Origin of the sequence: Pseudomonas sp. IPO3749, assembly GCF_013386605.1 — a bacterium.
Taxonomy (GTDB): domain Bacteria; phylum Pseudomonadota; class Gammaproteobacteria; order Pseudomonadales; family Pseudomonadaceae; genus Aquipseudomonas; species Aquipseudomonas azotoformans_A.
Genome location: NZ_JACARN010000021.1, coordinates 1 through 57,671 on the forward strand (window position 1 = coordinate 1; position 57,671 = coordinate 57,671).

Below are 57,671 nucleotides of genomic sequence, written 5' to 3' on the forward strand. Positions count from 1 at the left end.
AGCGCTGCGCAGCGCTATCGCCGGGCATATCGCGTTCTCACGCGGGGTCAACTGCCGTGACAGCGACATCGTAGTCACCAACGGCGCCCAGCAGGCACTGGACCTGATCGCCCGCGTCGTGCTGGAACCGGGCAGCATTGTCGCCATGGAAGACCCCGGCTACAGCCCCGCGCGCCAGATGTTCATGGCCATGGGCGCCCGTGTCGCCAGCGTGCCGGTGGATGAACAGGGTATTCAGGTCGAGCGGATTCCCGACGGCACACGACTGATCTACGTGACGCCCTCGCACCAGTTCCCGCTCGGCATGCCCATGAGCCTGCCACGCCGTGAAGCCTTGCTGGCGCGAGCGTTCGAGCTGGGCGCAATCATCATCGAGGACGACTACGACAGCGAATTCCGCTACGAAGGGCGGCCCACCGACTCCCTGCAAAGCATGGACACCCGTGGCGTGGTGACCTACGTCGGCACCTTTTCGAAAACCTTGCTGCCGGAGCTGCGCCTGGGCTACGCGGTGCTGCCGCCGGCGATTTATGGCGCAGTGCTCAAGGCCAAGCAACTGACCGACCAGCACAGTTCCACACTGCCGCAATGGGCCCTGGCCAAGTTCATCAGTGAAGGCTACCTGCTCAAGCATATCCGCCGCTGCCACACGGTCTACGCCGGGCGCCGTGAACGCATCCTGCAACGCCTGGCAGGTGACTTGTCGCCGTGGTTCGAAGCGGTGCCTACCGTGGCCGGGTTCCACATGGCGGCGCTGTGCAAGGTGCCGGTGAACATCCCGTTGCTGATGGAACTGGCACGCCAGGTGGAAGTGGGTTTGTACCCCTTGGATGTATTTTTCCACGATGCGCCAGTACGCCCTGGCCTGATCATCGGCTTTGGCGCCATCGAAACCCTGGATATCGACCCGGCGCTGGACAAGGTGCGCGATATTCTCCAGCAGATTGGCTAGCAGATTTTCCGGCGGATTGGTCATTGGTCCTGGCGTCGTCAGGCTCTAGCCTGTGCACTGACCCCGCCCTCGGAGACCATCGCCATGCCAGCCTGTGCCTTCAACACTGTCCTTGTCCGCGCGGCCGCCGGGCGCTCAGCGGAACTGGGCGAGCGCCTGCAGCAGATAGCCGACGCGGTACGCACCGCCCCCGGTTGCCTGGATTACGGGGTGCAGCGCGACCCGATGGACCCCGACCTGTGGACCGTCACGGGACGCTGGTCCTGTGCCGAGCAGCTCAGCGCACACTTCGCATTACCGGCCCTGCAAGGCTTTATCGAATTGACCCGTGAACACCTGGCCCGTCGCCTGGACTTCGACCACTGAAGCATTGGTCTCCTGCTCTTCGCCAGGATTGGTCATTGGTCACCCAGGCCTTGCGGCGTAGGGTGAAGAGGTCTCGAACTACTCGGAAATTTCGCCATGAAACCACTGCTCGCCGCCGCCCTGATGTTCGCCTCGCTCAGCGCCTTTGCCCATGAACCGGTTTATAACCAAGAGTCGATCAAGGTCTTGCAAGAACACGCCTTGACCAATGTACCCGGCAAGAAAACCATCATGCTCACCGTCGATTACGCCCCTGGACAAGCCACTGTGCCCCATAGCCACACCGGTACTGCCGTGGCCTATGTGCTGGAAGGCGCGATCACCTCGCGGGTGAATGATGAGAAAGCGAAGACCTACCAGGTCGGCGAATCGTTCTACGAACCTGCGGGTTCCCGGCACTTTGAGTCGAGCAATGCCAGCCAGACCAAGCCGGCCAAGTTGCTGGTGGTGATGGTGCTGGATGATAAGGCTGAAGTGCTGACGCCTCTCAAGCAGTAAGCCCTAAGGTCGCTGGAACCGCCGGCGCAGGTCTTCGATCTGTGGCCGGCACGCACAGCCTTCCAAATGATCATTGACCATCCCCATCGCCTGCATCAACGCATACATCGTGGTCGGGCCCACATAGGTCCAACCGCGTTTCTTCAGGGCTTTGGACAAACGCACCGAAGCCGGTGACGTGGGGTTGCCTGTCCAATACGCCATATCCACCACTGTCGGGCGCTCATCTTCACTGGGCTCAAACGCCCACAGCCAGCGCGCCAGCGAACCCGTCTCATCCACCAGTTCACAGGCCCGGCGCGCGTTGTTGATGGTGGACACGATCTTGGCCCGATTGCGCACGATGCCCGGGTCCTGCATCAAGCGCTCGATATCTGCCTCGCCGTACTGCGCCACCCTTCTGAAATCAAACCCGTCGAACGCCGCCCGAAACTGCTCACGCTTGCGCAGGATGGTGATCCACGCCAGGCCCGCCTGGAAGCCTTCCAGGCAGACCTTCTCGTACAGCTGGATATCATCCGCCACCGGCACGCCCCACTCCTGGTCGTGGTAACGCAGATATTGCGGCGCTGCTGTGCGCCAGGTGCAGTGGGTCTGCCCGGTTTCGTCAGGGGTCAGTCCTGGTGTGTCCATCCATCACCTCATGTGCCGAGCGGCGGATGATAAGCGAAAAAATTTCCCTCGCGCCAACCGCTCAAGCATCACCCTTACCGACCAACTGGTCAGACCGGGACCTGTCAACCGTCAAATAATTGCTTGTGATTTCAAAAATACCGGGCGTAGACTGGCCCCGCACTGGACTTACCGGTATGACCACAACAATTAAGCCCTGGAACCACCAGGGCACCGAATAGAGATCCCTCCCATGCTCAGATGGTGCTCGCGTTCGATTTTCCTGCAAGTCGTGATTGGCCTGATGCTCGGCATCATTTGCGGCCTGGCCCTTCCCGAATTCTCCTCGCAACTCAAACCCCTGGGTGACGGCTTTATCAAGCTGATCAAGATGCTGATCGGCCTGATCGTGTTCTGCGTGGTGGTCAGCGGCATTTCCGGTGCAGGCGACCTGAAGAAAGTCGGGCGTATCGGTCTCAAGTCGGTGATCTACTTTGAAGTGCTCACCACCGTCGCCCTGGTGATCGGCCTGGTGATGGCCTTCAGCACCGGTATCGGCCAAGGCGCCAATATCCACCTGGAGCAATTGTCGTCCGCCGGTCTCAATGAACTGGCCGACAAGGGCCAGCACATCCGCGGTACCAGCCAGTTCCTCATGGACTTGATCCCCAACTCGGTGATCGGCGCCTTTGCCGACAACAACGTGCTGCAAGTGCTGCTGTTCTCGGTGCTGTTCGGCAGTGCGTTGAACCTGGTGGGCGAAGCCGCCTCGGGTATCTCGCGACTGATCAACGAATTGAGTCATGTGATCTTCCGCATCATGGGCATGATCGTGCGCCTGGCGCCGATCGGCGTGTTTGGCGCGATCGCCTTCACCACCAGCACCTACGGGCTGGATTCCCTGCAACACCTGGGCAGCCTGGTGGGCTTGTTCTACCTGACCTGCTTTGCCTTCGTCGGGCTGATCCTCGGCCTGGTGATGCGCCTGTCGGGCCTGCGCATGCTGCCGCTGCTCAAGTACCTGCGTGAAGAACTGCTGATCGTGATGGGCACCGCCTCCTCCGACGCCGTGCTGCCACAGATCATGCGTAAACTCGAACACCTGGGCATCGGCAGCTCCACCGTGGGCCTGGTGATTCCGACGGGGTATTCATTCAACCTCGACGGCTTCTCCATCTACTTGACCCTGGCCATCGTGTTTATCGCCAACGCCACCGGCACACCGCTGTCGATGACGGACCTGCTGACCATCCTGCTGGTGTCGCTGATCACCTCCAAGGGCGCCCACGGCATTCCCGGTTCGGCGCTGGTGATCCTGGCGGCGACCCTCACCGCGATTCCGGCGATCCCGGTGGTGGGCCTGGTGCTGGTGCTGGCGGTGGATTGGTTCATGGGCATCGGTCGCGCATTGACTAACCTGATCGGCAACTGCGTCGCCACCGTGGCCATCGCCCGCTGGGAAAAAGACATCGACCTCCAGCGCGCCAACAAGGTGCTGGACGGCCAGCAAGGGTATGCCTTCCAGGCCAAGAAGCCGGTATTGCCGGCGCATCAGGAGTTCTGACCGATTTCATGAGCGACGCCGTTCAAATGTGGGAGCGGGCTTGCTCGCGAAAGCGCTGGGTCAGTCACAGAAGTATTGACTGAATGACCGCATTCGCGAGCAAGCCCGCTCCCACAGTTAAGAGTCGCCATGCTCGCTAATGTATTCGCAACATAAAGGAGAGGTAGACGTGATCAGCACCTCAACCGTCGTCAATTCAGTGGTAGAAAAACTCCGCGCCGCCTTGGCGCGTGGCCAGTGGCGCCGGGGTGAAATGCTCCCCGGCCAGCGCGAACTGGCCGAACAGATGGGCATCAGCCGCCCCAGCCTGCGTGAAGCAGTGATCGTGCTGGAAACCCTCGGGCTGGTGCGCTCCATGCCCGGCAAAGGCGTGGTGGTGCTGGAAACCAGCGTCAGCGAGCCGCAATCCAGCGACGCCGTGGCCGACGCCAGCCTGGAAGACATCCTGCAACTGCGCTACACCCTCGAACCCTTCATTGTCGGCCTGGTGGCCCAGTCCATCAGCAGCAAGGAAGTCGGCCAACTGCGCCTGACCCTGATGGACATGCGCGAAGCCCTCGACGCCGGCGACGCCGAAGCCGGAATGAACGCCTACATCGGCTTTCACGAAGAATTGTTCGCCCTCACCTCCAACCCGATCTTCCAGAACGTGGTGCAACAGACCAGCAACGCCCTCAAGCAAAGCGCCCAGGTCCTGCGCAACTCGCCGGAACACCTGGCCGAACGCCTGCAGGAAAACGACGCCGTGGTGCGCGCCATCCGCAACAAGAACAGCGCCCTGGCCAGTGCCGAGATGCGCCGGCACATCCTTCAGGAAGGCCTGCGCATGGGCATTCGCTTGAACATCCCGGACGACCATCTGGGCAGCTGATTTTTTTGGAGACAGGCCATGACCGCCCACGCCTTGCACTACGAACCGATCCTCCCGACCCTGCGCCTGGTCGCTGGTAAAAAGCCTTCGGTGGACGATATCTACCCGCGCCTGTTCGACGCCATCCTGGAACAGCGGATCGCCCCGGCCAGTCGCTTTACCGAAGAAGGCCTGGGCGAGATCTTTGGGGTGAGCCGCAGCGTGATTCGCCGCGTATTGGCAAAGCTGTCCCATCAGCAAGTGATCATCCTGCGTCCCAACCAGCGTGCCCAGGTGGCTGCGCCGGATGCGCTGCAAACCCGCCAAATCCTGGAAGCCCGCCGCCTGACGGAAATGACTGTGGTGCAACTGGCCTGCACGCAGGCCACATCGACGCAGATCCGGCATTTGCGCGAACTGATCGCGCGGGAGCGTGAGCATATTGAACGGGACCAACGCGGGCCAGCCATCCGCCTCTCCGGCGAATTCCACCTGCAACTGGCAGCGATGGCACGTAACGCGCCGTTGGCGCAATTTCTCAACAGCCTGGTGCCGTTAACGTCGTTGATCATTGCCCAGTACGAAGCGAATGCCTGTACCTATTGCGCGTGGCAAGAGCATGAAGCGATAGTGGATGCCGTCGAACAACGCGATGTGAAGCGCGCGATAAACCTGATGACCCAACACCTGGATCACCTGGAGGCCAAATTGCTGAGCCACGATGATCAGATGGCCCACCCTGGCTGACTACAATTACAACGCTGATCTACGAAATCACCGACAGCACGGACGGTCATAGAACCGCAGAATTGCATTCATTCCTAAAGCCTTGAACGCGGATGAATAGCACTATGCACCCCCTCACTTTCGCACTGGTCACTGGCCTGGTCGCCACCCAGTTCAGTGTCAATGTACGGGCCGGCGACGCGTTAACTGCCGGGACTTACATCATCACCCCGGCAGCCCCCGTGTGGTTGCTTGAACAGCCCTACGCAGATAGCCCCATGCTCACCGCCCGCACCTTCGGTGGCAGCGCTTACGGCGACTACCACGTCAAGGCCAGCCTTGAGATCAGCTGTTCGCCGCAGAGCCCGACCGCCAGCCTTGCATTGCAAATCACACCAACAGCGCTGGGCTTTGACATCGCACCTTTCGAAGGTCCAGACGCCAGCGCCAATGGGCCGTTGCGCATCACTACGGCGACACGCACGACCATCGAACACTCGGTAAATGGCGTCTGGACTTACGGCGGAGCGTTCCAGATCGGTACGATATTTGCGCTCAGTGCTGCTGTTCCCCATGATGAATTAGCCTACTGGGCCAGCGATGCCTCACGCGGCCAGACGCTAAAACTCTCAATAGCGCCCGCCAAAGAGGGTGACAAGCCGCTGACCGCGACATTCTTATTGCCTGCTAGCAACAACGGTTTGAAAACAGTTATCCAGCCCTGCCTGGGCAACGCCAGTTTTTAAGCCATAAAAAAAGCCCCGTATCTCAGGATACGGGGCTTTTTGTCTTACAGCGGAATCAAGCCGGTTGCAGCACCGACTGACCGCTCAATGCCAGGTCCAGCAACTCACGGTTGGCCACCGCGTACATGGCGTAGTCCGTCCCCACAGCGGCACGGATTTCCACCATCATCGCCACCCAACGCTGCGCCATGTCCTTGTGCTGCTCAAGCCACAGGGCCACGCGGGCTTCCATGTCTTGTGGCGCGTCGGCCATTTGCAGCACGGAGATGGTGATTGCGCGTTGCTGCCAGTCCACGTCATCGCGGAAGGCTTCACGAGCCTGGGCCTGCCAGTTGTTAGCCACCGGCAGATCGCTGATCTGCTGCAGGTACCACGGCAAGTCCAAGGCGCTGCCGACGGCAAAGTAGGCCTTGGCCACTTCGGCGGCGTCATGCCCGGTCACGTCAGCGGCTTCGATGATCGGCAGCAAGGTGTACAGGTGAGTAGTGCCTGCAACCATGCGTGCCAACAGCTCAGGCACACCGGCTTCGGTATATTTACCGTAGCGGTTCTGCCAGCCTTCGCGGGTCGGGCCTTCCAGCAGTTCGTCGAGCTTGAGGCCCAGCGCCGCCAGGTGCGGACCAAAGTGCGCGGTGTCACGGCCAGCGTCCTGCTCGTTGCGACGGCTGCGCAGGAACCAGCGTGTAGCACGGCGGCCCAGACGCATCAGCTCATCCATCAGCTCCAGTTGCACGTCAGCGGAAACCTGGTGGTCCAGGGCTTCAATCTGACGGAACCAGTGCGGGAGGTGGAAGATGTCACGCACGATCACATAAGCGCCAGCAACGTTCGCCGGGCTCATGCCGGTCGACTCTTTGAGTCGTTGAACGAAGGTGATGCCCATGTGGTTGACCAGGTCGTTGGCGATCTGGGTGCTGACGATCTCACGCTTCAGGCGGTGGCGACGCATGGCCTCAGAGAACTTGGCGACCAGGCTCGGTGGGAACGCGGTCTCCATGTCACGGGTCAGGTAGTCGTCGTCCGGCACCAGGGACTTGAGCAGCGCTTCCTTGAGGTCGATCTTGCTGTAGGAGATCAGCACCGACAGTTCCGGACGGGTCAGGCCCTTGCCATTCGCGGCGCGCTCGGTGAGCTGCTCCTCGGTCGGCAGGTACTCGATGGCGCGGTCCAGTTTGCCACGGCCTTCCAGGTCGCTCATCAGGCGCTTGTACTCGGCGGCACGCTCGTAGGCACGGCGCGCAGCCAGGGACAGGGCCTGGGTCTGCTTGTAGTTGTTGCCCAACACCAGGTTGCCGACTTCGTCGGTCATGCTCGCCAGCAACTGGTTGCGTTGCTTGTCGGTCATGTCACCGGCCTGCACCACTTCGTTGAGCAGGATCTTGATGTTCACTTCGTGGTCGGAGCAGTCCACGCCACCGGCGTTGTCGATGAAGTCGGTGTTGGAACCGCCGCCATTGAGGCCGAATTCCACGCGACCCAGTTGGGTCATGCCGAGGTTACCGCCCTCGCCCACTACCTTGCAGCGCAGCTCGTTGCCGTTGACGCGCAGCGCGTCGTTGGCCTTGTCGCCCACGTCGGCATGGCTTTCGGTGCTGGCCTTGACGTACGTACCAATGCCGCCGTTCCACAACAGGTCCACCGGCGCCTTGAGCAAGGCATTCAGCAGCTCGGTCGGGGTCAGCTTGTCGGCCGCGATGTCGAAGCGCTCTTTCATCTGTGGCGAGATGGCAATGCTCTTCGCGCTGCGCGAAAAGATACCGCCGCCTTCAGACATGATGCTGGTGTCGTAGTCGGTCCATGCCGAACGCGGCAGCTCGAACATGCGCTGACGCTCGACGAAGCTGGTCGCCGGGTTCGGGTTTGGATCGATGAAGATATGCAGGTGGTTGAACGCTGCGACCAGTTGCAGCTTGTCGGACATCAACAAGCCGTTACCGAACACGTCACCGGCCATATCGCCGACGCCGACCACGGTGATGCTGTCTTCCTGCACGTTGATGCCGCGCTCACGGAAGTGACGCTGCACACCGACCCACGCGCCCTTGGCGGTGATGCCCATTTTCTTGTGGTCGTAACCGGCGGAACCGCCGGACGCGAACGCGTCGCCCAGCCAGAAGCCGTAGTCGATGGCGATGCCGTTGGCGATGTCGGAGAAGGTCGCAGTGCCCTTGTCCGCTGCGACGACCAGGTACGGGTCATCGTCGTCATGACGCACGACGTTGGCCGGAGGCACCAAGGCGCCGTCCTTCAGGTTGTCGGTGATGTCCAACAGGCCGGAAATGAAGATGCGGTAGCAGGCGATGCCCTCGGCCGCGATCTCGTCACGGCTGCCGCCCAGTGGCAGGCGACGCGGCAGGAAGCCGCCCTTCGCACCCACCGGCACGATGACCGAGTTCTTCACTTGCTGGGCTTTTACCAGGCCGAGCACTTCAGTGCGGAAGTCTTCTTCACGGTCGGACCAGCGCAGGCCGCCGCGCGCGACGTTGCCGAAGCGCAAGTGCACGCCTTCGACGCGTGGCGAGTACACGAAGATTTCAAACTTCGGCACCGGCTTAGGCAGTTCAGGGATCGCGTGCGGGTTGAACTTGAAGCTGAAGTACGACTTGTTCTGGCCGTTGGCGTCAGTCTGGTAGAAGTTGGTGCGCAGGGTCGCCTTGATCAGGTCCAGGTAGCGACGCAGGATGCGGTCTTCGTTGAGCACCTGGACGTCGTCCAGGGCCGAAAGAATCGCTTGTTCCAGGCGTTGCTGCTTGTCTTCCAGGTCGTCGCTGGTGAGCTTGCGCGCCAGGTAGAAACGGGTCTTGAACAACCGGGTCAACTCGCGGGCGATGTCGGTGTGGTTGTTCAGGGTGCTGGCGATGTAACCCAGGTCGAAGCCCAGGCGGATCTGCTTCAGGTAACGGGCGTAGGCACGCAGCAGTGCCACGTCGCGCCAAGGCAGGCCGGCGGTGAGTACCAAGCGGTTGAACGCATCGTTCTCGGCGTCGCCATGCACGATGTGCACAAACGCGTCCTGCAGGGTGTCGTTGAGCTGCTGGATGTCGAGGTTCACGCCTTCGGCGGCGATGAACGCGAAATCGTGGATCCAGAACTCACGGCCATTGGCGTGACGCAGGCGGTACGGGAACTCGCCCAGCACACGCAGGCCGAGGTTTTCCAGGATCGGCAGCACGTCGGACAGCGCCAGCGGGGTGTCGGCGTGGTAGAGCTTGCAATGCAGCTCGCGCTGGCCAGACACCTGGCCCAGCGGCTGGTAGAAACTCATCACCAGCGGGTTGGCTTCGGTCAGGCTGAGCAAGTGCTGCATGTCGACCACGGCCGAATGCGCGGCGAAACGCTCGCGGTAACCGGCTGGGAAGCCTTTAGGGAAGTCGGCCAGCACGTTGGTGCCGTGGGCTTCGCCGAAGCTTTCCACGACCAGGCTGGCGTAGTCGTCCTGCCAGCTGCGGCAGGCCTGCACCACTTCTTTTTCCAGTTGCAGCGGGTCGATGTCCAGGCGGTTCTTCGGGTCAACCCGCAGGATCAGCTGTACACGGGCCAGCACGGACTCGGAGAAGAACGTCCAGAATTCGCAATCCGAGGCCTTCAAGCGATCCATCAGCACTTGCTGGATCTTCTGGCGCACTTCGGTGGAATAGATGTCGCGCGGCACGTAGGCCAGGCAGTAACAGAAACGACCGTACGGGTCTTTACGCAGGAACACGCGGATCTTGTTGCGTTCCTGGATCTGCACAATCGACATCACGGTGCTGAACAGCTCGTCGACCGGGGTCTGGAACAGGTCATCACGTGGCAATACTTCAACCACCTGCGCCAGCTCCTTGCCCAGGTGAGCCTTGGGCTGGAAGCCGGAACGGCGTTCGATTTCCGCAACCTTGCGACGGATATACGGAATCACCCGCACGCTTTCGCCATACACCGACGAGGTGTACAGGCCCATGAAGCGGTGTTCCTTGATCACTTTGCCGTCGGCGCTGATCTCACGGATCGACACATAGTCCGGATACGCCGGACGGTGCACGCGGCTCGGGTGCGCGGCCTTGGCGAACGACAGCACAGTCGGTTCACGCAGGTAGGCTACGGCATAGTCTTCGATGCGCAGGTCGTCGGCGGTGAGGCCGGCGCGCAGCAGTTTGGTCAGGCCGAGGAACGAATCGGCGTCATATTCGATATGACCGCCGTCCGCCTCGTCACGTACCACGAATTCTTCATAGCCGAGGAAGGTGAAGTGGTTGCCCACCAGCCATTCCAGGAAGTTCTTGATCTCGGCTTTCTCTTCGCCGTCGATGCTGAACTGGCTGGCGTCGATACCGGCAAGCAGGTCCTGGACCTTGGCTTTCATCGGTTCGAAATCGGCCACGGCCACGCGCACTTCGCCCAGTACCTGCTCCAGCTCTTTGCTCAGCACGTTCAGTTCGGCGGCGTTGGCGCAACGGTCGATTTCCAGGTACATCAGCGATTCTTGCAGGATGCCTTCGTCCTGGGTGCCTTTTGGCAGGATCTCCAGCAGCTCGCCCTTGGCGCCACGGCGTACGCTGAGTACGGTGGTCTGCAAGGTGTGAATGCTGTAGCCACGGCGGTTCAGCTCGGTACGCACCGAGTCCACCAGGAACGGCAGGTCATGGTGCAGCACTTCGACCGCAGTGTGGGTCGACTGCCAGCCATGACGTTCGTAATCGGGGTTGTAGACCCGCACTTGCGGTTGGGTGTGGTCAAAGCGCTCAAGCAGGCGCCACGCAGAAAGAGTGCAACCGGCCAGGTCGGAAAGGCGACGCTGGGTCAGTTCGTCCAGGGAAATGATGCCGAAGAATTGTTCAGCGAACAGCGCCACTTGTGGCAGTGCCTGTTCACTGATGTGCTGCGCCAGTGCCGCTTGCAGTTGATGCTGGAAGTCGGCCTTGCTGGCTGCGGTGAAGAACGCCATCTGTGGTACTCCGCTTGGGCTTGTTATTGATGGAAGCGTCGCGTGTTATCCCCTTGCGGGGAGACCGTCAGCGCTGTTCGCTGGTACTGATATAAGCACACTAGCGAATCAGGGTGACAGGTGGGTGAAGCTGGACAAGACAATGAGGTCACATACAACTTCCATAAGATGCGCACCTTGCCGGGTGACGGTACGACGGGCAGGTCAGGCGCCTGGCTCATGCACATCCGTTGCGCAGCTTAACGAGTGTGGGAAGCCCACTGCTTGCGACGCTGCGACATATTCGGTCATCGGTAAGCAGGCGTGGGGTTGCGACTTGGGCAACCCGCAATATCCGGCAAAAAAACCGGCTATTTCAATGTCCGCGAGTACCAGAAATGACTGATTTTGCCCCTCAGGTCATGCCCTGGGTCTGACACAGGATGCAGCACAAAATTCGCCGCAATGGCACAATTGCCCGTATTACGCCCTACCCCAGACAGGATTCCCCATGCTGCAGTTGAAAACCGACGCCCTGATGGTCACCCCGTGCGATGACGAAGAAGACAACATGGCGATGCTCTGCTGCCACGGCAAGAACGGCGAGATGTTCATGCTGACCCGTTACCCGGATGAAGACGAAGTGGAACTGACCTGGGATTACGAGCCGTCGACCCTCGACGGGCTGAAAGTCACCCTGGGCGCCACGACGCTGCTGGTTGAGCTGGCCGCAGGCGATGCCGATGCACTGGGCGGCAAGGACCAGTTGGAGATCACCCACGCCACCAGCGCGTCGGACCTGGCCGAAGTCGAGGAAACCTTGCAAAACATCCTCAAAGGCACTGGCACCTACGTCCGCGCGTGACGCCTCGCACACAAAAATCCTACAAGTTTTGCCAAAAATACCCGTTACGCCGTTAGTCGCCAGCCCCTTCGATGCATTAAAGTAAGCCTCCCAAGCCCGGCGTTTTTTCTCGACCACCGGGCTCATCTCTCCAGGAACCGTCATCGATGGAACATCGTGAAGCGCTGCTTGCGCTGCGAACCTTTCTTTCTACGCAGATTCTCGGCCAGGAAAAACTCATCGATCGCCTGTTGATCGCCTTGCTCGCCGACGGCCATATGCTGGTGGAAGGCGCGCCGGGCCTGGCCAAGACCAAGGCCATCAAAGAGTTGGCCGAAGGTATCGAAGCGCAGTTCCATCGTATCCAGTTCACCCCCGACCTGTTGCCTGCCGACATCACCGGCACCGAGATCTATCGCCCGGAAACCGGCAGCTTCGTGTTCCAGCAAGGGCCGATCTTCCACAACCTGGTGCTGGCGGACGAAATCAACCGCGCCCCGGCCAAGGTGCAGTCAGCTTTGTTGGAGGCCATGGCCGAGCGCCAGGTCAGCGTTGGGCGCAGCACGTATGACCTGTCCCCGCTGTTCCTGGTGATGGCCACGCAAAACCCCATCGAGCAGGAAGGCACCTACCCGCTGCCCGAGGCCCAGCTCGACCGTTTCTTGATGCATGTGAAAATCGGTTTTCCGGACGCCGCCGTCGAGCGGCGCATCCTGCAACAGGCCCGTGGCGAAGCGCTCAACGGCGAAACCAAGCCGGAGCGCCGCGTCAGCCAGCAGGCGATCTTCGCCGCACGCAAGGAAATCCTCGGCCTGTACATGGCCGACGCCGTGGAGGAATACCTGGTGCAACTGGTGATGGCCACGCGCACCCCGGCCAAGTTCGACCCGGAAATGGCCGAGTGGATCGCCTACGGCGCCAGCCCACGCGGCTCCATCGCCCTGGACCGCTGTGCCCGCGCCCACGCCTGGCTGGCCGGTCGAGACTTCGTCAGCCCGGAAGATATCCAGGCGGTGCTGTTCGACGTGCTGCGCCATCGCATCATCCTGTCGTTCGAGGCCGAAGCCGCTGGCATTGACCAGGACCGTGTGGTGCAGCGCATTCTCGACGTCGTTGCCGTCGCTTGAAACCCATGAACGCCGGTGATGGGATCCGCGTCACGCTCAGCGAATTGATCGAGATGCGCCATCGCGTGCGTGAAGTGCAGCTGTTTTCCACGCCAAGCCAGCGCAGCCCTTTGATCGGCCTGCACCACTCCAAGCTGCGCGGGCGTGGTGTGGATTTCGACCAGGTGCGCGTGTATCAGGCCGGCGACGACGTGCGCACCATCGACTGGCGCGTCACCGCACGCACCCAGGAACCGCACACCAAGCTGTTCCATGAAGAGCGCGAACGGCCGATCTTCATCATGGTGGAGCAAAGCTGCCGGCTGTTTTTCGGCTCGGGGCAGATGTTCAAGTCGGTACTGGCCGCCCAAGCCGCCAGCCTGATCGGCTGGGCCGCGCTGGGGCATAACGACCGTGTGGGCGGGCTGGTGTTCGGCGACAACGAGCACTACGAAATCAAGCCGCGCCGCAGCAAGCAAAGCCTGCTGCAATTGCTCAACCGCCTGGTGCGCGTCAACCAGAGCCTGAGCACCGAAAGCCGCCCCGAAGCCGACGCCCTTGGCATGGCCCTGCGCCGTGGCCGCGAAGTGTTGCGCCCTGGCAGCCTGGTGATTGTGATCTGCGATGAGCGCGCACTGACCGAAGGCGCCGAGCAACAGCTGAGCTTGCTGTCGCGGCATTGCGATTTGCTGCTGTTGCCGATCTCCGACCCACTGGACCATGCCCTGCCCGCCGCCGGGCTGCTGCGTTTCGCCGAACGCGGTGCCCAGCTGGAACTGGACACGCTGAATTTCGACCTGCGCCAGGCCTACAAGGCCCAGGCCGAAGCGCGCCTTGCGCGCTGGGAGCTGCTCGCGCAGAAACTGCGCGTACTGCTGATGCCCTTGAGCACCCAGAGCGAAATGGTCGAGCAACTGCGCGAATACCTCAACCCGCAACGCCCGGTTAAAAAACAATGAGCAGCCTTGACCAACTGCAACCGCTGATCGCCCCACCCGCCATCGGCTTCTGGCCGCCCGCGCCGGGTTGGTGGCTGTTGCTGCTGGTGATTCCGCTGCTCGGCTGGGGCCTGTGGTCACTGCGCCGCTTTCTGCCGACCCGCCGCCCCATCGCCCGTGCCGAACAACCGCTGGACCCGCTGCGCATCGCCGCCCTGGCAGAGCTTGCGCTCATGCCCAAGCCTTACGATGGCGCGCCCGCCGGGGCCTGGTTGCAACAGCTCAACGGCCTGCTCAAGCGCCTGTGCCGCAACGACTACCCCTACAGCCAGAGCCACACCCTCAACGGCCGCAAATGGCTGGCATTCCTCGACAACCGCTGCCCCGCCGCCGGCCTTACGCGCTGGATGGTATTGGTAGAGGGCGCCTACAAACCCGAATGCAAGCTCGACGACAAGGCCATCGCCGGCCTGACCCAAGCCGTCGACACCTGGATTCGCAAACATGTTTGAGTTCGCCTGGCCGTGGATCTTCGCCCTGTTGCCGTTGCCGTGGTTGATGCGCCTTGTGCTGCCGGCCGCCGACAGCGGCGAGCCCGCGTTGAAAGTCAGCTACCTCAGCGACCTTGAAGGCCTGGCCCGTCGCCGCGCCCGCGTCAACCTGCCCGGCTGGCGCCAGCAAGCGCCGTTCGTGGTGCTGTGGTTGCTGCTGCTCACCGCCGCCGCGCGCCCGGAATGGCTCGGCGAACCGTTACCGATTGCCGCCAGTGGCCGCGACCTGCTGGTGGCGGTGGACGTGTCTGGCTCCATGGATTTCCCCGATATGCATTGGCAGGACGACGACGTAAGTCGCTTGAGCCTGGTCAAGCACCTGCTTGGCGATTTCCTTGAGGAGCGTGAAGGCGACCGCGTCGGCCTGATCCTGTTCGGCAGCCAGGCCTACCTGCAAGCGCCACTGACCTTTGACCGCCGCACCGTGCGCGCCTGGCTGGACGAAGCGCGCATCGGCATTGCCGGCAAGAACACCGCGATTGGCGACGCCATCGGCCTGGCCCTCAAACGCCTGCGCCAGCGCCCGGCGCAGAGCCGCGTGCTGATCCTGGTCACTGACGGCGCCAATAACGCCGGGCAGATCGACCCGCTGACCGCCGCGCGTCTGGCGGCTGAAGAAGGCGTAAAAATCTATCCAATCGGCATCGGTGCCGACCCGGAACAAACCGGTTCCTTGGGCATTCTGGGCGTCAACCCTAGCCTGGACTTGGACGAACCGGCGCTCAAGGCCATCGCCGAGGCTACCAACGGCCAGTACTTTCGCGCCCGCGATGGTGAAGAGTTGCAAGCGATCAAAGCGACCCTAGACAAACTCGAGCCCGTCGAACAACAACCCACCCAAGCGCGCCCGGCCCTGGCGCTGTACAGCGCGCCACTGGCCCTGGCCTTGGTGCTGAGCATGTTGCTGGTGATTCAGGAGCGCTGGCCGAACAACGCGTTGCAACGGCTGTTCAACAAATTGTCGAGCAAGGGGATATTCCTGCAACAACACCCTGAGTGGCGTCAGCGCCTCAAACGCCTGCGTTTGCGGAGGCGTCGATGATCGACCTGTGGCCGCACTGGTTCCGTCCGTGGTGGTTGTTGCTGCTACCGTTGCTCGGCTGGTTGCTGTGGCACCTGTGGCACCGGCAAAAGCGCGCCGGGCGCTGGCAGATGATCCTGCCGCCGGCCTTCCACGCGGTGTTGCTCAGCGGTGGCAACGGCCGCGAGAGCAAATCACCGTGGGTGGTACTGGGCATTGCCTGGCTGTTAGCCGTATTGGCGTTGCTCGGCCCGAGCTGGCAGCGTGTGGAGCAGTCCAGCCAGAAGCCTTCCGACCCGTTGGTGGTGGTGCTGGAACTGACCCCGGAAATGCTCGCCACCGACAGCCCGCCCAACCGCCTGGAACAGGCACGACGCAAGCTGTACGACTTATTGCAAGCGCGTACCGATGCGCAAACCGCCATCGTCGTGTACGCCGGTAGCGCCCACACGTTGGTGCCGCTGTCGGACGACCTGGCCACCAGCCGCAACTTGCTCGAAGCGTTGCGCCCCTCGATCATGCCCGAGCCCGGCCATCGCGCCGACCTGGCCGTCGAGAAAGCCCTAGGCCTGCTCAAGCAAGGTGGCCTCGGCCAGGGTCGCTTGCTGCTGATTGGTTCCTCGCTGTCCAAACAGGAACGCCAGGGCATTCGCCTGCTGCTGCAAAACGCACAAGCGCCCACCCTGTCGATCCTTGGCATCGGCAGCCGCGAAGGCACGCCAGTCACCCAGGAAAGCGGTGAATTCCTCAAGGACGAACAAGGCGCGATCCTGGTACCGCGTCTCGACAGCCCGACACTCAAGGCCTTCGCCAGTGAAATGGGCGGCCGCTACCGTGCCGCGCGCCTGGACGACAAGGACCTGCGCCAACTCGGCGTGCTAGACCCGCCGCAAACCTTGCGCAATGACGGCCAACGGCTGCACCTCGATACCTGGGCCGACCAGGGTTACTGGCTGCTCCTGCCCTTATTGCTACTCGCTGCCTGCGCCGGGCGGCGTGGCTGGTTGTTCTGCCTACCGCTGCTGCTGTTGAGTGCGCCGCAGCCCAGCTATGCGTTCGGCTTGCAAGACTTGTGGCTGCGTCCCGACCAGCAAGGCCAGTTCCTGCTGAAGAAAAAGCGCCCCGCCGAAGCCGCCGAACACTTCCAGGACCCGCAGTGGAAAGGCGTGGCGCTTTACGAGGCCGGCAACTATGCAGAGGCCATCAAGCTGTTTGCCGAAGGCAATGACGCCTACTCCCACTACAATCGGGGTAACGCCCTGGCCAAGTCCGGCGAACTGGAAGCCGCCATCGACGCCTACGAACAGGCCCTCGAAGCCCAGCCCGACCTGCAACCGGCCCTGAAAAACAAGGCGTTGGTGGAGGCATTGATGCAGGAACAGGCCGAACCGGAACCCACCGAACCCGCAAAAAACGAGGATGACGAAACCACCCAACCCGGCCAAACTGCGCAACCGGGCGCCAGTGGGCAAAACGCCACAGGTGGCGAGCCGTCGTCCCAAGGGCAAGGCGAAGCCGGGACTGACGACACCCAACCCGGCAACACGCCGCACACCCCGGGTAACGAAGTGCCGGGCAGCGAACTGGGCGACGAACAAACCACCACCCCGCCGCTGCGCCCCAATGACGCCAGCCTCGACGGTGAGCACCGACAGGCCCTGGAGCAATGGCTGCAGGAGATCCCGGACAACCCCGGCGAACTGCTGCGCCGCAAATTCTGGTACGAACAGCAACAACATCAGGACAAGACTCGATGAGCCGCCGCACCACCCTACTGCTCCTGCTCGCCCTTTCGGCAGGCCACGCCCAGGCGGCGAACCTGTCCGCCAGCGTCGACCGCAGCCGCGTCAATTCCGGGGAAACGGTGGAACTGACGGTGGAATCCAGTGATGTCACGCAGTTCGGCAAGCCAGACCTGACGCCGCTGGATGCACAGTTCGAAGTCAGCGGCACGCGCCAGATCAACCAACTCACCACCCTGGGCGGCGATAACCACGCCACTACGCGCTGGATCATCACCCTGCTGCCCAAGGAAAACGGCACGGTGGTCATCCCGCCGCTGCAAGTGGGCGACTACAAGACCCAGCCGATCAGCCTGCAAGTGGTCGAAACCGCCAGCCAAAACACCGCCGCCGAGCTGGCGCCGGTGTTTGTCGAGGCCAACCTCGACCAGACCAGCGTCTACGTGCAGGCCCAGGCGCTGTTGACCGTGCGCGTCTACCACTCGGTGTCGCTGTATGACGACAGCAGCCTCACGCCCTTGCAGATTGCCGATGCACGCGTGGAGCAGTTGGGCGAGTCGCGCACCTACGAGAAGGTCATCAACAGCATCCGCCATGGCGTGATCGAAACCCGCTACGCGATCTATCCGCAACACAGCGGCACCTTGGCGATCCCGGCGCAGACCTTCAGCGCGACGCTGGTGGAGTCGCGCCCGCCGCAGGAAAACACCCTACAAGGCACCAAGCCCGGCAAACTGATCCACGTCAGTTCTGCAGAGTTGCCGCTGGTGGTCAAACCCAAACCCGCGCTGTACCCCGCCGATACCCCGTGGCTGCCAGCGCGCAGCCTCACCCTCAGTGAAAACTGGAACCCGGAGCCGGAACATGTGCAGGTCGGCGACTCCCTGACCCGCAGCCTCACGGTCAAGGCCGAGGGCCTGTCCAGTGCGCAACTGCCGGCCCTGCCCAGCACCGAGATCAATGGCCTGCGCCGCTACCCGGACCAACCGGTACTCGGCAACCAGACCAACGACCGTGGCCTGATCGGCAGCCGCGAAGACCGCGAAGCCCTGGTGCCCACCCGCGCCGGCAGCCTGGAACTGCCCGCCGTGGACGTGGTGTGGTGGAACACCCACGAAGACCACCTGGAGCGCACCAGCCTGCCCGCGCGCACCCTGCAGGTTGCGATCAACCCGAGCCTGGCAGTGGACACGCCCGCCACGCCCACAGTCATCACCGCGCCAGATGATGAGCGCCTGTGGCTGTGGCAACTGAGCACCTTGATCCTCGCCTGCACCACCCTGCTGGGGTTTGGCTTGTGGTGGCGTGCCCGCCGGCAACCGGCCGTGTTGCGCGCCGCACAAACCGGCCCGAGCCCGCGCACGCTGCTGGATGACCTCAAGCGCGCCACCCAGGCCAACGACCCGCAAGCCACCCGCCAGGCCCTCGACGCCTGGGCCCGCCAACAGCCGGAAACGCTCGCCGATATGGCCGCGCGGTTTGTGCCGTTGTCGGATGCATTGGATGGCTTGAACGGCGCGCTGTACAGCGAGAGCGGGCATTTCTGGCTGGGTGAAGACCTGTGGCGTGCGGTGAAGGCGATCCCGATGGCTGAGCGCGAGGTGGATCCGGCGGCGGACACCACCAGTTTGCCGCCGCTCTATCCCAAATAACCCGCCTGCTGTGGTGAGCAGGTTTTTTGTGGTTAATGGGCTTGTTGTGGTGAGCGGGACGCCCAGCCGATCAACTGTCATGCATTGTTAAAGGCCAGCAATCCATATCGCTTTAATTTGCAGGAAGTTTCCTAGACAATCCCACGGCCTTGCGCCTGCTCACTCCACTGGCTAGCCTTCGCTCCGTCGCTGCACATCAGCGATCAGGGGTGAGATCCTGTGAACAGGGAGCCAAGCGCCACAACCGCGAGCAACATGCTTTATGGCGGCTGTGTGCGGGCGGACTTCGGTCCGACCGGTTGCTCCTGCCCGGTAATCTCACCCCGCACATAGCTGCCACCTTTTGTCGAGTGAGATCGCCAAAAGAATGGCTCCCAACTTTGTCAGGAGATCCATTCATGAACAAAATCGTCCCCGACCCACCACCCGCCTTCACCGTTCACCACGACCTCAGCTTCGAAGACGCCCTCGCCCAGATCTGCGACCTGCTGCGCTGCGCCGCCGCGACCGCTGCTGGCACCACCCAAGCGCTAAGCAGTAATCAGCGCCACATGGCCGGCGCCACCGAGCACTTGATCAACAGTGCCAGAACCCTGGCTGACCGAGCGCTGGACTGCCTGCACACCGCCTGACCCTTGTGGGAGGGAGCTTGTCCCCTCCCACAGGTTTACAGGGTAAACTCCCCTCCTTTTCATCTCTTCAACGGAGTTCGCCTTGCGTCTGTTTCACACCTCCGACTGGCACCTGGGCCAAAACCTCCACGGCCAGGAACGCGACTTCGAACACGCCTGCTTTCTTGAGTGGCTGCTGGGCCAACTGAACACCCATCTGCCGGATGTACTGCTCATCGCCGGCGATATCTTCGACACGGTCAACCCGCCGCTCAAGGCCCAGGAGCGGCTGTATGACTTCATCATCAGCGCCCACGAACAGAATCCGAAACTCACCATCGTAATGATCGCCGGTAATCATGACTCCGGCTCGCGTATCGAATTACCCGCGCCACTGATGCGCCGCCTGCGCACCCATGCGCTAGGCCGGGTGCTGTGGCTCGATGACGGGCAACTCGACGCCGAGCGCCTGCTGATCCCGCTGCCGGATGCCAAAGGCAAGATCGCTGCCTGGTGCCTGGCGCTGCCGTTCCTGCGCCCGGCGGAAGTGACCGGTGCGCACTTGGGTGACGACTACCTGCGCGGCATCGGTCAGGTGCACGAATGGCTGATCGCCGCCGCCAACGCCAAGCGCAAAAAAGGCCAGGCGCTGATTGCCATCAGTCACGCGCACATGGCCGGCGGCTCGGTGTCGGAAGACTCCGAGCGCAGCCTGATCATCGGCAATGCCGAGGCGCTGCCAGCCAGCCTGTTTGATCGAAGTGTCGCTTACGTCGCCCTCGGCCATTTGCACAAGCCGCAGAAGGTCAATGGCGAGGAGCGCATTCGCTATAGCGGTTCGCCAATTCCGCTGTCGTTTTCCGAAATCGGCTACAAGCACCAGATCCTCGACGTGACGTTCCAGGGCCAATGCCTGGTGAACGTCGAACCGATCCTGATTCCGCGCTCGGTCGACCTGCAACGGCTGGAAGCCGCGCCGCTGGCCGATATCCTCAAGGCCCTGGCCGAGTTGCCCGACGTCGATCTGCTGGCCGAAACCCAGCGCCATCCTTGGCTGGAAGTGCGCGTGCGCCTCGACGAGCCGCAACCCGACCTGCGCCAGCAGATCGAAAGCGCCCTGCAAGGCAAGGCCGTGCGCCTGGTGCGCATCGCCGCTGAATACGCAGGTAACGGCAGCCGTGAAGACGAAGGCGACGACCGCCTGATCGAACTCGACCAGCTCACGCCCCAGGAACTGTTCAGCCGCGCCTGGCAGGACAGTTATGGCAGTGAAGTGGATGAACAGACCTTGAAGGACTTCGCCGTGCTGCTCCAGGAAGTGCAACAGGAGGAGGAACAGCCATGAAGATCCTCGCCATCCGCCTGAAAAACCTGGCTTCACTGGCCGGCCCGTTTGAAATCGACTTTACTGCCGAGCCCCTGGCCAGTGCCGGGTTGTTCGCGATTACCGGGCCGACCGGCGCGGGTAAAAGTACCCTGCTTGATGCCTTGTGCCTGGCGTTGTTTGGCGCGGTGCCACGCCTGGGCGACACCGGCCAGGCGAAGATGCCGGATGCCGACAGCGACATTTCCATCGGAGACCCGCGCACTCTGCTGCGGCGTGGCACCGGTGGCGGTTATGCCGAAGTGGATTTTGTCGGCGTCAGTGGCCGTCGTTATCGCGCGCGCTGGGAAGCCAATCGCGCCCGCGACAAGGCCAGCGGCAAGTTGCAGAACAGCCGCCAGAGCCTGATCGACCTGGACAGCGACCAACTGCTGGCCAGCCAGAAAACCGAGTACAAAACCCAGCTGGAACTGGCCCTGGGCCTGAACTTCGAACAGTTCACCCGTGCCGTCTTGCTCGCGCAGAGTGAGTTCAGCGCCTTCCTCAAGGCCAACGACAACGAGCGCAGCGAACTGCTGGAAAAGCTCACCGACACCGCCCTGTACACCCAACTCGGGCGGCGCGCGTTCGACAAGGCCAAAGAGGCCAGGGATGCGCACAAGCAGCTGCAGGACCAGGCCACCGGCGTGGTGCCCCTGGCGCCCGAGGCACGTGTGGAGCTGGATCAGCAGTTCGATGCCGCGCAAACCCAGCTCAAGACCCAGCAAGCCCAACTCAAGCAACTTGAGCTTCAGCACACCTGGCTCAAGGAGCTGCGCGAATGGCAGGAACGCCAACTCGCTGCCACCGAACAACTGCAGCGCGCACAGGCCGACTGGGATAACCAAGGCCAGCAACGTGAAGACCTGAGCCGCCTGGACCAATTGGCGCCTCAGCGTCACCAGTTTGCGCGCCAGGCCGAACTCGGCAGCGTGCTTGCCCCGTTGGCCGTGCAAATTCAGTCGCATATCCAACAACAAGCCGAGTTGCACACCCGCCAGGAGCAGGCCCAGCAGCAACAAGCCAGCGCGCAAACTGCGTTGGCTGAGGCCCTGAAAAACCAAACGGATGCCGTGCCGTTGCTGCGACAGGCGTTTGAAGAGCAAAGCACCCTCGCCCACTTGACCAAGGAGCTGGCCAAGCGCACCGAGGACCAACAGCAGCACGAAAGCGCCTGCGCCGAAGGTCAGGCCCACCTCACTGCGCTGCTGGAAAAACAGAATCACGTCACTGAGCGCCTGCAACGCCTGGGCACCGAGCTTGAGCGCAGCGCCGCCCTCGCGCCGCTGAGCGATGCCTGGACCGCCTACCGCGACCGCTTGCAACAGCTGACGCAGATCGGCAATCGCCTGAATAAAGGCCAGGCCGAACTGCCCCAATTGGAGCAACGTGCGACCCGCGCCGCCGAGCAGTTCACTCAGCAACGCGAAGCCCTGGACCTGCTGTATCAGGAGGCCGGTGCCGAGCCTCACGCCGTGGCCGAGCAGATCCAGTTGCTGGCGAGCCTGCTGCAAGACAATCGCAAACAGCAGCGCGCCTTTGAAGACCTGACGCGCCTGTGGGACAACCAGCAACAGCTGGACCAACACGCCGCCAACCTGACGCAAAAGCTCACCGACGCCCAACAGCAACGCGAACAACTGAACCAGACCGGCCTGCAAACCAAGGCCGAGCTGACCGTTGCCGAACAGACGCTGAACGTGACCAAGCAACTGTTGGAACGCCAGCGCCTGGCCCGCAGCGCCAGCGTCGAGGAGTTGCGCGAGCAATTGCAGGACGACCAACCCTGCCCGGTATGCGGCAGCCACGAACACCCGTATCACCAGCCCGAAGCGTTGCTGCAAAGCCTCGGTCGACATGACGAAAACGAAGAAGCCACCGCGCAGAAAGCCGTGGACAGCCTCAAGGAAAAACTCACCGAGTTGCGTGGCGAAGTGGGCGGTTTGATCGCCCAACAAAAGGAATACCTGCAACAGCAGGAACACCTGGCCACGCAACAGCAAGCCCTCCAGCCAAGCCTGGATGCGCACCCACTGGCCGCGTCAATGCTCAACCAGGAACCCGCCAAGCGCAGCGCCTGGCTTGAACAGCAACTGGGCCAACTGAGCCAAAGCATCGCCCAGGACGAGCAACGACAAGGCGCCCTGCTCAACCTGCAACAAAACGCCGGTCGCTTGCAGCAGCAACTGCAAGCGGCCCAGGAAGCCAGCCAGCAGGCCCGTCAATTGATGGTCGATCAGCAACGCGAGCTAACCAGCGACCGTGAACGCCTCGACCAGGAACTGAGCGCCTTCGCCAGCCTGCTGCCCGCAGAAACCCTGGAGGGTTTGCGCGCCGAGCCGGCCGCTACCTTCATGCAGCTGGACCAGCAAGTCAGCCAGCGCCTGGAACAGCTGGGTCACCAACGCGATGAACTGGCCGAGCAACACGAACGCCAACAGGCAATCGAGAAGGAACAGACCCACCAGCAGCATCGCCAGCAACAACTCGACGCCCTGCGCCAGCAGGTCAGCGAGCTGGCGACCCAACAGCAAGCAGCCCAGGAAAAACTCAACGCGTTACTGGGCAAGCACACCAGCGCCGAACACTGGCAGCAGCAACTGGAACAGGCCGTGACCCAGTCACGCGAAAGCGAAACCGACGCCAACAAACAGTTGCAGGAAATCCACAACGCACTGATCCAGCTGGCGGCGGACCTCAAGGCACAACAGGAACGCGAACACGCGTTGCAGGCCGAACAACAGGCCCTCGTCACGCGTATCAGCGAGTGGCGCGCCTTGCATCCGGAACTCGATGACGCTGGCCTCAACCGCTTGCTGGCCTACGATGACGCCCAGGTCAGCCAATTGCGCCAGCAGGTGCAGCTCAGCGAAAAAGCCGTCGAACAGGCCAAGGTACTGCTGCAAGAACGCGAACAACGCCTTGCCGACCATCAGGCCCTGCACAACGGCAACCTCGCAGCCGAAGAGCTGGACAGCACCTTGGCCACGCTCAATCAGCAACTGGCCGAGAGTGAAAAACACTGCGCCGAATTGCGCGCACGCCAATCCGAAGACCAGCGTCGCCAGGACGCCAACCAGGCCTTTGCCGAGCAGATCGCCAAGGCCTATGACGAATGGCAACGCTGGGCACGCCTGAACGCGCTGATCGGCTCGGCCACCGGCGACACCTTCCGCAAGATCGCCCAGGCCTACAACCTCGACTTGTTGGTGCATCACGCCAACGTGCAACTGCGTCAATTGGTGCGGCGTTATCGCCTCAAGCGTGGCGGCAGCATGCTTGGCCTGTTGGTGATGGACACGGAAATGGGCGACGAGCTGCGCTCGGTGCATTCGTTGTCCGGCGGCGAAACCTTCCTGGTTTCACTGGCGCTGGCCTTGGGGCTGGCGTCGATGGCTTCCAGTACATTGAAGATCGAATCGTTGTTTATCGATGAAGGCTTCGGCAGCCTCGACCCGGAATCGCTGCAATTGGCGATGGACGCGCTGGATGGCTTGCAGGCTCAGGGCCGTAAAGTGGCGGTGATTTCCCACGTGCAGGAAATGCACGAGCGCATTCCGGTGCAGATCCAGGTCAAGCGTCAGGGCAATGGTTTGAGCACGTTGGAGGTCAAGTGAGCGAAGCGCTGCTGTATTCGTTCCGGCGCTGCCCCTATGCGATGCGGGCACGGCTGGCGCTGCGTTACTCGGGCGTACCGGTGCGCATCGTCGAGGTGAGCCTCAAGGCCAAGCCCGCCGAGATGCTGGCGCTGTCGCCCAAGGGCACCGTGCCGGTATTGAACGTTGATGGCAGGGTGATTGAAGAAAGCCTGGAGATCATGCAGTGGGCCTTGGCGCAGAACGACCCGGATAACTGGTTGCTGCACGGCGACCCAGCGGTATTCGCGTTGATCGCCGAGAACGACCAAGGCTTCAAGTATCACTTGGATCGATACAAATACGCCGAACGCTACCCGGAACAGCCGATGGAGCATTATCGCGCCGAAGGCGAGGTGTTCTTGCAAAAGCTGGAAGCGTTGTTGGCAGAGCGCGACTACCTGTTGGCTAACCACCTGACCCTGGCGGATGCTGCACTGGCGCCGTTTGTGCGCCAGTATGCCCATGTGGATCGAGTGTGGTTTTCCGGTACATCGTATAAACGGTTGCAAGCTTGGCTTGAGCGCTTTCTAGATTCAGGGTTGTTCATCGCGGTGATGTCAAAACCCTGAATACCACGCCAGCGGGCTCACTGCTGAGTCTTGTGATCCAGAGCAGCATAGAAGTTGGCGCTTTGTTGCAGGTATTTCTGGGTGTAGGCGCTGGTGCTGGATTTTTTGCCGGAGACTTCCACACTGGCCGCGGCTGGCAGGGCAACAGTGGCGGAAACAGCGGAAGCGGCGATGATGGAGAAGAGATTCAGATTCATGTCGGTAACCCTTGTGTTCGTTTGGTTGAGTGGCCGGGGAAGGCCTTGGAACCAAACTTACGCCCGAGGGCTAAGCCTTAGAAATGCTTTGAAACAGTAGCCGCTATTAACAGAATTAATAGAAAGGCTCAGGCCCCGCATGACGGGGCCTGTGGCTTATTGACGCACCAGGAACTTGAGGTCGCTGGGCGCATCGATCGGCAATTTCTGCACGGTTTTACCCAGCAGGCCGGTTTTGGGGTCGCGTTCGACCACTACGATTTCGTTGCTTTTCTGGTTGGCGATCAGCAAGAACTTGCCGCTCGGGTCCAAACTGAACTCACGCGGATGGTCACCTTCCACGGAACGGCGTTGCAGTTCCTTGAGGTGCGCGGTGGCCGGGTCGATGCTGAACACCAGCAGTTGATTGGCCGTGCCACGGTTGCTCAGGTACAGGAACTTGCCATCACTGGAGACATGCAGCGCCGCACCGGCCTTGTCCGATACCGGTTGCCCGGCGGCGAAATCCACCAGTTGGGTCTGGGTCAGTTGGCCGTCCTTGTAGTCGAACACCGCCACCTGCGCGCTCATCTCGGTGGTCAGCCAGGCATGCTTGCCATCGGCGCTGAACAACAAATGACGCGGGCCACTGCCGGGTGGCAATTGCACCGACGCCGGTTTCGCCGGGGTCAATGGCAGCTCAGGGTTGGCCTTGGGATCGTAGCGGTAGGCAAATACCTTGTCCGCCCCCAGGTCCTGCACAAACACGTATTTGCCATCGGGCGATGACACCACCGAATGCACGTGGTTGGACGCCTGGCGCTCAGGGTTGACGCGACTGGCCGGGTGCCCACTCAGTTGCAGCGGCGCCGACAGCTTGCCTGTGGCATCCACCGGCAGCACCGCCAGGCTTCCGCCCGGATCTTCCAGCACCGAATAGTTGGCGACGAACAGGTAGCGTCCATCGGCAGCCACGCTGGAATGGGTCGGCTCATTGCCCAGGCTCTGCACCTGGTTGATCAACGTCAGCTGATGATTCTGCGGATCGATGCTGTAGCTGCTCACCCGCCCGACCGGGTCTTTCTGGCCTGGACCGTTCTCGTTGACCACAAACAGGTGCTTCTGGTCCTTGGAGACCGTCAGCCACGACGGGTTGGCCGCCTTGGCCGCCAGCACCGGCTGGCCCTGGAACTTGCCAGTGCGGCTGTCGAATTGCAGGCGATAGATGCCTTCGCTGCTGCCGGCGGTGTAGCTACCCACCAGCAGTTCATAGGTGTCTGCCGGCGCGGCTTGCACCGACATGGCACCGACACTGCCCGCCATCAGCAGGGGCCAGAATTTACGCATCATCATCCGCTTCATCCTCATCGTTATTGTTGTCGCCCTTGATCGCACTCAGGCAGACCAGACGGTGTTCGCCGTCTTCGTTGCGCAAGAGCCAGCTTTGCAAGCTGTCATCAAAGGTGGCGGCGTTCAGTTGTTCTGGACTGAACTTCCAACGCTTGAGTTCCCGGCCGTCCATGCTTTCGATCAGCAAGTGCTGGTCAAACGTGAAGTCGAAGGCGTGCAGCCCATTGATGATCAGCATGTCGCTGTCGGTCAGGGCGGTGCTCAGGTTGGGTTGCGAATCGGTCATGATGTGAAGTCACTGCGGGGGAAAAGACACATGATAGGTCAATTCCCCCGCGGTGCCTTGCGGCAATGGTCTAATCGATCAATGCGCGAAGAGTGAGTTGCCCTTCTGCCCCGCCAGTTTCTCCGGCTTGATCAGGAACCGCGCCAGCGCCGGCAGCAGCCACAGCGCGCCGAACATGTTCCACAGCAGCATGAAGGTGAGCATCAAGCCCATGTCGGCCTGGAACTTGATGGCCGAGAAGATCCAGGTGCACACGCCAATCGCCAGGCACAGGCCGGTGAACAACACGGCTTTACCGGTGGACTTGAGCGTCTGGTAATACGCCTCTTGCAGCGGCAGACCGGCGCGCAGGAAGCTTTCCAGGCGGCTGTAGATGTAGATGCCGTAGTCCACGCCAATCCCCACGCCCAGCGCCACCACCGGCAACGTCGCGACCTTGACGCCGATGCCCATGAACGCCATCAGCGCGTTGCCCAGCACCGAGGTCAGCACCAGCGGCAGCACGATGCACAGGGTCGCCGCCCAGGAGCGGAAGGTGATCATGCACATGGTCGCCACGCACAGGTACACCAGGATCAGGATGGTCAGTTCCGATTCCTTGATCACCTCGTTGGTGGCCGCTTCGATGCCAGCGTTACCGGCGGCGAGGATGAATTCCAGGCCGTCCTTGTTGTTTTCCTTGGCGAAGTCCTGCACCGCATGCACCGCGCGGTCGAGGGTTTCGGCCTTGTGGTCGTTGAGGAACACCAGCACCGGCGCCAGGGAGCAGTTGTTGTTGTACAGGCCATCGGCACGGGCGATGGAGTTGTTCAGCACATCCGGGTTACGCGACAGGGTTTCCCATTTCAGGTTGCCCTCGTTCATGCCCTTGATCATCTGCTTGGACACGGTCACCAGCGAGATCGCCGACTGCACGCCCTCGGTGTTCTGCATCTTCCACATCAACTGGTCGATGGGCGCCATGGCTTCATAGCGCGAGCAGCCTTCGGCCTTGGTCTTGACCATCACCACCAGCACGTCGGAGCTGGTGGAGTAGTTGCTGATGATGAAGTTGTTGTCTTTGTTGTAGCGCGAGTCCGGGCGCAGTTCCGGCGCGCCCTGGTCGAGGTCGCCGATCTTGAGGTTCTGGCTGTACCAGAGGCCGCCGCCAAAGGCGATCAGGGCCAGGAAGATCGAGACCGGCGCGACTTTGGGGCTGGCGAATTTCGACAGCAGGCGCCAGAACGGGTGTTCGCGGTTCGCGTCTTTCTTGCTCTTGGCGATGGCGCGTTTGCTGATGCCGACGTAGGAAATCGCCACTGGCAGCAGGATCAGGTTGGTGAACACGATCACCGCCACGCCGATAGAGGCGCCGATGGCCAGTTCGCGGATCACGCCAATGTCGATGATCAGCAACGTGATGAAGCCCACTGCGTCAGCGAGGATCGCGATCATCCCCGGTAGAAACAGTTGGCGGAAGGTACGGCGTGCGGCCGTCAGCGCGTTGTCCGCTTCGCTGGATTGCAGGGCGATACCGTTGATTTTCTGCACGCCGTGGGAAATACCGATGGCAAAGATCAGGAACGGTACCAGCATCGAGTAAGGGTCCAGCCCGAAACCGGCGGCATGCATCAGCCCCAACTGCCAGACCACCGCCACCAGGGTGGTGCTCAACACCGCAATGGTGCTGCGCAGGCAGTTGGTGAACCACAGCAGCAGGACCAGGGTGATGCCGAACGCCACGCCGAAGAACAGCACCACCATGATCAGGCCATCGATCAGGTCGCCGACTTTCTTGGCGAAACCGACGATGTGGATCTGCACGTTGGGGTTCTGCTCCTGGAACTTGGTGCGGATCTTGTCTTCGAGTTCATGGGAGAACTTGCGGTAGTCCAGGGCCAGCAACTTGCCCTGATCCTGCGGGTCCGGGTAGGACTCCAGCAGCGGGATGTCGACGATGCTCGACTTGAAGTCGTTGGCCACCAGGCGCCCGACCTGGCCGGACTTGAGCACGTTGTTGCGCAGTTGATCGAGGCTTTCCGGCGAGCCGTTGTAGCTCTGCGGGATCACTTCACCGCCGGCAAAGCCTTCTTCGGTCACTTCGGTCCAGCGGACGCTGGGGCTCCACAGCGACTTGAGGCCCGAGCGGTCGACACCGGAAATGTAGAACACTTCGTCGTTGATCTGACGCAGGGTCTCCATGTACTCCTTGGTGAAGATGTCACCGTCCTTGGCCTCCACCGAGATGCGCACCGTGTTGCCCAGGTTCGCCAGGTCATTGCGGTGCTCCATCATCTTCTCGATGAAGGGGTGCTTGAGCGGGATCATTTTTTCAAAGCTGGTGGACGGGCGAATCAAGGTCGCCTGCCAGAACAGGAAAATACTCACCAGCAGGCAGATCACGATCACTGCCGGGCGGTTGTTGAAGATCAGGCGCTCAAGAAAGGTCGCTTTATCGTTGTGATGACTGCTCATTCTTTCCCCGCCTTCTTATTGTTTTGTCGGTTCGGCGCCATCGGCTTTAGCGACGCGAACGCCCCCCTGCCCGGCCAGAATCAAGTTGCCATTGCCTGCCGCCGTGACGGACGAAAGCGAAATGCGGTCCGCACGGTTGAACACGTTGAAGGTCACGCCGTCGTCATGGCTGACCACCACGCTGCCGCCGTTGCCGACCACGACAATCGAGCCGTCCTCCAGCAAGGTCGCGCCCGACAACCCAAACTCCAGCGCTCCCCGCGCGGCGTTCAGCTCAACTTGCTCCCAGGTGCTGCCAAAGTCCGTGGAGCGGTACAGATTGCCGCGCAAGCCATAGGCCAGCAGGGTTTGCGCTTGGGCGGTGCCGATCACGCCAAACAGCGAGCCCTCGTAGGGGCCTTCGAGTTTTTCCCAGGTCTGGCCGTCGTCGCTGGAGCGGAACATGCTGCCCTGCTCGCCAACGATGAACAGGCCGGCGTCCTTGATATGGGCAATGGCGTTGAGGTGGTACTGGTCTTCGTTGTCGAGGCGGTCGCTGACGTCGTCCCAGGTCTTGCCGCCGTCGGTGGTTTCGATCAACGCACCGTAGGCGCCGACGGCCAGGCCGTGGTTGGCGTCGTTGAACCACACGTCGAGCAGCGGGGCTTCGCGTTTAAGATCCTGGTATTGCTGGGTCCAGGTGGCGCCGCCGTCGGAACTGGCAAGAATCTGCGCATCGTGGCCCACGGCCCAACCCTGCTTGTCATCGACGAAAAACACTGCCGTGAGCAACTGTCGGGTGGGGACTTTGGCTTGGGTCCAGGTGCTGCCCTGGTCATCGGAATAGAGGATGTGCCCGCGATCACCGACCGCCACCAGGCGCTTGCCCGCGTGGACCACATCGATCATCAGGCCTTTGGCGGCCTTGGGGGATTCAATCGCAAACGAGGTATCGCTGGCGGCCTGGACGGCTGCCGGTAACACGACAGCGCCAAACAGCGAGAGCGCTGCGGCCAGCATCGCAACCCTGCGTGCGGCGCGTGGGCGGCAAACAACCCAACCCATGACAGGCTCACTCATAGACCTTTCTCCCATTTATTATTGTTATCGCTGCCTTCCGGGGCCTTGAAACCTGCAATCTAGAGCGCCTGGAGGAAGCAGGGGCCATCCTATCGGGCTTTCGAATCGTCTGACAATCGGCGCTACGTTATCTTTTGTTAACTGACCCCGTTTCGCCAGCGCCTGAATATAGCTGCATTCGCGGGGGTGATCGCCGGGGCCTCAATGAATTTTTATTCCATCTATTGAAATATGGGAATTTTTATTCCATTAATAGTCTTCCTGAAAACAATAATCCAAAGGACCACGGCGATGCGTGAACTCGGAATCGGCTTGATCGGCACAGGCTTCATGGGGCGCGCCCACGCCCTGGCCTTCAATAACGCCCGCGCGGTATTCGAACTGCCGCTGCACCTCAAGCTGGCTGCACTGGCCGACGCCGACACCGAACGCGCACAACGCTGCGCCAAGGATTGGGGGTTTGCCCAGGCCCATGGCGACTGGCAGGCGTTGATCAATGATCCCAATGTCGACGTGGTGGCCATCACCACGCCCAACCATTTGCACTACCCCATGGCCATGGCCGCCATCGCAGCGGGCAAGGCGGTGTACTGCGAAAAACCCCTGGCCGTGAGCCTGGAACAGGCCGACGCCATGCGCCGCGCCGCCAGTGCTGCGGGCGTGGTGACGCGGGTGGGCTACAACTACCAGCACAACCCGATGATCACCCTGGCACGGCAGATGATTGCCAGCGGCGAGTTGGGCGAGATCATCAGCTTCCAGGGTGAGTTCAGCGAAGATTTCATGGCCGACCCGGCCTCGCCATGGTCGTGGCGTTGTGAAGTGGAACACGCGGGCGGCGCCTTGGCAGACTTGGGCAGTCACTTGCTATCGATGGCGCGCTATCTGGTGGGCGACGTAGTGAGTGTGTGTGCCGACACCCAGACCGTCCACGCCCGGCGACCGGCCGTCAAAGGCAGCACCGACCTTAAATCGATCGCGGTGGATGACCAAGTGCACGCCCTGCTGCGTTTTGCCAATGGCGCACGCGGCACGGTGAGCAGCAGCTGGCTCAAGCAGGGCTACAAAAACCACCTGAGTTTCGAGATCAGCGGGACGAAAGGCACCTTGGCGTTCGATCAAGAGCGCTTGAATGAATTGCAGGTGTGTGGCGTCGGCCAGGACGGGTTCCAGCGTTTGCTCGCTGGCCCTGCCCTGCCCGGTTATGCGGCGTTCAGCCCGGCGGCGGGCCATCAGTTGGGCTACAACGAACTGAAGACGCTGGAGGTGCAGGAGTTGATCCTGGCGCTGGCCGGTCAAGGTGCGGACGGCACGGACTTTGAGGCGGCGTGGGAGGTGGAGCGGTTGGCGACGGCGATTCGCGTGGCGGCCAGAGAAGAACGCTGGGTACAAGTGGGCACGGTCTAAACTGTGGGAGCGGGCTTGCTCGCGAATGCGGTGTATCAGTGTATGAATCTGGCGACTGACACTCCGCATTCGCGAGCAAGCCCGCTCCCACATTGAACTCACCTAAGCCGTAAGATTAGCGCAAGGCCCTGCGCAGGACTTTGCCGACAGTGGTCTTGGGCAGTTCAGTGGTGCGGAACTCCACGTACCTGGGCACCTTGTACCCCGTCAGGTACTCCCGGCAATGCGCAAGAATCTGCTCCTGGGTCAGGCTCGGGTCCTTGCGCACCACAATGATCTTGACCTTCTCCCCGGTCACACCATCTTCCACCCCAATCGCCGCCACTTCAGCCACACCAGGGTGCAGCGCCACCACGTCCTCGATTTCATTGGGGTACACGTTGAAGCCCGAGACCAGGATCATGTCCTTCTTGCGGTCCACCAGGCGGATATAACCACGCGTGTCCATCACGCCGATATCACCGGTCGACAACCACCCTTCGGCATCCAGCACTTCGGCAGTGGCGTCCGGACGTTTCCAGTAGCCCTGCATCACCTGTGGCCCGCGCACTTGCAGTTCACCCTGCTCGCCAATCTCAGCCAACTCACCGTCTTCGCGAACAAACCGCACCCAGGTCGAGGGCAATGGCACGCCGATGCTGCCGGTGAATTCCATCTCGCGCATGCGCGCAATGTCGATCGGGCTGATGCTCACCACCGGCGAGCATTCGGTGAGGCCGTAGCCTTCGATGATCGGCAGCCCCGTGACTTCCTTCCAACGCTTGGCCACCGCCGTGTGCGTGGCCATGCCGCCGGCGATCACCATGCGCAGGTCGGAAAAGTCCCGCGCGCAAAACTCCTTGTTCTCCAGCAAGCCATTGAACAAGGTGTTGACCCCGGCTATCCCGTTGAAGCGCTCCTTGCGCAGGATCATCTGCACACGCTTCACGTCCCGTGGGTTGGCGATCAGGATGTTGCGCCCGCCCAGGCACATGAACATCAGGCAGTTCACCGTCAGGGAAAAGATATGGTACAGCGGCAGCAAGGTGACGTTGGTTTCCTGCTTGTCCTGGTCCAGTTGGTCACCGACCCAAGCCTTGGCTTGCAGCAGGTTGGCGATGATATTGCGGTGACTGAGCATCACGCCCTTGGCATCGCCGGTAGTGCCGCCGGTGTATTGCAGGAAGGCCAGGTCGTCGAGGTGCATCTGCACCGGGAAATGCGTGAGCGCCCGCCCCTGTTTCAGCACTTGGTTGAAGCGCAGCGAGCCGCGCAGATTGAACGCTGGCACCTGCTTTTGCACGCTACGCAGGATGAAGTTCATCGCCGCGCCTTTGAACGTCCCCAGCAAATCGCCGATGGCCGCGATTACCACACGCTTGACGCTGCTGCCGGTGATGACTTTTTCCAGGGTGTGGGCGAAATTCTCGAAGATCACCACGGTTTGCGCGCCGCTGTCCTTTAGCAGGTGCTTGAGCTCATGGGAGGTGTACAGCGGGTTGACGTTGACCACCACCGCGCCGGCCAGGATCGTACCCAACAGGCAAATCGGATACTGCAAGCAGTTGGGCATCATCAGCGCGACACGATCACCCTTCTTGACGCCCTGCCCCTGCAGCCAGGCGGCAAAGGCATAGCCTTGCACCTGCCAGTCGGCGTAGGTCATTTCGGTGCCGATGCTGACGTACGCCACCCGTTCGCGAAATTTTTCCAGGTGCTCCAGGAACACCTCGCGCAGCGATGGGTAGTCCTCGATAGCGGCGTCGATATCTGCCGGGACGCCGGGCAGGTAAGCGTTCAACCAGATCCGTTCGGTGTGTTCCAGGCTTACAGCGTTCATGGCAGTCTCCTTGTTGTTGTTTTTGATAGAGCTACTTTTCGACGATGGCGGTAATGCCCAGCCCGCCCGCCGCGCAGATGGAAATCAGGCCGCGCCCGCCGCCGTTCGCATGGATGATCTTGGCCAACGCCGCCAATTGCCGGCCTCCCGTGGCGGCAAAAGGATGGCCGCAACCGAGCGAGCCACCGTTGACGTTCATCTTCGCGCGATCGATGGTGCCCAGGGGCGCCTCCAAGCCAAGACGTTCGCGGCAATAATCCAGGTCTTCCCAGGCCTTGAGCGTGCACAACACCTGGGCGGCAAAGGCTTCGTGGATCTCGAAGAAGTCGAAGTCCTTGAAGCTCAGGCCTTCGCGTTTAAGCATGCGCGGCACGGCGTAGGCCGGGGCCATCAGCAAGCCTTCGGTGCCGTCGACAAAATTCACCGCTGCGGTTTCGCCGGTACGCAGGTAGGCCAGCACTGGCCAGCCGTTGGCGGCGGCCCACTCTTCACTGGCCAGCAGCACCACCGAGGCGCCGTCGGTCAACGGAGTGGAGTTGCCGGCGGTAAGGGTGCCGTTCTGACGGTCGTAGGCTGGAGACAGGCCGGCGAGTTTTTCCAGGCTGGCATCGGCGCGCAGGTTGTTGTCCCTGGCCAGGCCGCGATGGGGGCTGATCAGGTCGTCGAAGAAGCCGCGCTTGTAGGCCGCGTCCAGGCGCTGGTGGCTGGTGAGGGTCAGCTCATCCTGGGCCAGGCGCTTGATCTGCCAGCGCTTGGCCATTTCTTCGCAGTGTTCGCCCATGGACAGGCCGGTGCGCGGCTCGCCGTTGCGTGGCAACAGTGGTTTGAAGAACATCGACGGCCGGACCTTGAGCAACGTTTTCAGCTTGTCGCCCATGCCCTTGGCACGATTGGCGGCGAGCAAGGTGTGGCGCAAGGACTCATTGATACCGATGGGCGCGTCAGAGGTGGTGTCGGCACCCCCGGCAATGCCCACCTCGATCTGGCCGAGGGCAATCTTGTTCGCCACCAATAACGCCGCTTCCAGGCCGGTGCCGCAGGCTTGTTGCACATCGTAGGCCGGCGTGTCCGGCGACAAGGTGGTGGACAGCAACGACTCACGCGCCAGGTTGAAATCCCGCGAATGCTTGATCACCGCGCCAGCGGCAAACTCACCGAGGCGTTGGCCGTGCAGGTTGTAGCGGTCGACCAGCCCTTGCAGCGCGGCGACCAGCAGGTCCTGGTTGCTGTCGTGGGCGTACACCGTGTTGGAGCGAGCAAAAGGGATCCGGTTGCCACCGATGATCGCCACGCGACGGACCGGGGCCGGGTTGAAGCTGTAGTCACTCATTCCAGGTTCTCTTTCCAGATGAAAAGGCCACGCATATGGGGTTTGTCACCGGCAAAATTGCGCACTTCGAACTCGCGGCGCGGGCCAGTCACCGGATGGCTCCACAGCGCGACCTGGCCGGGCAGGAAGATCGGCAGCTTGAAGTCACAATGGGCCTCGGCCTGGTCCAGGCCACCGGGCGGTTGCTGGGCGGCGAGCGCGCGGCCCAGGGTCCACATGCCATGGGCGATGGCGCGGTGAAAGCCGAACAGTTTGGCGCCGATCACCGAAGTGTGAATCGGGTTGAAATCCCCTGAGACCTTGGCAAAACGTCGGCCCAGGTCGGCGGGCAGCACCCAGCGTTGGGTGCGTAACAAGCTTTCTTCCTGCAGCGGCAACGCGTCACCCCACGGTTCGCCGACCGGGTCCTTGACGTCCCGGCGCAGATACAGGCTGTCGCTTTCCCATACCAGCGTGCCGGCACCGTAGGCACGAGTGGCGATGCTCAACGCCTGGCCCTTGGGATGGGCGACCCAACGCTCGCAATACACCTCAATGCGCAACGCCTGGCCTTCGTGCAAGCGCTGGTGCTGACGGATGCGATTGGCCAGGTGCACCATGCCGCTGGCCGGGTACGGAAAGCTGGGACGAGTCAGCAGCATCAGGTGCAAAGGGAACGCCAGCACGTGGGGATAGGACAACGGCACGCCCTGTTCGCGGCGAAACCCACAGGCACGGCCATAAGCCGCGATGTCGGCGGCAGACAACGCCACCGCCGAGCGCACCAGGCGTTCCGTGGGCAGCACGGGCGCACCGTCGAGCTTGGGTTTGCGCAGGGCACGCACGCCATCCAGCAGCAAGCGGGTGCGTGAAGGCGGCGGATCAATGATCTGCGTCACGTAGTCCATGGCTCAGGCTCCCAGCAGGCTTTGGCCGCACACCCGTACGACTTGGCCGTTAACCCCGCCGGACGCCGGATGCGCCAGCCAGGCAATAGTTTCGGCCACGTCGACCGGCTGCCCGCCCTGGGACAGCGAATTCATGCGGCGCCCGGCTTCACGGATCATCAGCGGGATCTTCGCGGTCATCTGGGTTTCGATGAACCCCGGCGCCACCGCATTCACCGTCACCTGCTGCGCCGATGCACGCGGTGCCAGGCCCTGCACCAGGCCGATCACACCGGCCTTTGAGGTGGCGTAATTGCTTTGCCCGAGGTTGCCGGCGATACCAGAAATCGACGAGACACAAACAATTCGGCCTCCCGGTTTGAGGCCTTGGCTATCCAATAAGGCATTGCTCAGTAGCAACGGCGCTTCGAGGTTCACCGCCAGCACGCTGCGCCAGGCGGCCTCGGTCATTTTGGCGATGGTCTTGTCGCGGGTGATCCCGGCGTTGTGCACCACCACGTCAAAGGCGCCGTATTGGCTGACGTGGGCTTGCAGCAGTGCGGGCGCGTCCGGCGCGGTGATGTCCAGGGGCAGCGCCGAACCTTCGACGCTGTCCGCCGCCTGTTGCAACGCCGTCTGGGCCTGGGGCACATCCACGCACACCACATGGGCGCCGTCCCGCGCCAATACCTGGGCAATCGCCAGGCCGATGCCACGGGAGGCGCCGGTGACCAGGGCGCGACGGCCAGCGAAGGGTTTGTCCCAATTGACCGTGACGTGGCCGTCCACCGGTTTCTCCAGGCGCACCACTTGCCCCGACACATAGGCCGAACGGCGCGACAGGAAGAAACGCAAGCTGCTGTCCAGTGCGTCTTCGGCACCCGGCGCCACGTAGATCAACTGCACAGTAATCGCCCGGCGCAGCTCCTTGGCCAGCGAGCGCACCAACCCTTCGAGGGCACGCTGGGCAATGGCTTGGGGCAAATCCTGGCAATGCTCCGGCGCGGTGCCGAGCACCACGACGCGGCCATGGTGGCCAAGACGCTTGGCGTTGGCGTGAAAGAACACATACAGCGCGTCCAACTGTTGCAGGTCGGCCACGGCGCTGGCGTCAAACACCGCGCCCTGCACTTTCACCGTAGATGGCGCCTTGAGCGTCGCCGGGGTGGCAGCAACGGTATCGGTGGCCGCGAAAATCCGCTGCACCTCGGCGGCCAGGCGCCCCGCCCCGGCGATGATCACCGGGTTGACCAAGCCCTGCTGGCCGCTGCGGTGGCGTTGCAGTGGCAGGGGCTGCGGCAAGCCGATGGCTTGGGCCAGGCGACGGCCCCAAGGGGAATTGACGAAGGAAAGGTAGCTGTCACTCATTGATAGATTCACTCACAACACGGTGTTGGCTAATTTACCGAGGCGTTTTCGCTTTGGCTGGTGCGACGTTTCGCCGTCGGCTCCAGCGCTTGCTTGCGCTGCTGCAACGCCTCCAGCAAGCCGAAGTCCTGCGGGAAGTCATCCACCTGGATGCCGTGGTCGGCGTATTCCACGTAGCGGCCGAGCAAGGTGTCTTCGTCATCGCTGATCAAGTCCAGCGCCCGCGCCTTGACGCGCCAGGCGGTGAAGGCCGTGGTGGAGATCGGCATCGGTTCGATCAGGCCCTGCTTCACGGCGGGCTTGAGCCGGGCGTCGATCAGCTCGACCTGCGGCAGCAGGCGGAAACCCAGTTCGCCGTAGGCCAACTTGTCAATTTCTGGACGTGGGATGTAGGAGTTGGCCAACAACCGGTCGCGGGTTTCGCCCGGTGTCTGCACCACGTCCGCCACTTGGGCCAGCAGACGGTCCGACGGTTTGCGCAGTGGGATCCCGAACGGGAAGGTCAGGCCACGTAGCACCGCCGCAGCGGGTTTCGAGGGGTAGTTATCAAGCACTTCCGCCAGCGCTTCGTGGGCCCGCAGCAATGCATCCTGCGCCGCCCAGTGCACCAACGGCAGATCCGCCTGGGGCCGGCCGTCGTCCTCAAACCGCTTGAGTACGCAGGACAGGATGTACAGCTGCGACAGAATATCCCCCAGGCGCCCGGTGATACTTTCCTTGCGCTTGAGGGCTCCGCCCAGCACGCCCATGGAAATATCCGAAACCAGCGCGAGTACCACTGACAGACGATTGGCCTGGCGGTAGTAGGACGCCAGCGCGGGGTCGGTCTTGGCCGGAACGGAAATCAACCGCCCGCCTGTCAGGGAATGCACCGCCGCTCGTACGGTATTGGCCAGCACAAAGCTCACATGGCCAAACATGGCACTGTCGAAGGCTTCCAGCGCTCTCCGTTGGTCAGGGTTACGCGCTGCTTCCATTTCGCGGAACACATAAGGATGGCAACGGATCAGGCCCTGGCCAAAGATGATCAGGCAGCGCGTCATGATGTTCGCGCCTTCCACGGTGATGGCGATGGGGCTTTGCTGATAGGCACGGGCCAGGAAGTTGTTGGGGCCCATGCAGATGCCCTTGCCGGCAACGATGTCCATGCCGTCATTGACGATGATCCGCGCGCGCTCGGTGACGTGGTACTTGGCGATCGCCGAGATCACCGAGGGTTTCTCACCCGCGTCCAGGGACGCCACCGACACCTTGCGCACCGCATCGCAGGCATACAGATGCCCGGCCATGCGCGCCAAGGGTGCCTGCACGCCTTCGAATTTGCCGATGGGCAGGCCGAACTGTTTGCGCATCGCGGCATAGGCGGTGGTGCCGCGCACCGCCACCTTGCCCAGGCCGACGTTGGCCGACGGCAAGGAAATTGCGCGACCGGCGGCCAGGCATTCCATCAACATGCGCCAGCCGTTGCCGACTTGCTCGCGGCCGCCGATCACCCACTCCAGCGGAATGAACACATCCTTGCCGGTGGTAGGACCGTTCTGGAAGACGGCATTCAGCGGCCAATGCCGGCGGCCACTGTTGACGCCGGGATGGGAGGTTGGGATCAGTGCGCAGGTGATACCGAGTGAACCCGGAGCGCCGAGCAAGCCATCCGGATCTTCTGCGCGGAACGCCAGGCCGAGCACCGTGGCAATCGGGCCGAGGGTGATGTAGCGCTTGTCCCAGGTCACGCGAAAGCCCAGCACTTCCTCACCTTCATGGGTGCCTTTGCAGACGATGCCCAGGTCAGGAATCGCCCCGGCATCGGAGCCGGCATAAGGGCTGGTCAGGGCAAAGCATGGAATGTCTTCACCTCGCGCCAGGCGCGGCAGGTAGTAGTTGCGCTGGGCATCGGTGCCGTAGTGAAGCAGCAGTTCGGCCGGGCCGAGGGAGTTGGGCACCATCACCGAAATGGCGGCCGCCGAGCAGCGCGTCGACAGCTTCATCACCACCTGCGAGTGCGCGTAGTGGGAGAAGCCTTTGCCGCCGTATTGCTTGGGAATGATCATGCCGAGGAACCCGGCATCCTTGGTGTACTGCCAGCCTTCGGGCGACATGTCCTGCCAGACCTGGGTGGTTTCCCAGTCATTGGCGATGTCGCACAGGGTTTCGACTTCGTTGTCGAGGAAGGCTTGTTCCTCTGCGCTCAGGCTGGCCGGTGCGGCTTGCAGCAGACGCTGCCAATTGGGCTTGCCGCTGAACAGCTCGGCGTCCCACCACACGGTGCCGGACTCGATGGCGGCGCGTTCGGTGTCAGACATCGCCGGCATGATCGTACGAAACAGGCCCAAAGCCCTGCTGGTCAGCAAGGTGCGGCGCAGGGGTTTGATGGTCATCAGCAACGCGGGCGCCACCACCAGTATCGCCGCGACTGTGGCGCCGAAACCGGCCACGACGTTGAACAGGTAACCCGCTGCCAGCCAGATCAGGCCTGCGGCCAACCACAGGGTGGCGACAGCTTGTCGATATGCCAGGGCGATCGCTGCTGCGAAACCCACCAGTAACCAGATAACCATGGAGATACCTCGATTCGATTCAGGGTACGGCCTACGTGCGCCAGGTCGGATGACATGCGGCGTAACGCCACACTACAAAATTCGAAAACTATATTCAAATTTTGTTTTGAAATTATTATTTAATGCCTGGGCGAAAAAATGGCGGCTGAGCGAGCCGCCTGGTCAATCCGTCACCAAAGGGGAATACCGCCTTGAAACATCAGAACGTATAGGTGGCCGACAGGCTGACGACATCACCGGACGCATTCACCTTGCCGTCGAGGCTCGCGGCCCCCAGCCGGTCGACGTTCTGGGTCTTCAACTTGACCGTCTGAACGAACTGGTGGGAATAGGCAACGTCGAGAGTCAGGCCCTCGATTGCCTTCACGTCGTACCCGGCACCGAGGGACACAAAGGTGCGATCACCATCCGGGATGCGCGGGTCACGGGTGGAATTGCGGGTTGGCGTCTGGTCAATGGCCACACCCGCGCGCAAGGTCAGTTCATCGGTCGCACGGAAGTCGCCACCGAGGGAGTACATCCAGGTGTCCCTGTAGTTGTAGGGAATAGACACGATGGTGATGTCCCCCGACTTGAGTGTCAGGTCCTGGAACGAGGACCACTGCGTCCAGACCACACTCGCGCCCAGGGTGAACCGATCATTGAACTGGTGCACCCAGTCCAAACCTGCGGTGGCAGGGATATCCAACCGGGTGCTGGCATGGGCACCGTCCGGAAACAGCTCAAGCCCCGGATAGGCCGTGCCCACCAGCGTACCGCTGCCGCCGAAGGGGCTTGGTTGGGTCATGAGATTGTAGGAAAACTTATCGGCATGGATGTTGTACTTGCCGGTCATCTTGTTCTTGATCCTGGCGTGGTAGTTCAACCCCAGTGTGTCTTTTTCCGTGGGTTTCCACACCACACCGGTAAACCAGCCGGCTGACACATTGTCGACCTTGACCCGCATCAGTGCGCCGCCGACGTCCGACGGGAAAGCAATACCGCCCAGTTCAGAGTCCGATACCGCCGCCGCCGACAACAAGTCGATGTTCTGGCTGACGAACCCCTTGCTGTGCTGGACGATCACCCCACCGCCAACGGAAAACTGGTCGTTGACCTTGAACGACAGCGCACCGGTCAAACCCACGGTTTCGATTTTGGTGTCTACTGCAAACCCACGCAGTTTCGAATCCTGGTCCCAGGTGGAACGCATGCCCTGGGGCACGACCTGGCTCAGGCCGAAAGCAAACCGGTCGCCCAACGGCATCACCATGAAGCCTGTGGGCAGCCAGGCAGAAAATCCCCCTTGGCCACCGTCATTGTTGTTAACGGTCGTCGCTGTGGAATCAGGAAAGCCACTGTCGTCCAGCGGCGTGCTGGAAATCGGCTTGCCTGCGTAATCATAGGCGTCGCCTTTGTACTTGATCTTGATGCGCGCGTAATCGACCGTGAACTGCGCAACGTTACGGTCGATGAAGGCCATGGCGGCCGGGTTGTTATACGCGGAACTCGGATCGTTCTTGAACAGCGAACCGCCCGCGAAGGCCCTGCCCCAGCCGGGGGCGCCATAGGTCGGGGTGGAGAAACCACCGGCCTGCACAGGTGCGGCCACCATCCATCCGCCCATTAACGCCAGGCCCAGCAGCACTTCAATCTGTCGTTTATTTAACTTCACACGGCACCTCTACTGCGCTCTCAATCAGCCAGCCGCAACAGACGCCTCATGGGAGGCGCCTGCCTTTTAACGGGCGCTCAGCCCCTTGTATTCACGCCATCCTCAAGGAACAACGGTGAACGCTGGCGTTGGCTTGACGCTCAGGCTTACCACGGTGCAGTTGCCTGCCAGGGATTGATTGGTAGCCGTCAACACACCACCGCTGTAGTTGGCGGTGATAGTGGAAGCACCACAATTGGAGACGGGGTACAGAATCGAACCCGCGATGGTGTATCCGACGTTGGTCACCGAACCTGCGGTAGCACCGGTCGAGGTCAACGTCCATGGCAAGCCGGTGATCTTGGGCAGGCTGCACAGCCCCCCCCCCGTGATGGCAACGTCAGTGATTTTGGCAACGCCCGCGGCGTCGACATTACCGGTGAAGGTCGCCCCGCAATTGACTGCGGCCTGATAGGAGGATGGCGATTTCACCGAGATCGTGCCGGGTGCGGTGAAGTGGGTGTTTACAGGGGTGATGCTGTAGGCATTGGCCATGGAGGCGGCCCCCATCAGAACAGCCAAGGCAGACAACGACACGACAGTTTTAAAGTTCATCATTGTTATTCCTCACATAGAAAGGCGAGTTAGTCGCCAGGGACAATGACCATGACTGAGGAGTTGAGGTGAAACAGCAGAACTCCTCGATCCGGCCAAACTTCACATCAATGACCGATACCGATGAGCGGGGAACCTTGTAGGAAATTGCATAGTTAGCGTTCATCCCTTCAAATTGTTTTTGTTCGGGTAGAACAACTTTCCTGTAACTAAGCAGGCGCCGGAATAGGACTAATCCGAGCGAGTGAAAACCATCGATTTATTAGGAAATAATGACGGAGCCAGGCGGGGGTCGTGAGTACTTGCGAGGGATGATGAAGCGGGAGGTTGAAGGTGCTTCAGTGAAAATCGAAACGGGTCGCACAGGCGACCCGTCGATGCGGTAAACGCGTGAAACAGCAGAAAGATGCGCTGACTGGCTGCTCCACTACCGCATGCATTAGAACTTGTAAGTGGCCGACAGGCTGACAACCTCACCTTTGCTGTCGACTTTACCATCCAGGCGCGCAGCGCCCAGGCGGTCGACGTTGACGGTTTTGAGCTTCACCTGCTCGACAAACTGCCGAGAGTAGGCACCGTCGATACTCAAGCCGGGTATGGCCTTGATATCGTAGCCAAAGCCGAGAGAAGCGAAGTAACGATCGCCGTCGGGGATACGTGGGTCACGCGTGGAATTGCGGGTGGGAGTCTGGTCATAGGCAACACCGGCGCGCAGGGTGAAGTCATCGGTAAGCTTATAGTCGCCCCCCAGGGAATACATCATGACGTCCCTGTACTTGTAGGGGATCGACACGATGGTATTGCCATCGGACTTCAGGGTCAGCGCCTTGAATGACGACCATTGGGTCCACAGCACACTGGCGCCGAGGCTGAATCGGTCGTTGAACACATGCACCCAGTCGATGGCGGCGGTGGCCGGAATGTCCAGCTGGGTGGATGCGTTGGCGCCGTCCGGAAACAGTTTGAGGCCGGGGTAAGCACGCTCGACCAGCGTCAAGCCATCCCCTCCGGCATCGGTCATCAGCAACCTGCTGCCTGGATCAGCATAGATGTTGTATTTGCCCTCCATTTTGTTCTTGATTTTGGCGTGGTAGTTGAAACCCAGCGTGTCTTGCAAAGTGGGTTTCCAGGCCAGGCCGGCAAACCAGCCCACCGAGGTGTTATCGACCTTGACCCGCATCAGCGACTGCCCTACCCCCGATGGGAACGGGATGCCGAGACCACCCAGCCCCGGCGAGACCGCCGCCGCCGCATACAGGTCGACGTTCTGGCTCACGAAGCCTGTGCTGTGCTGAACAATGGCACCTGCACCAATAGAAAACTGGTCATTGACCTTGAACGACAGCGAGCCGGTCAAACCGACGGTTTCAATTTTGGTGTCAACAGCGAAGTCACGGCCTTTCCAGTCCTGGTCCCACGTGGATTTCATGCCCTGCGGGACGACCTGACTCAAGCCAAAACTGAAGCGATCGTTGATAGGTATCACCAAGAAGCCAGTGGGCACCCAAGCCGTAAAGCCGGCTTCACCCCCATTGCCTTCACGCGGCGTGGAGGTCACACCGCCGAATTCGTCCATGACCCCGGTGGACGTCGGGTCCCCTTTGTAGTCATAGGCATTTCCCTTGAACTTGATATTGATACGCGCATAGATAACGTTCTGCTGCGCGATGGTTTGGTCAATGAACGCCATGGCGGCCGGGTTGTTGTAGGCTGAAGAAGGGTCATTCTTGAACAGTGAACCACCGCCAAACGCACGGCCCCAGCCTTGCGCGCCAAATGTAGGAGTCGAGTACCCGCCAGCCTGAACGGGCCCGGCTGCGACCATAAACCCGCTCAACAACGCCAGGCCAAGTAACGCCTGGGCCTGTTGTTTCTTATTATTCATGCTCCACTCCTTATTATTTTTATCCACCACAGCCGGAATCACAGCCTTGGCTTGCCTTAACAAGTGCCCTTTGCAGGGCACTTGCGTTTCAACGTGTGATCATCACGTCAAGCGCACGCCTATCAAGGGTTGACAGTGAGCGTTGGGGTTGGCGTCGCGTTCAGCGCAGTGATTTTGCAACTGCCGACGGTTTGTGCCGATGGAACAGTAATGGTGTGGTTGCTGTTGTTGTAGACCACATTGATGGTGGCTGGAGCGCTTGCGCAGTTGCTGACGATCTTGAAGTTCACGCCTGAAACAGTGCCTGCAAAGGTGTCAGGCCCGGTGGCGGTGGAGGCGGTCAAGGTCCATGGCAAACCCAGCAACACTGGCACACCGCAAAGTGGGTTGGAGCCGCTCACAGTGGCGCCGGTGATCGAAGCGTTGGCACCACTCGCAGCCACGCTGCCGGTAAAGACGATGGTGCAAGCCACGGGCGCCCCGAACGACGCAGGCGATGTAACAGTGATAGCACCTGCGGGCGTGGTGAAACCCGCGCCAGGAGGAGAAATGGTAGCGGCATTCACCATGGAAGCAGCACCCATGCAAACAGTCAAAGCAGTCAACGACACGAGAGTTTTCAAGCTTTTCATTGTTTTTCCTCACATGTTATGGCGAATTCATTTCGCCAGGGGTAATGGCCATGATCGAGAGGTCACGGTGAAACTGCAGAACTTCCCTTTCCAGCCAAATCTCAATTCAATTACCGCAATAAAATCAGGTGGTTACTCAACAACCTTAAAGTTAGGTGGCATCTTGATAGATACCGTCTTGATCGTGCAGTCGTCGCCGATTGGTACATTGGCGGCCTCCAACTTGCCGGTGGCGTTATCCCAGGTGCCATCGGCGGTAGAAGGACCGCACTTGCCGCCCAGGCCAAATGCGTGGACATCCACGCTGATCTTCGACATGGAACCGCTCTTGGTGTCTTTGGCGACCAATACCCACGGCAGGTTGATAGCTTCGACCCGACTGCACTTGAGGCCGCCGTCGAATTCGACTTTGTCGACATTCACCGATGAGCCATCCGCCGCGACTTTGCCGGCCACCTTGATGGTGCAATCAGCGCTGATCAGTGCGCCTTTGGAAAAGCTGATGGGGCCTTGGGCGGTGAATGCACTGCCGGCGGGTTCGATGCGCGCTGCCTGGGCCTGGTGATAGGCAATAAGGCCCAGCGCAGCCAATACGATATGGGTGGTGAACTTGGCAGGTGCTTGCATGGTGTACGTCCTTCCCTTTAATTATTTTTGTTCGGGGCAAACAACTTTCGGGTTATTAATTTGGAAACTTGCGGGCGATAGAGACCTGCGCGGCACGCAGGCCCCGAGTACGCACACGGTATGGCGTGAACTTAAAAAGGCTTGGCGCTGTTGCTATACTTCTCCAGGTACTTCAAGCGTTGTGAGGGCTGAAGATTGGTCAGCGTAATATCTCCCGCATAATGATTCAGCACACGATGGTCCATGCGCCGCCGCCACAAATAAGGCACATAGGCCCAGACAATCATGCTGGCGTAGCCATAAGGAAGTTGCGGCGATTCATCAAAATGACGCAACGACTGATAACTTCGAGTGGGGTTGGCATGGTGATCGGAGTGCCGTTGTAATTGAAACAGGAAGATATTGGTAACAATCCGATTGCTGTTCCAGGAATGCCGGGGCGAGCAACGTTCATAACGACCATTGGGCAACTTCTGACGTTTAAGTCCGTAGTGTTCTACATAGTTCACGACTTCCAGCAGCGAAAACCCGTAGATGCCTTGGATAATCAGGAACGGAATCACTGCCGCTCCCAGCCAGGCGATCATCGCGCCCCACAGCACCACGCTGTACATCCAGGCACTGAGCACGCCGTTCTGCCAATGCCAGGCCGGCAGGCCGAGCTTGCGCAGGCGTTCGCGCTCCAGGTTCCACGCTGAGCGGGCACTGAACCACACCGAGCGCGGCAGAAAGGCCCAGAAGCTCTCCCCCAGGCGCGAACTGGCCGGATCTTCCGGCGTGGCGACACGGACGTGGTGGCCACGGTTGTGCTCGGTGTAGAAGTGACCGTAGAAGGTCGGGGCCAAGGTGACTTTGGCCAGGAACACCTCCAGCGCATTGGGTTTGTGGCCCAGTTCATGGGCGGTGTTGATCGCGATGCCGGTGGCGGCGCCCGTCGACATGGCCATGCCCAGGTAAGTGAACCAGCTCACTTCGCCATGCAACTGGGTGCGTGCGGTGATGTAGCTGGCCGCATGGGACAGCCAGCTCGACGGCTCCAGGTTCGCGGCAGCCTGCAACAGCCCACCCTCGATGATCCAGTCGATACCGCCGGCAGCCAGCCAACCGGTGATAACCACCGACGAGATCACAAACACCACGCCGGTGTAGACGATCCAGCGGTAGTAGCTTTGCGATTCAAGGTGGCTGACGGCGGATTCGGGCGGGTTGCTCACGTCTTCACCGAGCAGGCCGTCGATCAGTGGGATCAGGCCGAAGATCACTAATACGCCGACCCACCAGAGTTGCTGCACACCGGTGGTGATGGCCAGGGCGCCGGACAACAAAGGCGTGGCCAAGGGCATGATGCCCAACCACCACAGATGGCGCTTGCCGTCGGTCCAGGTGCTTGGAGCTGCCAGTGTCTGGTTCATGGCAGCCTCCGTTGCTGGGCAGCGGAAAACAGGTTCAGGGAGCGTTGAATGCTCCAGGAAATCAACCATGCGATAAAAGACGTTTTTTTCATTTTTATTCGCTCTTAGGCATTTCAAAAATCATTTCAAAATAAACATTGAAATATTTTTTTAAAGAAATAGCGCGGAATCGTTAGGTCGTCAACTACTTTTTCGAGGCCTTTTTTACGTGACCGGACAGTCTCTTTTTCAGCCACTGGGTCAGGTCTCTAGGCCAAGCATTTCGGACGGTACAACCCGCAGTGAGTGCCACGATTATTTGCTTGCCAACGCAAACGGCGGATGCAGGATTGCAGCGCTTTGCGCTGGCCGCGCACGCTTGGCCAGGTGGTGCACCGCCTCCACCACCCGCGCGGTGGCGGTGATCGGCAGCATGTGCCCGCGCCCCTCCACCACCTGCAGCTTCAGGCCCGGAACCTTGTCGGCCAGGGCCTGGCCGTGCTTGCGAAAGTCCAGGACCTTGTCCTGCGCGCCATAGATCAGGCTGATGGGCAGCGTCAGTTGCGGGTAGCGCTTGACCATGCCCGGTAGGACATCATTGACCAGGGCGATCTCGCTGGACGCGGCATAGAAGTTGTCGGGGCGCATGCCCAGTAGCCCCCCGCCACGGGTGGCGAAATCGTCAGGGGCACTGTCCGGTGCGAACACGCCTTTGACCACCGCGCCGCGCGTCAACAGGCCAATCGGCACCGTGAGGGTGTGAGACACCCAGCGCCGCAGCCAGGCCGGTCGCACCGCCAGTGACCAGAACACCACGGGCAAAGTCGGTTGTGGATGGGTCAGTGGCGCCACCAACACCAACCCCGACACTGCGTGGGGATGGTCGAGGGCCAGCGCCAGGGAAATCGCACCACCCAGGGAATGCCCCAGCACCACAGGTTTATCCAGGCCCAGCGTCTCGATAAAGGCCGCCACTTGCCGCGCCTGGGCCGGCAGGTCTGCAGCGGTGCCTTTGTGGCGTGTGGAATAACCCGATCCAGGGCGGTCGAGCGTGATGACACGGAACTGCTCACGCAATTGTCCGGACAAGGCATACGTCAGGTTGCGACTACTGCCCATAAGGCCGTGAATCATCACCAACGGCGGGCCCTTGCCCTCTTCGTAATAATGAAAGCGCTCGCCATTCACCTCCACAAAGCGCCCGTTGTTCGGAACGGCGGCTTCAATACGTCGCGTCATCCACGCGCTGAATCCCCACAAAACGGTGCTTGCGCCTATCAATACAGCCGCAGCGATAACCCATTCAACAGCCATAGCTCGGTCCTCTGCATCCCTGCGGCTGGCGACCTGACCGGAATTGATCAAGGCCTCAGCCATCGTCCACACCCTGGACCTGAACGTCGTGCCTGTCCGTCGGACAAGTCGCACATGAGGAACCTGGGACTAGCGTAGGCGATATTTTCAGGTAGATTATTTAAAATCTTTTTTAAAATAAGTAATTCAATTTTTCTTTGCAATGGTGTTCTATCTAAAAGACACAACAAGAAAAGGAGCACACCCGATGCCCATGAAGGAATGCTTATGAATGCCCAGCGCGACGCCATCGACATCGCCATCATCGGCTCCGGTTTTGCCGGCCTGTGCATGGCGATCAAGCTCAAGGAGGCCGGGTTCACCGACTTCTTTATCGCCGAGCAGGCCGATACTCTCGGCGGCACCTGGCGTGACAACCACTACCCCGGCTGCGCCTGTGATGTGCAGTCCCACGTCTATTCGTTTTCCTTCGCGCCCAATCCGGACTGGACTCGGCAATTCGCGCCGCAAGCGGAGATCCGCGCTTACCTGGAGCAATGCGCCACGCGTTTCGGGCTGGCGCCCTACTTGCGGTTCGGCATGGGCCTTGAGCGGGCGGTCTTCGATGAGCAACACCAGCGCTGGCAATTGCGCTTCAGCGATGGTCGCCAGGTCAGTGCACGGGTGCTGGTCTCGGGCATGGGCGGCCTGTCGCGCCCGGCGCTGCCGGATATTCCGGGGCTCGACAGCTTCAAGGGCAAGCGCTTCCACTCACAGCAGTGGGACCACGACTATTCCTTGAAGGGCAAGCGGGTGGCAGTGATCGGCACCGGCGCCAGCGCCATTCAGTTTGTGCCGCAGATTGCGCCGCAGGTGGCTCACCTGGACCTGTTCCAACGCACTCCACCCTGGATCATGCCCAAGCCCGACCGGGCGATCTCGCCTTTCGAACGCTGGCTGTTCAAGCACCTTCCCTTCACCCAACGCCTGGTGCGTAGCGCTTTTTATTGGGCGTTGGAAGGTCGCGTGGTCGGCTTTGCCCTGCACCCACGGCTGATGAAAATGGTGCAGAAAATCGCCCTGCGCCACCTGCACAAACAAGTGGCGCGCCCTTCCCTGCGCAAGACCCTGACCCCGGACTACACCATCGGCTGCAAGCGCGTGCTGATCTCCAATGACTACTACCCCGCGCTGTCGCGCAGCAACGTCGAGGTGGTCACCGACAACGTGCTGCGCATCGAAGCTGACGGGGTGATCACCGCCGACGGTATCAAGCACCCGGCCGACTGCCTGATCTTCGGCACCGGCTTCCAGGCCACCGATCCCCTGCCCCGCGACTGCATCATCGGCCGCGGCGGCGTCGACCTGATGGACACCTGGCAAGACGGCGCCCATGCCTACAAGGGCACCACGGTGCCCGGCTATCCCAACCTGTTCCTGATCGTTGGCCCCAACACCGGCCTGGGGCATAACTCGATGATCCTGATGATCGAAGCCCAGGTGACCTACATCCTCGATGCACTCAAGCAAATGCAGCGGCATCGCATCGCCAGTGTGGACGTCAAACCCAGCGTGGAAAGCGCCTTCAACCAACAGTTGCAAGACAAGCTCAAGCGCACCATCTGGAATACCGGCGGTTGCCAGAGCTGGTACCTCGACCCTCGCACTGGCAAGAACACCACGTTGTGGCCCGGCTCGACTTGGCGCTTCAAGCAGGTCACGCGCCAGTTTGCGCTCAAGGATTACGTGGCCAGCCTGGTGCCGATCAATGCGCCCGACCGCCCTGTGCCGGCGGCCCATTCCGCTGCCGAAGGGAGCCTGTCATGAAGTCATTCAACGGCCGCGTGGCGGCCATTACCGGCGCGGCGTCGGGCATGGGTCGCGCGTTGGCATTAGCCCTGGCACGGGAAGGTTGCCACCTGGCACTGGCGGATAAAAACAGCCAGGGGCTGGAACAGACGTCAGCGCTGATCAAAACGTCGACCCTGGCGCCTGTGCTGATCACCACCCAGGTACTGGATGTGTCCGATCGCCAGGCCATGGAGGACTGGGCTGCACGCTGCGCGGCCGATCACGGACAGGTCAATCTGGTGTTCAACAATGCCGGGGTGGCCCTGTCGAGCACCGTGGAGGGTGTGGACCACGCCGACCTGGAATGGATCGTTGGCATCAACTTCTGGGGCGTGGTCTACGGCACCAAAGCGTTCCTGCCGTACCTGAAAGCCGCAGGCGATGGCCATATCGTCAACACCTCCAGCGTGTTCGGCCTGTTTGCCCAACCGGGCATGAGCGGCTACAACGCCACCAAGTTTGCCGTGCGCGGCTTTACCGAATCCCTGCGCCAGGAGCTGGACCTGCAACGCTGCGGTGTATCGGCCACTTGCGTGCACCCTGGCGGTATTCGCACCGATATCTGTCGCAGCAGCCGTATCGACGCGAACATGACGGGGTTCCTGATCCACAGCGAACAGCAGGCCCGCGCCGACTTCGAAAAGCTGTTCATCACCGACGCCGACCAGGCCGCCAAAGTGATCCTGCACGGTGTACGCAAAAACAAGCGCCGTGTGCTGATCGGCCGCGACGCGTATTGCCTCGACCTGCTTGCCCGCTGCCTGCCGGCGGCCTATCAAGCCCTGGTAGTGTTTGCCAGCAAACGCATGGCGCCAAAACCCCGCACGCCGGTACTTGAACCCACCGACGAGCCCCGCCTCTGAACAGGAGCACGCACCATGTTGCCGATCCGCCGTGACATCCGTTTCGCCCTGCCCGCCGAGCGCATCAAGGACTGGCATGAACAGGGTCCGTTCATCACGCATTTCTTCAATGCCCTGTCGCTGCTGTTCCCTCAGGGCGAGCTGTTTTTCATGGACAGCGTGCGCCAATACCGCCAACGCATCGACGACCCCGTGCTGAAGAAAGAGATCCAGGGTTTTATTGGCCAGGAGGCGATGCACAGCCGCGAACACGTGGCCTACAACGATTTGCTGCAAGCCGCCGGCTTACCCGCGCATACCCTCGACCGTCGACTGAAATTCATCCTCGACCTGCAGAAAAAACATCTGCCAGCGTCCTTCAACCTTGCCGTGACCATTGCCCTTGAACACTACACCGCGATGCTGGCCGAAATCCTGTTGAGCGACCCGTCCCGCTTCGGCGAGTCACTCAAGGGCTACCAACAGATGTGGTACTGGCATGCCCTTGAGGAAACCGAACATAAGGCGGTGGCCTTTGATGTCTGGAACACGGTGATCAAGCCCGGACCCAAGCGCTATTTGCTGCGCACCGGGACCATGCTCACCACCACCGTGTTTTTCTGGCTGGTGGTGTTCGATTTCCACCTGCGCCTGCTGATCGCCGACCGCAAATCCGGCGGGCACCTGAAAGGCTTCTGGCGCATGCTGAAATTTCTGTATGGGCCCAAGGGCGTGTTCCCACGGATGGCGGTGCCGTGGCTGCATTACTTCAAACCCGGCTTTCACCCCTGGGATCATGACAACCGTGTGCGGCTGGCCGCAATTGACGACCTGATCGAGGAGATCGAGCAGACCCAACGCGGGTATTAGGCTTGCGCCAAGGCGGCGCGTTCACGCACAAAACCTTCCAGCTGATCGCCCGGCAGTGCCTTGCTGAAATACCAGCCCTGGATGATCAATTCGGCGCCGGTATTCAGGAAGGCCAACTGCTCGGCGGTCTCCACCCCTTCCACCACCACGCCCAGGTTCAGCGCCTCACAGAAGCGCAGCATGCCGGTCATGACCTGGGCGCCCTTGGGATCGTGCTGGGCCACCACGAAACTGCGGTCGATCTTGATGAAATCCACCGGAAACTGATGCAGGTAACTCAAGGCCGAAAACCCGGTGCCAAAGTCATCGATATAGACCTTGGCGCCAATGGCCTGCAGCTTCTGGATGGTCTGGCGCGTGACCTGGATATCGCTGACCAGCGCGTCTTCGGTGATTTCCACCGAGACCTGCCCGTGGGCCTGGGCCAGGATTTCCACAAGGCGCTCGCCATAGGCGGCGTCGGTCAGGGTCGCGCTGGAAATATTGATGGTCATCGGCAAGGCAAAGCCGAGTTTCTGCCACTTCTGGTATTGGCGGACCGCCTGGGACGCTACCCACACATCCACATCCGGCATCAACCGCGCCTGGGCCAGCCATTGCAGGAACTCCCACGGCGAATGCACCTTGCCCTCGGCATCACGGGCACGCATGAGGGCTTCACAACCGGTGCACAGGCCGGTGCGGGTCGATATCTGCGGCTGGAATTCGAGGTAGAACTCGTAGTCACTGATTTGCTGGATGCGGCTCAACTCATTGGCCTGGCGTGCCAGGGTCTTGTGGGACGCGAGCACCGGATCCAGTTCACGCAGCCGGCCCTTTTCTTCAAGACCCCGGAAGGTCATGTCCAGGGACTTGAGGTAGACCGTGCCCCCTTCGGTAGCCTGGCGATGAATCGCGCGCACATAGGGCGCATACACCAAAGTGCCCAGGCCCAGCAGCGTCAGTTGCAGCGCCACTGCCGCGAGGTCGCCGTGGGTACTCAGGTAGGCATTGAGCAGCACAGGCGCCGTGAACGGAACGCTGACTACCGCCGGCGACACCCAGCCCATCTGCACCACCGCCAACGCCACCATCGCATTCAACGCAGGCACGATCAGAAACGGGATGAACAAGCGCGGGTTGAGGATGATCGGCAAACCGAACAACAACACCTCACTGACGTTGAACAGTGACAGCGGCAGGCTTGCCACCGCCAACAAACGCATGGACTGGCTTTTGGAGAACAGCAGGATCGCCAGTAACAGGCACAACGCGCCGCCCGAGCCGCCGATAAACGCAAAGCTGCCGAGCAACCCACTGTTCAACAGATATTTGATCGGCTCGCCCGCCGCCAACGCCGCATTGTTCAGCACCACCGCCTGATCCAACACATCGAACAGCGGCTGCATGGCGTACACACCGTGGATGCCGAAAAACCACAGCAATGAATTCATCAGGGTCACGAACAGCCCGCTGCCGTAGGGTGATTGCAAGGCATCAAGAACTTGAGGTCCCTGCAGCTGCGCCACATACGGCACCTGCAACAACAAGGACAACACCACCACCAACGCCAGAGCAGTGATGGAGCCCGGCAGCACCATATTGATAGTGCCCCTTAGGTTGTGTCCCACCAAGTCTTCATTGACCAGCCGCGTCCAGCGGTAACGATGCAGCCAGGCAATCGCCGGCACGTTCAACAGCGGCGAGGCAATCGCAATAAACAGTACGAAGGTCGCCGACGCACGGGGATAATCACGCAGGATAAACGTCGCCACCACCACATGGGCCAGGCACAGGAACGCCACCGGTAGTTGCGGCAGGCGATGCTGGATTGCCAGCATGTAACCGATGGACGCCGCCACCAACAGCGGGATCACAGAGCTGATTTGATTGTGCAGGCCCGCGAGAAATGCCACTACTTGCGGATCGAAACCCAGCACCCGTGCGCATTCCGACAGGATCAGGAAGCCGGCAGACACCAACAGGCATGGCAGGATCCACAACAAACCTTCGCGGATCGCTCGAAGAGACTCGGTGCTGGCCAGGACGGCCAGTCGTTGGGTGAAGAAAAGCTTGAACAGCGTTTGCGCCATGACCCATCCCTCTGTCCATCGCCCACTGTCCCTGGAAGGCAGGGCCGGAAACACGGGCTAACGCTACACGTCCTGGCACAGGGAGCGAAAGCCTTTTGCCCTTCATCCAGGTGTTTTTTCCGTAATGGATGACAGGCAATTCCCTGGTTTTTCAAATTAATTGGATTTTCTGACCTGGGCCAATCACCGAATCTGCTTCAATGAGTATTATCGGCACCGGTATTGTGCGATAGGTTCGCTGTATTCATGGAAGGCTGCCTGCGAAGGAAGTTGGCACCAGGGAGAGACGCTCGATATGCAAGACAAGCTGTCAATGAATGTACGCCCGCTGTTTTTCAACATCCTGCTCTGGGTATTCGGGGTTACGCTGCTGTTGATCTGCAAGGGCGTGATCGAACGAATGACGGGATCCTCCAACGAGGGTTCCCTGGACCTGACCCTGGTGCTGATCGCCTATCTTTTATTGTTTTTACTCACCCCCATACGCGCCTGGACCGACCGCCGACTACGCAAACGCGCCCGCCGCCTTAGCGCTGGCCACCGTCCAAAGCCCGGCCATTGATTGGAGCAAGCCTTTGTCACCACCCGGCGATAACCACCAACTGGCACTGGACAGGTTTCTCAACGAACACCCCGATGTGGCCTTGGAACTCAACACCCTGAACCCGCTGGCAGCTCAAGCCAAGGGCGAAACCCTGGCGCACTATCGCGCCGAACGGCTGCATGAGGCCTTCGAAGCAGAGGCCGAACGCCAGGGCCTGTTTGCCTGGGAGTTGACCCTTAAACTCACCGCCGAATCCCCCGAAGACTTTGAAGCCCAACGTCTTGAAGTGCATAAGGAAGTGGCACAGATGGCCGGCCTGAGCTGGGACGAATACCGCCAGTTGCATGATTTGGCCGGTTGACCCATCACCCCACGAACCACAAGCGCCGTCGATTGGCCAACCCTTCACGCAGCTCAGCGACCCCTAAGGTGCGCTGCTCGGGGTCCATGGCCAATGCTGAACGTAACGAAGGCCAGTACTGCCTGGGCAATTGCCTGGGCCGAGGCAGTCGCTGATGACATTGGCGCTCCCCAGGCCGCCGGCCCTCTGCCAGCTCATAGAGCACACAGGCAGCTCCGTACAGATCGGCGCTGGCGGACGGCAATCCTCCGGCCATCAACTCCGGCGCCGCATACGCAGGGGTCCAGGCATTCAGGCGGCTTCGGCTCAAAGCCGGTAATCCTGACCTGACCTGGGCCTCGGCGTGACCCAAGCCAAAATCGAACAGGCGCAACCCCTGCTCCCCCACCATGATATTCGCCGGCTTCACATCACCGTGCAGGACACCTTGGCGATGGGTGTAGGCCAGTGCATCCAGCAATTGCAGGGCCATGGGTTGCAACTCTTGCCACGGCAATCCCTGCGGACATTCCGGGAGCACGCGGTCCAGCGTCAGGCCGGGCATGACTTCCATGGTAAAAAATGCCACTTGGTGCGCCGTGTCCACCTCAAAAGAAAATGCCCGCACCACATGATCATGTCGCAGGCTTCGGGTCAGGGCGAATTCGCTGTAGAGAAGCACATGGGCGTCAACCGACGCGGACAGGCTCTCGCCCAGCAACTTCAGCGCCACGCGGCAGTCTGGCTCGCCAAATGCCTCATGCAGCAGGTCCCGGGCGCGATAGACCACGCCCATCCCCCCAGTACCCAGGATGCGTTCAAGCTGATAACGCCCCGCAAGCAGGTTCGGTGGGCCTACCGTCGCATTCATGGCTGGATCACCACGCCGGTAAGGTCATCTCGCGCCGCGCCGCGCAATACGTCGTGGAACAACCGGTCCACGACCTGCCGTGGTGTACCGGCGCTCATGGCACGCCCCAATTCCCTGTGACTGAGCCCCTGGTACAAGCCATCGCTGCATAACAAAAACACGTCCCCGGGTTGGGTGCGCAACTCCAGTACTTCCAGGCTCAGCGGCTGCCGGCCTCCGACTGCTCGGGTCAAGGCCCTACTGCCTGGATGAGCCTGGGCCAGTTCTGGACTCAACTGCTGGCGGTCGATCAGTTGCTGCTGCAAGGAGTGGTCGCGTGACAGTTGATACAGCCGCTGACCCCGCCAGAGATAGCATCGACTGTCTCCAGCCCAGATACAGGCCGCACGGTTGGGTTCGAGCAACAGCACAACCACCGTACTGCCCATGATGCCCGCCCCGCCATCGACGGGTTGCAACTGACTGTCGAGGCCACGCAGGCAAAGGCGGACGGCCTCGATCCGTTGGTCAAAGCCGCCCTTGCCTGGCAGTGCGGCAAGGCTGTTGACCACCCACTGGCTGGCGACATTCCCGGCCTGATGACCGCCCATGCCATCAGCCACCGCCCAACAACCCCGTTGTGGGCAATCGAGGAGAGCATCTTCATTGCGCGCACGGTTTTTGCCTTGTGCCGTGCGCCCGGCACTGCGCCATGCGTGCGGCCCGCTCACAATTGCTCCGGCAAGCGGAACGTGCGCCATGTCGCCATCTGGAACGGGCTAGGGTTGTGTTGGCTGATGAGCAGGTAATTGGCCCGCAGGCCTGCCAGGTCAGCCTTGAGAATCTGCGCATCCCTGCCGCTGGCAGACTCGCTTTGCATCAAGTCGAAAAACCGGAACAACGACCAGGCGCCACTGTCCTTCTCGATCCCCAGCGGCCGCTCTGCACCGCGCTCCAGCACCAGGCTGCTGCGACCGTTCTCGGCTTCGATCGGCCAGCGGAATGCCATTGGCACGATCGGACCGTGACGGTATTCCAATTGCTGATCGCCGACTCGCAGCGTCGCCCGGCTGACGGCCTGATCCAGACTGTAGGGCGCCAATGTGAACCGCACGGCCCAATCACCCTGGTCCTCGGTGAAAAACCCCTGGCGAATGGTCTGGGCCCGGGTCAGTTGGTCCAGCACCGAGCGCGACATTGGCAGACTGCGCCCCTCCAGGGCCCGCATGCGATAACGGTCGCCCTCGACACTGACAAACGGCCGCAGGTACCCCTCATAAAAGCGCGCCAGCGCGCCCCGTGGCTTGAAGAACGCCTGAAAATCGCCCAGGGCGACGTCGCTGCCGGCGTGGGCATCGAACGGGTATCGGCGTTGGATGGCTTTCGCATAGAGGCCGTAAACCTCGCTTTGATAACGCTGATTCACGTACCCATACGCATCATCAAGCAGGTGGCGCCAAGTTTGGTCGGCAATTCCCTCGAACCAACCTTTGAGCGGCTGCGGGAAGCGGGCCGCGGTATCACGCAGGTTGCCCAACAGCGGCTGCTGCCCATCCATCCGCTGCCTGGCCATTTTGAACGCTGCCTGCTCCGGCGAGCTATCCCGGTTCAGCGCCAGCAATTGCAACTGCAGCTCATCAAGCAAGCGCAATGCCTGTGTCAACTCGCCGCCTGGGTTCTGCTCTTCGTCGAGCAATTGGTGCAAGGGTTCGAAGCGGCGTTGCAATGCACGCCGGGCCGTATCTGGCAGTGGTGTTCTGGCCAGAACCTTGGAAGTCGCAGCGCCCAGTTCGCCAACATGCGAGCTCACCGCCTCAAACCGATCGGGGATCGGCACTAACAGCGTGTTTTCGCGCACTTGCTGCAGCAACTGCACCAAGGCCGACTGCGCTGATGTGAGACCCGCAAGTTGCTCCGCGCCTTGTCGCAGGCTGCCACTGTCCTGCAGCCTGATTCGACCCAGGGCGTCACTCCAGGCATCGGCGTACTCACTGAAATAGCGTTGCTCCAGCGCCAGCATCAACCGGCGTAGTTCCGTGGCGCCGAGGTCCGAGCTTTCCCCAAGTACCCAATTGTCCTGGGCGATGGCATTGACCCATTGAGCGCCCTGTGTTTCGAAAACCTGCAGGTATTTTTGGGTGTAGAACCCCGGTATAGGGGGCCCTGAACTGGAAAACGCCGGGCCTTCGGCCAGACGGTAAGGCTCCAGGCTCCGCGCTTGTTCCCGCAGCGCCCGGTAAACCACCTCTGCCAGCGACTCACCGCGCAACACCAAGCGAGCCTGGGCGACCAACTCATCATTCA

Annotated in this window: 47 protein-coding genes (1 of these 47 running past the window's edge); 24 read left to right on the forward strand and 23 right to left on the reverse strand. The window is 61.2% G+C overall.

What is annotated here, in order from left to right; genetic code table 11:
* The 3 genes from HX812_RS10850 to HX812_RS10860 all read left to right on the forward strand — a co-directional run.
* Positions 1–952: PLP-dependent aminotransferase family protein (locus HX812_RS10850; RefSeq protein ID WP_178949113.1), on the forward strand; the 952-nt coding region annotated here is incomplete at its 5' end.
* Positions 953–1,036: 84 nt separating this feature from the next.
* Positions 1,037–1,318 carry a putative quinol monooxygenase gene (locus HX812_RS10855; RefSeq protein ID WP_033902410.1) on the forward strand — a complete coding sequence of 94 codons (282 nt, stop codon included), beginning with the start codon at positions 1,037–1,039 and terminating at the stop codon, positions 1,316–1,318.
* 96 nt (positions 1,319–1,414) lie between these two features.
* On the forward strand, positions 1,415–1,816 hold the full coding sequence (locus HX812_RS10860) for a cupin domain-containing protein (RefSeq protein ID WP_038850923.1): 402 nt from the start codon (positions 1,415–1,417) through the stop codon (positions 1,814–1,816).
* A 3-nt stretch (positions 1,817–1,819) separates the two neighbouring features.
* Here the strand turns inward: HX812_RS10860 and HX812_RS10865 are convergent, their stop codons facing one another.
* Positions 1,820–2,449 carry a DNA-3-methyladenine glycosylase I gene (locus HX812_RS10865; protein WP_038850924.1) on the reverse strand — a complete coding sequence of 210 codons (630 nt, stop codon included), beginning with the start codon at positions 2,447–2,449 and terminating at the stop codon, positions 1,820–1,822.
* Between the two features lie 217 nt (positions 2,450–2,666).
* On the opposite strand from HX812_RS10865, the gene HX812_RS10870 reads away from it, so the two are divergent.
* The 4 genes from HX812_RS10870 (at position 2,667) to HX812_RS10885 (ending at position 6,314) form a co-directional block, all read left to right on the forward strand.
* Positions 2,667–3,992, forward strand: coding sequence for a C4-dicarboxylate transporter DctA (locus HX812_RS10870; RefSeq protein WP_177075616.1), 1,326 nt, complete (start codon positions 2,667–2,669; stop codon positions 3,990–3,992).
* A 169-nt stretch (positions 3,993–4,161) separates the two neighbouring features.
* Complete coding sequence (locus tag HX812_RS10875) at positions 4,162–4,863, forward strand: FadR/GntR family transcriptional regulator (protein WP_016980165.1); 702 nt, start codon at positions 4,162–4,164, stop codon at positions 4,861–4,863.
* An 18-nt stretch (positions 4,864–4,881) separates the two neighbouring features.
* Positions 4,882–5,589 carry a GntR family transcriptional regulator gene (locus tag HX812_RS10880; protein WP_038848723.1) on the forward strand — a complete coding sequence of 236 codons (708 nt, stop codon included), beginning with the start codon at positions 4,882–4,884 and terminating at the stop codon, positions 5,587–5,589.
* A 104-nt stretch (positions 5,590–5,693) separates the two neighbouring features.
* Positions 5,694–6,314, forward strand: a complete 621-nt coding sequence (locus HX812_RS10885) for a hypothetical protein (protein WP_038848755.1) — start codon at positions 5,694–5,696, stop codon at positions 6,312–6,314.
* A gap of 55 nt (positions 6,315–6,369) precedes the next feature.
* Here the strand turns inward: HX812_RS10885 and HX812_RS10890 are convergent, their stop codons facing one another.
* Positions 6,370–11,238 (reverse strand): NAD-glutamate dehydrogenase, encoded by a 4,869-nt coding sequence (locus HX812_RS10890; RefSeq protein ID WP_038848726.1) that lies wholly within the window; start codon positions 11,236–11,238, stop codon positions 6,370–6,372.
* Between the two features lie 490 nt (positions 11,239–11,728).
* Between HX812_RS10890 and HX812_RS10895 the strand changes: the two genes are divergently transcribed.
* From HX812_RS10895 to HX812_RS10945, 11 genes are all read left to right on the forward strand, one after another.
* Entirely contained in the window at positions 11,729–12,082 is a 354-nt protein-coding gene (locus tag HX812_RS10895) for a hypothetical protein (RefSeq protein ID WP_033902402.1), read from the forward strand.
* Between the two features lie 146 nt (positions 12,083–12,228).
* The gene (locus HX812_RS10900; protein ID WP_003174327.1) at positions 12,229–13,188 is read left to right on the forward strand and encodes a MoxR family ATPase; all 960 of its coding nucleotides are present in this window, start codon (positions 12,229–12,231) and stop codon (positions 13,186–13,188) included.
* A gap of 5 nt (positions 13,189–13,193) precedes the next feature.
* Positions 13,194–14,126 carry a DUF58 domain-containing protein gene (locus tag HX812_RS10905; protein ID WP_033902401.1) on the forward strand — a complete coding sequence of 311 codons (933 nt, stop codon included), beginning with the start codon at positions 13,194–13,196 and terminating at the stop codon, positions 14,124–14,126.
* On the forward strand, positions 14,123–14,617 hold the full coding sequence (locus HX812_RS10910; protein ID WP_028616472.1) for a DUF4381 domain-containing protein: 495 nt from the start codon (positions 14,123–14,125) through the stop codon (positions 14,615–14,617). The genes HX812_RS10905 and HX812_RS10910 overlap by 4 nt, the downstream gene beginning before the upstream one ends.
* Positions 14,610–15,698 (forward strand): VWA domain-containing protein, encoded by a 1,089-nt coding sequence (locus HX812_RS10915; protein WP_038848730.1) that lies wholly within the window; start codon positions 14,610–14,612, stop codon positions 15,696–15,698. The genes HX812_RS10910 and HX812_RS10915 overlap by 8 nt, the downstream gene beginning before the upstream one ends.
* Positions 15,695–17,434, forward strand: coding sequence for a tetratricopeptide repeat protein (locus tag HX812_RS10920; RefSeq protein WP_038848731.1), 1,740 nt, complete (start codon positions 15,695–15,697; stop codon positions 17,432–17,434). The genes HX812_RS10915 and HX812_RS10920 overlap by 4 nt, the downstream gene beginning before the upstream one ends.
* Positions 17,431–19,071, forward strand: a complete 1,641-nt coding sequence (locus HX812_RS10925; RefSeq protein ID WP_038848732.1) for a BatD family protein — start codon at positions 17,431–17,433, stop codon at positions 19,069–19,071. The genes HX812_RS10920 and HX812_RS10925 overlap by 4 nt, the downstream gene beginning before the upstream one ends.
* 398 nt (positions 19,072–19,469) lie before the next feature.
* A complete protein-coding gene (locus HX812_RS10930) occupies positions 19,470–19,703 on the forward strand; it encodes a DUF6124 family protein (RefSeq protein ID WP_038848734.1) in 234 nt (77 codons plus the stop codon).
* Positions 19,704–19,785: 82 nt separating this feature from the next.
* A complete protein-coding gene (locus HX812_RS10935; RefSeq protein WP_038848737.1) occupies positions 19,786–21,027 on the forward strand; it encodes an exonuclease SbcCD subunit D C-terminal domain-containing protein in 1,242 nt (413 codons plus the stop codon).
* On the forward strand, positions 21,024–24,662 hold the full coding sequence (locus HX812_RS10940; protein WP_038848740.1) for an AAA family ATPase: 3,639 nt from the start codon (positions 21,024–21,026) through the stop codon (positions 24,660–24,662). Before HX812_RS10935 ends, HX812_RS10940 begins: the two co-directional genes overlap by 4 nt.
* On the forward strand, positions 24,659–25,252 hold the full coding sequence (locus HX812_RS10945; protein ID WP_038848743.1) for a glutathione S-transferase: 594 nt from the start codon (positions 24,659–24,661) through the stop codon (positions 25,250–25,252). Before HX812_RS10940 ends, HX812_RS10945 begins: the two co-directional genes overlap by 4 nt.
* Before the next feature lie 17 nt (positions 25,253–25,269).
* Here HX812_RS10945 and HX812_RS10950 read toward each other — a convergent pair whose 3' ends face one another.
* The 5 genes from HX812_RS10950 to HX812_RS10970 all read right to left on the reverse strand — a co-directional run bounded on the left by HX812_RS10950 (position 25,270) and on the right by HX812_RS10970 (position 30,577).
* Entirely contained in the window at positions 25,270–25,449 is a 180-nt protein-coding gene (locus tag HX812_RS10950; protein ID WP_016980181.1) for a hypothetical protein, read from the reverse strand.
* Between the two features lie 156 nt (positions 25,450–25,605).
* Positions 25,606–26,781 (reverse strand): lactonase family protein, encoded by a 1,176-nt coding sequence (locus HX812_RS10955; RefSeq protein WP_038848746.1) that lies wholly within the window; start codon positions 26,779–26,781, stop codon positions 25,606–25,608.
* Complete coding sequence (locus HX812_RS10960) at positions 26,768–27,064, reverse strand: DUF5629 family protein (protein WP_033902392.1); 297 nt, start codon at positions 27,062–27,064, stop codon at positions 26,768–26,770. Before HX812_RS10960 ends, HX812_RS10955 begins: the two co-directional genes overlap by 14 nt.
* A gap of 78 nt (positions 27,065–27,142) precedes the next feature.
* The gene (locus tag HX812_RS10965) at positions 27,143–29,518 is read right to left on the reverse strand and encodes an RND family transporter (protein ID WP_033902391.1); all 2,376 of its coding nucleotides are present in this window, start codon (positions 29,516–29,518) and stop codon (positions 27,143–27,145) included.
* Between the two features lie 15 nt (positions 29,519–29,533).
* Entirely contained in the window at positions 29,534–30,577 is a 1,044-nt protein-coding gene (locus HX812_RS10970) for a YCF48-related protein (RefSeq protein WP_038848750.1), read from the reverse strand.
* A 291-nt stretch (positions 30,578–30,868) separates the two neighbouring features.
* Between HX812_RS10970 and HX812_RS10975 the strand changes: the two genes are divergently transcribed.
* Positions 30,869–31,984 (forward strand): Gfo/Idh/MocA family protein, encoded by a 1,116-nt coding sequence (locus HX812_RS10975; RefSeq protein ID WP_038848752.1) that lies wholly within the window; start codon positions 30,869–30,871, stop codon positions 31,982–31,984.
* A 115-nt stretch (positions 31,985–32,099) separates the two neighbouring features.
* Here HX812_RS10975 and HX812_RS10980 read toward each other — a convergent pair whose 3' ends face one another.
* From HX812_RS10980 to HX812_RS11035, 12 genes are all read right to left on the reverse strand, one after another.
* A complete protein-coding gene (locus tag HX812_RS10980; RefSeq protein ID WP_038843896.1) occupies positions 32,100–33,803 on the reverse strand; it encodes an AMP-binding protein in 1,704 nt (567 codons plus the stop codon).
* 31 nt (positions 33,804–33,834) lie between these two features.
* Complete coding sequence (locus tag HX812_RS10985) at positions 33,835–35,133, reverse strand: acetyl-CoA C-acetyltransferase (protein WP_038843895.1); 1,299 nt, start codon at positions 35,131–35,133, stop codon at positions 33,835–33,837.
* Positions 35,130–36,020 (reverse strand): MaoC/PaaZ C-terminal domain-containing protein, encoded by an 891-nt coding sequence (locus tag HX812_RS10990; RefSeq protein WP_038843893.1) that lies wholly within the window; start codon positions 36,018–36,020, stop codon positions 35,130–35,132. The genes HX812_RS10985 and HX812_RS10990 overlap by 4 nt, the downstream gene beginning before the upstream one ends.
* A gap of 3 nt (positions 36,021–36,023) precedes the next feature.
* Positions 36,024–37,367, reverse strand: coding sequence for a 3-oxoacyl-ACP reductase (locus tag HX812_RS10995; protein ID WP_038843891.1), 1,344 nt, complete (start codon positions 37,365–37,367; stop codon positions 36,024–36,026).
* A 29-nt stretch (positions 37,368–37,396) separates the two neighbouring features.
* Positions 37,397–39,922, reverse strand: coding sequence for an acyl-CoA dehydrogenase (locus HX812_RS11000; RefSeq protein WP_038843889.1), 2,526 nt, complete (start codon positions 39,920–39,922; stop codon positions 37,397–37,399).
* 199 nt (positions 39,923–40,121) lie between these two features.
* Positions 40,122–41,528, reverse strand: coding sequence for an outer membrane protein transport protein (locus tag HX812_RS11005; RefSeq protein ID WP_050572394.1), 1,407 nt, complete (start codon positions 41,526–41,528; stop codon positions 40,122–40,124).
* Between the two features lie 150 nt (positions 41,529–41,678).
* Entirely contained in the window at positions 41,679–42,173 is a 495-nt protein-coding gene (gene praB / locus HX812_RS11010) for an alkane oxidation protein activator PraB (RefSeq protein ID WP_038843885.1), read from the reverse strand.
* Positions 42,174–42,609: 436 nt separating this feature from the next.
* Positions 42,610–44,055, reverse strand: a complete 1,446-nt coding sequence (locus tag HX812_RS11015) for an outer membrane protein transport protein (RefSeq protein WP_038843883.1) — start codon at positions 44,053–44,055, stop codon at positions 42,610–42,612.
* A gap of 122 nt (positions 44,056–44,177) precedes the next feature.
* The gene (gene praB / locus HX812_RS11020) at positions 44,178–44,687 is read right to left on the reverse strand and encodes an alkane oxidation protein activator PraB (protein ID WP_038843881.1); all 510 of its coding nucleotides are present in this window, start codon (positions 44,685–44,687) and stop codon (positions 44,178–44,180) included.
* A gap of 132 nt (positions 44,688–44,819) precedes the next feature.
* Positions 44,820–45,314: an alkane oxidation protein activator PraA gene (gene praA, locus HX812_RS11025; RefSeq protein ID WP_038843880.1), complete on the reverse strand. Its 495-nt coding sequence runs from the start codon at positions 45,312–45,314 to the stop codon at positions 44,820–44,822.
* Between the two features lie 131 nt (positions 45,315–45,445).
* The gene (locus HX812_RS11030; protein ID WP_038843879.1) at positions 45,446–46,726 is read right to left on the reverse strand and encodes an alkane 1-monooxygenase; all 1,281 of its coding nucleotides are present in this window, start codon (positions 46,724–46,726) and stop codon (positions 45,446–45,448) included.
* 294 nt (positions 46,727–47,020) lie between these two features.
* Entirely contained in the window at positions 47,021–48,019 is a 999-nt protein-coding gene (locus tag HX812_RS11035; RefSeq protein WP_371318379.1) for an alpha/beta fold hydrolase, read from the reverse strand.
* A gap of 267 nt (positions 48,020–48,286) precedes the next feature.
* Between HX812_RS11035 and HX812_RS11040 the strand changes: the two genes are divergently transcribed.
* The 3 genes from HX812_RS11040 to HX812_RS11050 are packed head-to-tail and all read left to right on the forward strand — an operon-like array spanning position 48,287 to position 51,561.
* The gene (locus HX812_RS11040) at positions 48,287–49,825 is read left to right on the forward strand and encodes an NAD(P)/FAD-dependent oxidoreductase (protein ID WP_038843877.1); all 1,539 of its coding nucleotides are present in this window, start codon (positions 48,287–48,289) and stop codon (positions 49,823–49,825) included.
* Positions 49,822–50,712, forward strand: a complete 891-nt coding sequence (locus tag HX812_RS11045; RefSeq protein ID WP_038843875.1) for an SDR family oxidoreductase — start codon at positions 49,822–49,824, stop codon at positions 50,710–50,712. The genes HX812_RS11040 and HX812_RS11045 overlap by 4 nt, the downstream gene beginning before the upstream one ends.
* Positions 50,713–50,727: 15 nt before the next feature.
* A complete protein-coding gene (locus HX812_RS11050) occupies positions 50,728–51,561 on the forward strand; it encodes a metal-dependent hydrolase (RefSeq protein WP_038843873.1) in 834 nt (277 codons plus the stop codon).
* Here the strand turns inward: HX812_RS11050 and HX812_RS11055 are convergent.
* Positions 51,558–53,633: an EAL domain-containing protein gene (locus HX812_RS11055; protein ID WP_038843871.1), complete on the reverse strand. Its 2,076-nt coding sequence runs from the start codon at positions 53,631–53,633 to the stop codon at positions 51,558–51,560. The two genes, HX812_RS11050 and HX812_RS11055, sit on opposite strands and share 4 nt — an antisense overlap.
* Before the next feature lie 295 nt (positions 53,634–53,928).
* Between HX812_RS11055 and HX812_RS11060 the strand changes: the two genes are divergently transcribed.
* The gene (locus HX812_RS11060) at positions 53,929–54,195 is read left to right on the forward strand and encodes a hypothetical protein (RefSeq protein WP_038843869.1); all 267 of its coding nucleotides are present in this window, start codon (positions 53,929–53,931) and stop codon (positions 54,193–54,195) included.
* Positions 54,196–54,208: 13 nt separating this feature from the next.
* Complete coding sequence (locus HX812_RS11065; RefSeq protein ID WP_038843868.1) at positions 54,209–54,538, forward strand: DUF6388 family protein; 330 nt, start codon at positions 54,209–54,211, stop codon at positions 54,536–54,538.
* A gap of 4 nt (positions 54,539–54,542) precedes the next feature.
* On the opposite strand, the gene HX812_RS11070 is transcribed toward HX812_RS11065, so the two are convergent.
* The 3 genes in view from HX812_RS11070 to tssM are tightly spaced (each overlapping or abutting the next) and all read right to left on the reverse strand, a layout consistent with a single transcriptional unit that may run on beyond the window.
* Positions 54,543–55,388, reverse strand: a complete 846-nt coding sequence (locus tag HX812_RS11070; RefSeq protein ID WP_038843866.1) for a serine/threonine-protein kinase — start codon at positions 55,386–55,388, stop codon at positions 54,543–54,545.
* Complete coding sequence (locus tag HX812_RS11075) at positions 55,385–56,098, reverse strand: PP2C family serine/threonine-protein phosphatase (RefSeq protein WP_371318380.1); 714 nt, start codon at positions 56,096–56,098, stop codon at positions 55,385–55,387. Before HX812_RS11075 ends, HX812_RS11070 begins: the two co-directional genes overlap by 4 nt.
* Positions 56,095–57,671: the 3' portion of a type VI secretion system membrane subunit TssM gene (gene tssM, locus HX812_RS11080; protein ID WP_038843862.1), read on the reverse strand. The gene runs 1,774 nt beyond the window's last position; 1,577 of the gene's 3,351 nt are visible here — the last part of the coding sequence; its start codon lies off the right edge, out of view; the stop codon is at positions 56,095–56,097. Before tssM ends, HX812_RS11075 begins: the two co-directional genes overlap by 4 nt.

What these genes read in the sequence shown, in the direction of transcription:
- HX812_RS10855 (WP_033902410.1), top strand. Translation starts at nt 1,037, where the DNA reads ATGCCAGCCTGTGCCTTCAACACTGTCCTTGTCCGCGCGGCCGCCGGG.
- HX812_RS10860 (WP_038850923.1), top strand. Translation starts at nt 1,415, where the DNA reads ATGAAACCACTGCTCGCCGCCGCCCTGATGTTCGCCTCGCTCAGCGCC.
- HX812_RS10865 (WP_038850924.1), bottom strand. Translation starts at nt 2,449, where the DNA reads ATGGACACACCAGGACTGACCCCTGACGAAACCGGGCAGACCCACTGC.
- HX812_RS10880 (WP_038848723.1), top strand. Translation starts at nt 4,882, where the DNA reads ATGACCGCCCACGCCTTGCACTACGAACCGATCCTCCCGACCCTGCGC.
- HX812_RS10885 (WP_038848755.1), top strand. Translation starts at nt 5,694, where the DNA reads ATGCACCCCCTCACTTTCGCACTGGTCACTGGCCTGGTCGCCACCCAG.
- HX812_RS10890 (WP_038848726.1), bottom strand. Translation starts at nt 11,238, where the DNA reads ATGGCGTTCTTCACCGCAGCCAGCAAGGCCGACTTCCAGCATCAACTG.
- HX812_RS10895 (WP_033902402.1), top strand. Translation starts at nt 11,729, where the DNA reads ATGCTGCAGTTGAAAACCGACGCCCTGATGGTCACCCCGTGCGATGAC.
- HX812_RS10900 (WP_003174327.1), top strand. Translation starts at nt 12,229, where the DNA reads ATGGAACATCGTGAAGCGCTGCTTGCGCTGCGAACCTTTCTTTCTACG.
- HX812_RS10905 (WP_033902401.1), top strand. Translation starts at nt 13,194, where the DNA reads ATGAACGCCGGTGATGGGATCCGCGTCACGCTCAGCGAATTGATCGAG.
- HX812_RS10910 (WP_028616472.1), top strand. Translation starts at nt 14,123, where the DNA reads ATGAGCAGCCTTGACCAACTGCAACCGCTGATCGCCCCACCCGCCATC.
- HX812_RS10915 (WP_038848730.1), top strand. Translation starts at nt 14,610, where the DNA reads ATGTTTGAGTTCGCCTGGCCGTGGATCTTCGCCCTGTTGCCGTTGCCG.
- HX812_RS10920 (WP_038848731.1), top strand. Translation starts at nt 15,695, where the DNA reads ATGATCGACCTGTGGCCGCACTGGTTCCGTCCGTGGTGGTTGTTGCTG.
- HX812_RS10925 (WP_038848732.1), top strand. Translation starts at nt 17,431, where the DNA reads ATGAGCCGCCGCACCACCCTACTGCTCCTGCTCGCCCTTTCGGCAGGC.
- HX812_RS10930 (WP_038848734.1), top strand. Translation starts at nt 19,470, where the DNA reads ATGAACAAAATCGTCCCCGACCCACCACCCGCCTTCACCGTTCACCAC.
- HX812_RS10940 (WP_038848740.1), top strand. Translation starts at nt 21,024, where the DNA reads ATGAAGATCCTCGCCATCCGCCTGAAAAACCTGGCTTCACTGGCCGGC.
- HX812_RS10950 (WP_016980181.1), bottom strand. Translation starts at nt 25,449, where the DNA reads ATGAATCTGAATCTCTTCTCCATCATCGCCGCTTCCGCTGTTTCCGCC.
- HX812_RS10955 (WP_038848746.1), bottom strand. Translation starts at nt 26,781, where the DNA reads ATGATGATGCGTAAATTCTGGCCCCTGCTGATGGCGGGCAGTGTCGGT.
- HX812_RS10960 (WP_033902392.1), bottom strand. Translation starts at nt 27,064, where the DNA reads ATGACCGATTCGCAACCCAACCTGAGCACCGCCCTGACCGACAGCGAC.
- HX812_RS10965 (WP_033902391.1), bottom strand. Translation starts at nt 29,518, where the DNA reads ATGAGCAGTCATCACAACGATAAAGCGACCTTTCTTGAGCGCCTGATC.
- HX812_RS10970 (WP_038848750.1), bottom strand. Translation starts at nt 30,577, where the DNA reads ATGAGTGAGCCTGTCATGGGTTGGGTTGTTTGCCGCCCACGCGCCGCA.
- HX812_RS10975 (WP_038848752.1), top strand. Translation starts at nt 30,869, where the DNA reads ATGCGTGAACTCGGAATCGGCTTGATCGGCACAGGCTTCATGGGGCGC.
- HX812_RS10980 (WP_038843896.1), bottom strand. Translation starts at nt 33,803, where the DNA reads ATGAACGCTGTAAGCCTGGAACACACCGAACGGATCTGGTTGAACGCT.
- HX812_RS10985 (WP_038843895.1), bottom strand. Translation starts at nt 35,133, where the DNA reads ATGAGTGACTACAGCTTCAACCCGGCCCCGGTCCGTCGCGTGGCGATC.
- HX812_RS10990 (WP_038843893.1), bottom strand. Translation starts at nt 36,020, where the DNA reads ATGGACTACGTGACGCAGATCATTGATCCGCCGCCTTCACGCACCCGC.
- HX812_RS10995 (WP_038843891.1), bottom strand. Translation starts at nt 37,367, where the DNA reads ATGAGTGACAGCTACCTTTCCTTCGTCAATTCCCCTTGGGGCCGTCGC.
- HX812_RS11000 (WP_038843889.1), bottom strand. Translation starts at nt 39,922, where the DNA reads ATGGTTATCTGGTTACTGGTGGGTTTCGCAGCAGCGATCGCCCTGGCA.
- HX812_RS11005 (WP_050572394.1), bottom strand. Translation starts at nt 41,528, where the DNA reads ATGGGCGGATGGATGGTGGCCGCACCTGTGCAGGCCGGTGGTTTCTCC.
- praB (WP_038843885.1), bottom strand. Translation starts at nt 42,173, where the DNA reads ATGATGAACTTTAAAACTGTCGTGTCGTTGTCTGCCTTGGCTGTTCTG.
- HX812_RS11015 (WP_038843883.1), bottom strand. Translation starts at nt 44,055, where the DNA reads ATGAATAATAAGAAACAACAGGCCCAGGCGTTACTTGGCCTGGCGTTG.
- praB (WP_038843881.1), bottom strand. Translation starts at nt 44,687, where the DNA reads ATGAAAAGCTTGAAAACTCTCGTGTCGTTGACTGCTTTGACTGTTTGC.
- praA (WP_038843880.1), bottom strand. Translation starts at nt 45,314, where the DNA reads ATGCAAGCACCTGCCAAGTTCACCACCCATATCGTATTGGCTGCGCTG.
- HX812_RS11030 (WP_038843879.1), bottom strand. Translation starts at nt 46,726, where the DNA reads ATGAACCAGACACTGGCAGCTCCAAGCACCTGGACCGACGGCAAGCGC.
- HX812_RS11035 (WP_371318379.1), bottom strand. Translation starts at nt 48,019, where the DNA reads ATGGCTGTTGAATGGGTTATCGCTGCGGCTGTATTGATAGGCGCAAGC.
- HX812_RS11040 (WP_038843877.1), top strand. Translation starts at nt 48,287, where the DNA reads ATGAATGCCCAGCGCGACGCCATCGACATCGCCATCATCGGCTCCGGT.
- HX812_RS11045 (WP_038843875.1), top strand. Translation starts at nt 49,822, where the DNA reads ATGAAGTCATTCAACGGCCGCGTGGCGGCCATTACCGGCGCGGCGTCG.
- HX812_RS11050 (WP_038843873.1), top strand. Translation starts at nt 50,728, where the DNA reads ATGTTGCCGATCCGCCGTGACATCCGTTTCGCCCTGCCCGCCGAGCGC.
- HX812_RS11055 (WP_038843871.1), bottom strand. Translation starts at nt 53,633, where the DNA reads ATGGCGCAAACGCTGTTCAAGCTTTTCTTCACCCAACGACTGGCCGTC.
- HX812_RS11060 (WP_038843869.1), top strand. Translation starts at nt 53,929, where the DNA reads ATGCAAGACAAGCTGTCAATGAATGTACGCCCGCTGTTTTTCAACATC.
- HX812_RS11070 (WP_038843866.1), bottom strand. Translation starts at nt 55,388, where the DNA reads ATGAATGCGACGGTAGGCCCACCGAACCTGCTTGCGGGGCGTTATCAG.